Source organism: Frigoribacterium sp. CFBP 8751, from assembly GCF_014841545.1.
Classification (GTDB): domain Bacteria; phylum Actinomycetota; class Actinomycetes; order Actinomycetales; family Microbacteriaceae; genus Frigoribacterium.
In genome coordinates, this window is the sequence record NZ_JACYUB010000002.1 from 111,573 (window position 1) to 169,243 (window position 57,671).

41 protein-coding genes, 2 tRNA genes and 1 other RNA gene (2 of these 44 cut by a window edge) are annotated in these 57,671 nt (G+C 71.5%); 31 read left to right on the forward strand and 13 right to left on the reverse strand.

What is annotated here, in order from left to right; all coding sequences use genetic code 11:
- Positions 1-505, reverse strand: the 5' end (the start) of a protein-coding gene (locus tag IFT88_RS17620; RefSeq protein ID WP_043592920.1) for a LuxR C-terminal-related transcriptional regulator. It extends 1,091 nt beyond the left edge of the window; only the first 505 of its 1,596 coding nucleotides appear in the window; the start codon lies at positions 503-505; the stop codon falls past the left edge of the window.
- Positions 506-795: 290 nt separating this feature from the next.
- On the opposite strand from IFT88_RS17620, the gene IFT88_RS06425 reads away from it, so the two are divergent.
- Entirely contained in the window at positions 796-2,670 is a 1,875-nt protein-coding gene (locus IFT88_RS06425; RefSeq protein ID WP_056225475.1) for an ABC transporter ATP-binding protein, read from the forward strand.
- A 22-nt stretch (positions 2,671-2,692) separates the two neighbouring features.
- Here IFT88_RS06425 and IFT88_RS06430 read toward each other — a convergent pair whose 3' ends face one another.
- Together IFT88_RS06430 and IFT88_RS17080 are read right to left on the reverse strand one after the other, a co-directional pair.
- Positions 2,693-3,430 carry a DUF305 domain-containing protein gene (locus tag IFT88_RS06430; protein WP_342212088.1) on the reverse strand — a complete coding sequence of 246 codons (738 nt, stop codon included), beginning with the start codon at positions 3,428-3,430 and terminating at the stop codon, positions 2,693-2,695.
- Positions 3,427-4,086: a DUF3105 domain-containing protein gene (locus tag IFT88_RS17080; protein ID WP_052505067.1), complete on the reverse strand. Its 660-nt coding sequence runs from the start codon at positions 4,084-4,086 to the stop codon at positions 3,427-3,429. Before IFT88_RS17080 ends, IFT88_RS06430 begins: the two co-directional genes overlap by 4 nt.
- Positions 4,087-4,334: 248 nt before the next feature.
- Between IFT88_RS17080 and IFT88_RS06440 the strand changes: the two genes are divergently transcribed.
- From IFT88_RS06440 to IFT88_RS06475, 8 genes are all read left to right on the forward strand, one after another.
- Entirely contained in the window at positions 4,335-5,699 is a 1,365-nt protein-coding gene (locus tag IFT88_RS06440; protein WP_043592916.1) for a cystathionine beta-synthase, read from the forward strand.
- 94 nt (positions 5,700-5,793) lie between these two features.
- Complete coding sequence (locus IFT88_RS06445; protein ID WP_192119601.1) at positions 5,794-6,948, forward strand: cystathionine gamma-synthase; 1,155 nt, start codon at positions 5,794-5,796, stop codon at positions 6,946-6,948.
- A 122-nt stretch (positions 6,949-7,070) separates the two neighbouring features.
- Positions 7,071-8,450 (forward strand): MFS transporter, encoded by a 1,380-nt coding sequence (locus IFT88_RS06450; RefSeq protein WP_192119603.1) that lies wholly within the window; start codon positions 7,071-7,073, stop codon positions 8,448-8,450.
- Positions 8,451-8,616: 166 nt separating this feature from the next.
- Positions 8,617-9,636 (forward strand): LacI family DNA-binding transcriptional regulator, encoded by a 1,020-nt coding sequence (locus tag IFT88_RS06455; protein WP_231567019.1) that lies wholly within the window; start codon positions 8,617-8,619, stop codon positions 9,634-9,636.
- Between the two features lie 333 nt (positions 9,637-9,969).
- Positions 9,970-11,520: a multiple monosaccharide ABC transporter ATP-binding protein gene (mmsA, locus tag IFT88_RS06460; protein WP_192119605.1), complete on the forward strand. Its 1,551-nt coding sequence runs from the start codon at positions 9,970-9,972 to the stop codon at positions 11,518-11,520.
- Entirely contained in the window at positions 11,517-12,884 is a 1,368-nt protein-coding gene (mmsB, locus tag IFT88_RS06465) for a multiple monosaccharide ABC transporter permease (protein WP_192119607.1), read from the forward strand. The genes mmsA and mmsB overlap by 4 nt, the downstream gene beginning before the upstream one ends.
- Before the next feature lie 109 nt (positions 12,885-12,993).
- Positions 12,994-14,091: a substrate-binding domain-containing protein gene (locus IFT88_RS06470; RefSeq protein WP_056046504.1), complete on the forward strand. Its 1,098-nt coding sequence runs from the start codon at positions 12,994-12,996 to the stop codon at positions 14,089-14,091.
- A gap of 92 nt (positions 14,092-14,183) precedes the next feature.
- Positions 14,184-14,741 (forward strand): MOSC domain-containing protein, encoded by a 558-nt coding sequence (locus tag IFT88_RS06475; protein WP_342212089.1) that lies wholly within the window; start codon positions 14,184-14,186, stop codon positions 14,739-14,741.
- 46 nt (positions 14,742-14,787) lie between these two features.
- On the opposite strand, the gene IFT88_RS06480 is transcribed toward IFT88_RS06475, so the two are convergent.
- On the reverse strand, positions 14,788-15,354 hold the full coding sequence (locus tag IFT88_RS06480; protein ID WP_043592905.1) for a TetR/AcrR family transcriptional regulator: 567 nt from the start codon (positions 15,352-15,354) through the stop codon (positions 14,788-14,790).
- Between the two features lie 360 nt (positions 15,355-15,714).
- Between IFT88_RS06480 and IFT88_RS06485 the strand changes: the two genes are divergently transcribed.
- The 3 genes from IFT88_RS06485 to IFT88_RS06495 all read left to right on the forward strand — a co-directional run bounded on the left by IFT88_RS06485 (position 15,715) and on the right by IFT88_RS06495 (position 19,803).
- Positions 15,715-16,944, forward strand: coding sequence for a Bcr/CflA family efflux MFS transporter (locus tag IFT88_RS06485; protein ID WP_192119609.1), 1,230 nt, complete (start codon positions 15,715-15,717; stop codon positions 16,942-16,944).
- Between the two features lie 92 nt (positions 16,945-17,036).
- Positions 17,037-17,747 (forward strand): phosphatase PAP2 family protein, encoded by a 711-nt coding sequence (locus tag IFT88_RS06490; RefSeq protein WP_043593041.1) that lies wholly within the window; start codon positions 17,037-17,039, stop codon positions 17,745-17,747.
- A 133-nt stretch (positions 17,748-17,880) separates the two neighbouring features.
- On the forward strand, positions 17,881-19,803 hold the full coding sequence (locus tag IFT88_RS06495; protein WP_192119611.1) for a helicase HerA-like domain-containing protein: 1,923 nt from the start codon (positions 17,881-17,883) through the stop codon (positions 19,801-19,803).
- 37 nt (positions 19,804-19,840) lie between these two features.
- Here the strand turns inward: IFT88_RS06495 and IFT88_RS06500 are convergent, their stop codons facing one another.
- From IFT88_RS06500 to IFT88_RS06510, 3 genes are all read right to left on the reverse strand, one after another.
- Positions 19,841-20,479: a hypothetical protein gene (locus IFT88_RS06500; protein WP_056225499.1), complete on the reverse strand. Its 639-nt coding sequence runs from the start codon at positions 20,477-20,479 to the stop codon at positions 19,841-19,843.
- A 158-nt stretch (positions 20,480-20,637) separates the two neighbouring features.
- Positions 20,638-21,018 (reverse strand): RNA-binding S4 domain-containing protein, encoded by a 381-nt coding sequence (locus tag IFT88_RS06505; protein ID WP_043592898.1) that lies wholly within the window; start codon positions 21,016-21,018, stop codon positions 20,638-20,640.
- A 50-nt stretch (positions 21,019-21,068) separates the two neighbouring features.
- Positions 21,069-21,593 (reverse strand): YbaK/EbsC family protein, encoded by a 525-nt coding sequence (locus IFT88_RS06510; RefSeq protein ID WP_137846683.1) that lies wholly within the window; start codon positions 21,591-21,593, stop codon positions 21,069-21,071.
- Positions 21,594-21,713: 120 nt separating this feature from the next.
- On the opposite strand from IFT88_RS06510, the gene IFT88_RS06515 reads away from it, so the two are divergent.
- The 3 genes from IFT88_RS06515 to IFT88_RS06525 all read left to right on the forward strand — a co-directional run bounded on the left by IFT88_RS06515 (position 21,714) and on the right by IFT88_RS06525 (position 25,140).
- Positions 21,714-21,798, forward strand: a tRNA-Ser gene (locus IFT88_RS06515).
- Positions 21,799-21,930: 132 nt separating this feature from the next.
- Positions 21,931-23,226, forward strand: a complete 1,296-nt coding sequence (gene nhaA, locus IFT88_RS06520; protein WP_192119613.1) for a Na+/H+ antiporter NhaA — start codon at positions 21,931-21,933, stop codon at positions 23,224-23,226.
- Between the two features lie 54 nt (positions 23,227-23,280).
- Entirely contained in the window at positions 23,281-25,140 is a 1,860-nt protein-coding gene (locus tag IFT88_RS06525) for a BCCT family transporter (RefSeq protein ID WP_192119615.1), read from the forward strand.
- Between the two features lie 88 nt (positions 25,141-25,228).
- On the opposite strand, the gene IFT88_RS06530 is transcribed toward IFT88_RS06525, so the two are convergent.
- A complete protein-coding gene (locus IFT88_RS06530) occupies positions 25,229-25,720 on the reverse strand; it encodes a GNAT family N-acetyltransferase (protein ID WP_056225509.1) in 492 nt (163 codons plus the stop codon).
- A gap of 85 nt (positions 25,721-25,805) precedes the next feature.
- Between IFT88_RS06530 and pta the strand changes: the two genes are divergently transcribed.
- Positions 25,806-27,971 (forward strand): phosphate acetyltransferase, encoded by a 2,166-nt coding sequence (pta, locus tag IFT88_RS06535; RefSeq protein ID WP_192119617.1) that lies wholly within the window; start codon positions 25,806-25,808, stop codon positions 27,969-27,971.
- A complete protein-coding gene (locus tag IFT88_RS06540) occupies positions 27,968-29,161 on the forward strand; it encodes an acetate/propionate family kinase (RefSeq protein WP_192119619.1) in 1,194 nt (397 codons plus the stop codon). The genes pta and IFT88_RS06540 overlap by 4 nt, the downstream gene beginning before the upstream one ends.
- Before the next feature lie 133 nt (positions 29,162-29,294).
- Here the strand turns inward: IFT88_RS06540 and IFT88_RS06545 are convergent, their stop codons facing one another.
- Positions 29,295-29,975 carry an SDR family oxidoreductase gene (locus IFT88_RS06545; RefSeq protein WP_192119621.1) on the reverse strand — a complete coding sequence of 227 codons (681 nt, stop codon included), beginning with the start codon at positions 29,973-29,975 and terminating at the stop codon, positions 29,295-29,297.
- Between the two features lie 54 nt (positions 29,976-30,029).
- Here IFT88_RS06545 and ffs point away from each other — a divergent pair.
- The 4 genes from ffs (at position 30,030) to recR (ending at position 42,932) form a co-directional block, all read left to right on the forward strand.
- An RNA gene (gene ffs, locus IFT88_RS06550) (signal recognition particle sRNA small type) lies at positions 30,030-30,126 on the forward strand.
- Between the two features lie 540 nt (positions 30,127-30,666).
- Positions 30,667-39,675 (forward strand): hypothetical protein, encoded by a 9,009-nt coding sequence (locus IFT88_RS06555; RefSeq protein ID WP_192119623.1) that lies wholly within the window; start codon positions 30,667-30,669, stop codon positions 39,673-39,675.
- A 137-nt stretch (positions 39,676-39,812) separates the two neighbouring features.
- Positions 39,813-42,329 (forward strand): DNA polymerase III subunit gamma and tau, encoded by a 2,517-nt coding sequence (locus IFT88_RS06560; RefSeq protein WP_192119625.1) that lies wholly within the window; start codon positions 39,813-39,815, stop codon positions 42,327-42,329.
- A gap of 3 nt (positions 42,330-42,332) precedes the next feature.
- Entirely contained in the window at positions 42,333-42,932 is a 600-nt protein-coding gene (gene recR / locus IFT88_RS06565) for a recombination mediator RecR (protein ID WP_043595550.1), read from the forward strand.
- A gap of 41 nt (positions 42,933-42,973) precedes the next feature.
- Here the strand turns inward: recR and IFT88_RS06570 are convergent, their stop codons facing one another.
- On the reverse strand, positions 42,974-43,783 hold the full coding sequence (locus tag IFT88_RS06570) for a DUF1206 domain-containing protein (RefSeq protein ID WP_137846678.1): 810 nt from the start codon (positions 43,781-43,783) through the stop codon (positions 42,974-42,976).
- A 178-nt stretch (positions 43,784-43,961) separates the two neighbouring features.
- Between IFT88_RS06570 and IFT88_RS06575 the strand changes: the two genes are divergently transcribed.
- The 8 genes from IFT88_RS06575 (at position 43,962) to IFT88_RS06610 (ending at position 53,250) form a co-directional block, all read left to right on the forward strand.
- On the forward strand, positions 43,962-45,227 hold the full coding sequence (locus IFT88_RS06575; protein ID WP_056225527.1) for an aspartate kinase: 1,266 nt from the start codon (positions 43,962-43,964) through the stop codon (positions 45,225-45,227).
- A gap of 137 nt (positions 45,228-45,364) precedes the next feature.
- Entirely contained in the window at positions 45,365-46,417 is a 1,053-nt protein-coding gene (locus IFT88_RS06580; protein WP_043594784.1) for an aspartate-semialdehyde dehydrogenase, read from the forward strand.
- Between the two features lie 126 nt (positions 46,418-46,543).
- Positions 46,544-48,025, forward strand: coding sequence for a malate:quinone oxidoreductase (locus IFT88_RS06585; RefSeq protein ID WP_082452238.1), 1,482 nt, complete (start codon positions 46,544-46,546; stop codon positions 48,023-48,025).
- 77 nt (positions 48,026-48,102) lie between these two features.
- Entirely contained in the window at positions 48,103-49,275 is a 1,173-nt protein-coding gene (locus IFT88_RS06590) for an Rv2578c family radical SAM protein (RefSeq protein WP_192119627.1), read from the forward strand.
- 232 nt (positions 49,276-49,507) lie between these two features.
- Entirely contained in the window at positions 49,508-50,740 is a 1,233-nt protein-coding gene (locus IFT88_RS06595) for a sensor histidine kinase (RefSeq protein WP_043594785.1), read from the forward strand.
- Positions 50,737-51,909 (forward strand): hypothetical protein, encoded by a 1,173-nt coding sequence (locus IFT88_RS06600; RefSeq protein ID WP_192119629.1) that lies wholly within the window; start codon positions 50,737-50,739, stop codon positions 51,907-51,909. The genes IFT88_RS06595 and IFT88_RS06600 overlap by 4 nt, the downstream gene beginning before the upstream one ends.
- Complete coding sequence (locus IFT88_RS06605; RefSeq protein WP_082059932.1) at positions 51,896-52,645, forward strand: response regulator transcription factor; 750 nt, start codon at positions 51,896-51,898, stop codon at positions 52,643-52,645. Before IFT88_RS06600 ends, IFT88_RS06605 begins: the two co-directional genes overlap by 14 nt.
- On the forward strand, positions 52,645-53,250 hold the full coding sequence (locus IFT88_RS06610) for a thymidine kinase (protein ID WP_043594787.1): 606 nt from the start codon (positions 52,645-52,647) through the stop codon (positions 53,248-53,250). The genes IFT88_RS06605 and IFT88_RS06610 overlap by 1 nt, the downstream gene beginning before the upstream one ends.
- Positions 53,251-53,561: 311 nt before the next feature.
- Here IFT88_RS06610 and IFT88_RS06615 read toward each other — a convergent pair.
- From IFT88_RS06615 to IFT88_RS06625, 3 genes are all read right to left on the reverse strand, one after another.
- Positions 53,562-53,635, reverse strand: a tRNA-Pro gene (locus IFT88_RS06615).
- Between the two features lie 78 nt (positions 53,636-53,713).
- Entirely contained in the window at positions 53,714-54,634 is a 921-nt protein-coding gene (locus tag IFT88_RS06620) for a metallophosphoesterase (protein WP_137846672.1), read from the reverse strand.
- Positions 54,635-54,678: 44 nt separating this feature from the next.
- Complete coding sequence (locus tag IFT88_RS06625; protein WP_192119631.1) at positions 54,679-57,237, reverse strand: transglycosylase domain-containing protein; 2,559 nt, start codon at positions 57,235-57,237, stop codon at positions 54,679-54,681.
- Positions 57,238-57,287: 50 nt separating this feature from the next.
- Here IFT88_RS06625 and IFT88_RS06630 point away from each other — a divergent pair, with 50 nt between their 5' ends.
- Together IFT88_RS06630 and IFT88_RS06635 are read left to right on the forward strand one after the other, a co-directional pair.
- The gene (locus tag IFT88_RS06630; protein ID WP_167599048.1) at positions 57,288-57,446 is read left to right on the forward strand and encodes a hypothetical protein; all 159 of its coding nucleotides are present in this window, start codon (positions 57,288-57,290) and stop codon (positions 57,444-57,446) included.
- A protein-coding gene (locus IFT88_RS06635; RefSeq protein ID WP_192119633.1) for a RidA family protein crosses the window boundary here: on the forward strand, positions 57,446-57,671 show its 5' portion. It continues 245 nt past the right edge of the window; 226 of the gene's 471 nt are visible here — the first part of the coding sequence; it begins with the start codon at positions 57,446-57,448; its stop codon lies off the right edge, out of view. The genes IFT88_RS06630 and IFT88_RS06635 overlap by 1 nt, the downstream gene beginning before the upstream one ends.

The window sequence follows — 57,671 nt, forward strand, 5'->3', positions numbered from 1 at the left end:
GGGCCTGGTCGATCTCGCCGTAGTGCAGGCGGATGAGGCCGAGCTGCAGTGAGAAGGAGGCGCTGAGCGAGATGCGCACGCTGATCGACTCGGCCAGGTCGTTCTCGATGAGGGTGCGGGCGACCTCGAGGTGCTCGTGGGCCACCACGAAGTTGCCGAGGGTGCGCAGGGACGCACCGAGGTGGACGTGGTAGCCCGCCCGGATGTCGAGCGGCAGGTCGGGGTCGGCGTCGAGCGCCTTGGCCACGCCTCGGAACCAGGGCAGGGCGGCACTGCGCGAGCGGGAGCCGACCGAGCGGTGGCTCGCGGCCAGGGCGAGCAGGATGCGGGGTCGTCCACGCCATTCCTCCTCGGGGGTCGAGCGGATGGCTTCGCGCAGACGCGCTCCCTGAAGGGGGGCGATCTGGGTCCAGCCCTGTTCGATGGCATCGAGAGCAGCCCGGTGGTCGGCGGGCTGCAGTTCGGCACTCGGTGGTTCGACGGCCGTGGGGTTCGACGTGTTCACGATGGTCCTAGCTCCGCCGCTTCGGGAGGCTCGCCCGTCGGGTAGGGGGAGCGCGGCTGCCGGAGCCTGGTCAGGTGCACCGACACCGCCATACTAAACTGAGTGTTCATTCCGTCGTATGGTCTGTCGGGCATTGCGCCCACAACTGGGGGACGAACGGTCGTTCTACGGCGTGTCGCGGCGTGTCTCGACGGTCCCGTGGCGATTTCTTGCGGGCGTCGCCTCGCACCCCGAACCCCGCACCCCGGCGGCGGGCCACCCGTGACGGTGGTCAGGCCTACGCTGACCGGATGAGCTCGATGCACGCCCCTGCAGGCGGTCCCCGTGGCGGGGGCCGTCCGGGTGGTTCCGGTCGGGTGTCGAGCGGCGACGCCGACGCCCAGCGTGCGGCGAACGCCACGGCGCCGCGCATCCCCGACCTGCTCGGTCGCATCCGCGGTCTGTTCGTCCCGCACAAGCGGGCACTCGTCGTCACCGTGGTGCTGGTCCTGATCGGCGCCGCCGTCAGCGTGGCTCCGCCGTTGCTCACCAAGCAGGCGTTCGACCGGGGGCTGTTCCCGCCGGGCGGCCCCGACGTGCCCGTGCTGCTCGAGCTGGTGGGTGCCATGGTGGGGCTCTGGGTGCTGTCGGCCGGCATCGGCGTCTGGCAGACCTACCTGACGGCCACGGTCGGCAACAAGGTCATGGGGGCGTTGCGCATCCGCCTCTTCGGGCACCTGCAGCGCATGGAGCTCGCGTTCTTCACCCGCACCAAGACCGGCGTCATCCAGTCCCGGTTGCAGAACGACGTCGGTGGCGTCGCGAACGTGCTCAGCAACACCATCTCGAGCGTCCTCGGCAACACGGTCACGGTCATCGCGGCCTTCGTGTCCATGCTCGTCCTCAGCTGGCAGATGACCGTCGTCACGGTGATCCTGCTGCCGCTGCTCGTGGTGGCCCAGCGCCGGGTGGGGCAGGTGCGTGCCCGCATCGCCACCAAGACGCAGGAGTCCCTCAGCGACATGACCGCCATCACGCAAGAGGCGTTGAGCGTCAGCGGCATCCTGCTCGCCAAGAGCTTCAACCAGCAGCACTCAGAGGTCGAGCGCTACGCCGCCGAGAACCGCACCCAGATCGGGCTGCAGGTGCGTCAGCAGATGAGCGGGCAATGGTTCTTCGCCGTCGTCCAGATCTTCCTCTCGGTCATCCCCGCCCTCATCTACCTGGTCGCGGCCTGGTTGATCCTCCGGGACGTGCCGGTGACCGCGGGCACGATCGTGGCCTTCACGACGGTGCAGGCCCGGTTGACCTTCCCGCTCATGGGCTTGCTGCGGGTGGCCCTCGACCTGCAGACCTCCGGGGCGCTCTTCGCTCGCATCTTCGAGTACCTCGACCTCCACCCGGCCATCACGAACGACCCGTCGGCCGAGGCCGTCGACGAGGCGCAGCTCGGTCGGGTCGAGTTCGACGACGTCTCGTTCTCGTATCCCGACGCCGAGCCCGGGCAGAAGACCCTCGACGGCGTCTCGTTCGACATCGCCCCCGGGCAGTTCGCCGCGTTCGTCGGCCCGAGCGGTGCCGGCAAGACGACCGTGTCGTACCTGATCCCGCGGTTCTACGAGGCGTCCGGCGGTGCGGTCCGCTTCGCAGGCACCGACGTCCGGCGGCTCGACCAAGAATCACTGGTCGGCAACATCGGCATCGTCAGCCAAGAGACCTATCTGTTCCACGCCAGCATCGGCGACAACCTCCGCTACGCGCGACCCGACGCGACCGACGAGCAACTGGTCGACGCGGCCCGGCAGGCCAACATCCACGAGACCATCGCGTCGTTCCCCGACGGCTACGACACGATCGTCGGCGAGCGGGGCTATCGCCTCTCGGGTGGCGAGAAACAACGCATCGCCATCGCCCGCGTCCTGCTGAAAGACCCGGCGGTGATGGTCCTCGACGAGGCGACGAGCGCCCTCGACACGGTGTCCGAGCGCGTCGTCCAAGAGGCTCTCGACACGGCGACCCGCGGTCGGACGACGATCGCGATCGCGCACCGCCTCTCGACGGTCCGCGACGCCGACGTCGTCTTCGTGGTCGTGGCCGGCCACGTCGTCGAGCGCGGCACGCACGACGAGCTGCTCGCGCTGGGCGGGGTCTACGCCGAGCTCTACGGGCAGCAGGTCTCGGCGTAGGCCGTAGCGGGCCGGGCGTCCCTCAGCTGCGCTCGGCGAGCATCGCCTGCATGGCGTCGATCTCGCTCTGCTGCGTCTGCACCATGCCCGAGGCGAAGGCGCGCACCTGCGTCACCTCGCTGCGTGCCAGGATCGCGTCGGCCATCTCGATGCCGCCCTCGTGGTGGGCGATCATCAGCGTCAGGAAGAGCCGCTCGGCCTCCACGCCGCGGGCGGAGTCGAGGGCCGCGAGCTGCTCGTCGGTGGCCAGCCCGGGCATGCGGCCGCCGGGTTCGTGGGTGGCGACGGGCGTGGCCGAGCCGCTCGCGCCTCCGTCGCCGGTCATGTGGTGGCTGCCGTAGTCGCCGTCGAGCGTCGGGCGGGTCATCCAGGTCATGGTCGGCTCGGACGGTGCCTGCGGCACGCGCCACAGCTCGAGCCAGGCGTACATCTGGCCGGCCTGCTGCGACTGCGTGAGGGCCATGTCGTAGGCCATCGAGCGCACCTCGGGGTCGTCGGTCCGATCGCGGACCATCATCGCCATCTGCACGGCCTGCTCGTGGTGCACCTGCATGTCCCGCGAGAACCCTGCCTCGACGCTGTCCGTCCCGGGCGTGACCGGGTTCGGCGAGCTGAGCCGGCCGAGTGCGATGCCGACCAGCAGCACGATCGCCACGGTCAGGACCCCCGCGATCACCAGCCGCAGCCGACGACCCGAGGAGGCGCGGTGCGGCCCCGCCCCGTCGGTCACGTCGGCGTCGTCACGCCCCGGTGCGGTCACGCGATCTTGCCGGTGCCGTCCACGCCGCCGGTGCAGGGCGCGCCGGGCTCGGGGGCGTTCGTGGACTTCCAGTACTTGGTGACGAAGTCCGACACGGTGGCCTCGTCGTCCGTGACGTTCGCGAAGGGCAGCTGGGCGCCCCAGGCCGAGACGTACATGGGGGAGTCGAGACCCTCGTAGGGCGAGACGACCGCGTAGGTGTCGGGGGCGAAGTCGCGCAGCGCCTCGATCTCGCTCTCGCTGACCTGCTCGGGGTCGTAGGTGAACCAGACGGCGCCGTGCTCGAGGTCGTGGACGGCGTTCTCGTTCGGCACGGGCTCGGTGTAGACACCGCAGTTCAGCCAGATCTGGTTGTGGTCGCCGCCCGCGGGAGGGGTCATCGCGTAGTCGACGCTGCCGCCGACGTGGTTGGCGGTGAGGTCGGAGTAGGTCTTCACGCCGTCGATCTCGATGGCCTGAGGGTCTTGCCGCGGCTGGCCGCTCGTCACGACGAAGGTGACGACCAGCGCGATCGCCGCCGCGCCCGCGACGGAGGCGGTGACGATGCCGATGGTGCGGTTGCGCTTCGCCCGGGCCTGCTGCCTTTTGAGCTCGGCGACCTTCTCCTGGCGTCGGGCGTCGCGCTGCTGCTTGACGGTGGGCTTGTCGTCGGCCACGTGGGGAGTCCTGTCGTCCGGGGGATCGATCGCGGGGATCGGTCGAGATCGGGGATGCGTCACCAGTTGTCTCACGGATTACTGGGAGGTCCGTAATATCCTGCACGATCTGCACGCGGGATGGCTCGTCCCGCCCCGTAACACACCAGGGCGCGTCGTTAGACTCGGCCGACGGCGTCGTCACCCGACACCGCCCCTCCCGTCACCCGATCCGCGCCCCACGAGGCCGCGCAGAAACCGGAGCACCCGTGAAGTACGCCGAGACCGTCCTCGACCTGATCGGTGACACGCCGCTCGTCAAGCTGAACAAGGTGACCGAGGGCATCACGGCGACGGTGCTCGTCAAGGTCGAGTACGTCAACCCGGGCGGCTCGTCGAAGGACCGCATCGCGACGCGCATCATCGACGCGGCCGAACGCGAGGGCCTCCTGAAGCCCGGCGGCACGATCGTCGAGCCGACCAGCGGCAACACCGGCGTGGGCCTGGCCCTGGTCGCCCAACAGCGCGGCTACCGCTGCGTCTTCGTCCTGCCCGACAAGGTCGGCGAGGACAAGCGCAACGTGCTCAAGGCCTACGGTGCCGAGATCGTCGTCACGCCGACCGCCGTCGAACCGACCAGCCCCGAGTCGTACTACAGCGTCTCCGACCGCCTGGCGCGCGAGATCCCCGGGGCGTTCAAGCCGAACCAGTACGCCAACCCCAACGGCCCGCTCAGCCATTACGAGACGACCGGCCCCGAGATCTGGCGCGACACCGACGGCCGCATCACGCACTTCGTCGCGGGCGTCGGCACCGGCGGCACCATCAGCGGCACGGGCCGCTACCTCAAAGAGGTCTCCGGAGGCGCGGTGCAGGTCGTCGGCGCCGACCCCGAGGGCAGCGTCTACAGCGGCGGCACCGGTCGCCCCTATCTGCTCGAGGGTGTCGGCGAGGACTTCTGGCCGGCCGCCTACGACCCCTCGGTCGTCGACCGCATCATCGCCGCGGACGACGCCCGCTCGTTCGAGCTGACCCGACGCCTCGCCCGCGAAGAGGGCCTGCTGGTCGGCGGCTCGTCCGGCCTGGCCGTCGCGGCCGCCCTCGACGTGGCCCGCGAGCTCGGCCCGGACGACGTCGTCGTCGCCCTGCTGCCCGACAGCGGGCGCGGCTACCTCGGCAAGATCTTCAACGACGCGTGGATGCGCTCGTACGGCTTCGGCGTCAGTCACGACGAGCGGTCGGTCCGCGACCTGATCGCGTCGAAGACGGGCCAGCTGCCCGACCTCGTCCACGCCCACCCGTCCGACACCGTCCACGACGTGATCGGCATCATGAAGACCTACGGCGTCTCGCAGATGCCGGTGCTCTCGGCCGAGCCCCCGGTCGTGATCGGCGAGGTCGTCGGCGCCATCGAAGAGAAGGCGCTGCTCGAGGCGATCTTCCGCGGCGGCGCGACCATGGGCGACGCCGTCTCGGCGTACCTCGGCGACCCGCTGCCGTTGATCGGCGTGAACGAGCCCGTCTCGGCGGCCCGGTCCGCGCTCGAGTCGGTCGACGCCCTGCTCGTCACCGACGACGGCCGCCCCGTCGGCGTCGTCACCCGCCAGGACGTCCTCTCCTTCCTCTCCTCCTGAGCGGCCGGATCGGCACCGTGATCCGGTGACCCGACCCGAGCCTCCTCGTCCCCCTCCGTCTGCGCACCACCCGTCCCCCTCGAAAGGACACCCCATGACCCACGGTTTCTCGACCCGGGCGATCCACGCCGGCCAGGAGTTCGACCCCACCACCGGTGCCGTCGTCCCCCCGATCTACCAGTCGTCCACCTTCGTGCAGGACGGCATCGGCGGGTTCCGCGGCGGCTACGAGTACGCCCGGTCGGCGAACCCGACGCGCGACTCGCTGCAGACCCTGCTCGCCGACCTCGAGGGCGGCGCCGCGGCGTTCAGCTTCGCGTCGGGGCTGTCGGCCGAGGACGCGCTGCTGCGCTCGGTCCTGGCGCCCGGCACGCGCATCGTCATGGGCAACGACGTCTACGGCGGCACGCACCGCCTCGTCAACCGGGTCTGGGTGCCCTGGGGAGTCACGCTCGACACGGTCGAGATGAGCGACCTCGACGCCGTGCGCGCCGCCGTCCAGGCCGCCCCGACGGCCGTCCTCTGGGTCGAGACGCCCAGCAACCCGCTGATGAAGATCAGCGACATCGCGGCGCTCGCCGAGATCGGTCACGCGGCCGGAGCCGTCGTCGTCGTCGACAACACCTTCGCGTCGCCGTACCTGCAGCAGCCCCTGGCGCTCGGGGCCGACGCGGTCGTGCACTCGACGACGAAGTACATCGGCGGCCACTCGGACGTCGTCGGCGGGGCCGTGGTCGTGCGCGACGACGAGCTCGCCGCGACGGTCGGTTTCATCCAGTTCGGCGTCGGAGCCGTGTCGGCGCCGATGGAGGCCTGGCTGACGGTGCGCGGCATCAAGACGCTCGGCGTGCGCGTCGACCGCCACTCGTCCAACGCGCTGGCGATCGCCCACGCACTCGAGGGCCACCCGGCCGTCGAGCGCGTCTACTACCCGGGGCTCGAGTCGCACCCGGGGCACGAGCTCGCCGCCCGGCAGATGCGGGCGTTCGGCGGCATGCTCTCGGTCCAGTTGACCGCGGGTGCCGCGGCGGCCCGGCGGTTCGCCGAGTCGACCGAGCTGTTCCAGCTGGCCGAGTCGCTCGGCGGCGTCGAGTCGCTGATCGGCTACCCGAGCGAGATGACCCACGCCTCGGTGCGCGGCACCGAGCTCGAGGTGCCCGACTCGATCGTGCGGCTGTCGGTCGGCATCGAGGACGTCGACGACCTGCTCGGCGACGTCACGCAGGCGCTCTCGCGCCTCGACGCCTAGGCGGCTCGCGACACGACCCGAGGAGGCGCGGTGCGGGGGAGTCCTTCACCGCGCCTCCTCGGGTCGTCGCGTCCCGTCCCTCGCCGTCGCGTCGTGTCGGCGGCTCGGCCTAGGCTCGTCGCATGTCCGACGCCGCCGTGAGCACCCGCCCCGAGGGCGTGCTCAGCGGTCGGTACCGGCTCGCCACGCTGGGCATGTGCGCGTTGATCGGCATCGCGGCCTTCGAGTCGCTCGCGGTCACGACGATCATGCCGATCATCAGCCGCGAGCTCGACGGCGAGGCGCTCTACTCGCTCAGCTTCGCCGCGCCCCTCGCCTCGGGCCTGGTCGGCATGGTGGTGGCGGGCAACTGGGCCGACCGCAGCGGGCCCCGCGTCGTCGTCATCGCGTCGATGCTGCTGTTCGCCGTCGGGCTGCTCGTCGTCGGCACCGCGCCCGACATGGTCGTGCTGCTGTTCGGCCGCCTGGTCCAGGGCGTCGGCTCGGGCGCGGTCATCGTCGGGCTCTACGTCATGGTCGCCCGGCTCTACCCGCCGGGTCTGCACCCCTCGATCTTCGCGGGCTTCGCCGCGGCCTGGGTCGTGCCGGGGCTGGTCGGGCCGCTCGTCGCCGGCGTCGTGGCCGAGACGGTGGGCTGGCACTGGGTCTTCCTCGGGGCGCTGGGCCTCGCCGTGCCGGCGTTCTTCGCCGTCCTGCCGAGCCTGCGTCGCGTCCCTCCGCCCGTGGTGGCCGAGGGCGGGCAGCGCGTCCCGTGGAGCATCGGCCGCATCCTCTGGTCGATCGGCGCGGCCCTCGGCGTGCTGGCCCTGAACCTCGTGTCCGAGTTCCCGACCTGGCTCACCGTCGTCGTCATCGTCCTGGCGGTCGTCGTGCTCGCCGTGGCCCTGAGGCCCCTGCTGCCGCCCGGCACGTTGCGCGCGACCCCGGGGCTGCCCACCCTGGTGCTGCTGCGCGGCCTGGTCGGGGCGGCGTTCCTCGGCAGCGAGGTGTACATCCCGTACATGCTCTCGGCCGAATACGACTTCAGCGCCTCGGCCTCGGGGGTCACCCTGACCCTCGGGGCGCTCGGCTGGGCGTTCGCCAGCTGGGTGCAGGGGCGGCTCGGCGACCGGGTGGCCCAGCGCGACGGCATCCGCATCGGCATCGTCCTGGTGCTGATCGGCGTCGTCGTCGCGGCGCTGACCCCCCTGTTCCACCTGCCACCGGCCTTCCTCATCGCGACCTGGGCCGTCGCGGGGTTCGGCATGGGGTTCATGTACCCGCGCTTCTCGGTGCTCGTCCTCGCCCTCTCGACCGAGTCCGCGCGCGGGTTCAACAGCTCGGCGCTGACCATCGCCGACTCCACCGGCTCGGCCGTCGCGCTGGCGCTGACCGGGGCCGCCTTCGGGCTGCTCGGCGGGGCGTCCAGCCCGATCGCCTTCGTCGCCTGCTTCACGGTCGGCACGGGCGTGGCGGTGCTGGCGCTCGCCCTCAGCGGCCGGGCGGTGCCCCGCGGTCGGTGACCGCGCCTCCTCCGGCCGACGGCGCCGGCGCTCGACCGGCGAGTGGAGGGCATGACGCGGTGGTGACCCCCGGACGGGTCTTGGGCGGCCTCCGGGGAATGCATAATGGTCTCCGGACGACGATGTGTACGGTCACATCATCCGGTCACAGAGCGACGGAGCGACGGTGAAGCCTGACATCGACAAGGTGCGTGCTCCCAACATCCGCGACGTCGCCGCCCTCGCGGGGGTCTCGTACCAGACCGTCTCGCGCGTGCTTAACGACAGCCCCAGCATCCGGCCGAGCACCCGGCAGAAGGTGCTCGACGTCATCGACGAGATCGGCTACCGGCCGAACCAGGCCGCGCGGGCCCTGGTCACCAGCCGGTCGAAGGCGATCGGCGTGCTCACCCTGCAGAACGTCCACTTCGGGCCGCAGACGATCGTCAACGCCATCGAGGTCGCGGCCCGCACCGCCGGCTATCGGCTGAGCATCGCGAGCACGACCACGGTGTCGGACGACGTCCGGGCGAGTCTGCAGCTGCTGACCGCCCAGGCGGTCGAGGCGATCATCGTCATCGCTCCGCAACGCAAGTTCTTCGACGTGATCGACGAGCTCGACCTCGACGTGCCCATCGTCGCTCTCGACTCGACGCAGCGGGCCCGGGCGCACAGCCTCTCGGTCGACCAGTTCGAAGGGGCGCGCCTCGCCACCCGGCACCTGATCGACCTCGGCCATCGGCACATCGTGCACGTCGCCGGCCCTCAGGACTGGATCGAGGCCGACGAGCGGATGCAGGGCTTCCTCTTCGAGATGGGCGAGGCCGAGTTGTCCATCGAGCCGCCCATCCTCGGCGACCTGACCGCCGATTTCGGCTACACGGCCGGGCAAGAGCTGCTGCGTCGCCGCGACTTCACCGCCGTCTTCTCGGCCAACGACCTGATGGCCGTGGGCTTGTTGCACGCCTTCCGCGAGGCCGACGTCGACGTGCCCCGCGAGGTCAGCGTCGTCGGTTTCGACGACTCGCCGACCGCGCCGCACCTGTGGCCGCCGCTCACCACCGTGCGTCAGGACTTCGCCCTGATCGGCCGGCGCGCCGTCGAACTCGTCGTGGCCGAGCTCGAGGGCGGCACGGTCGTCGACCGCACGTTGATCCCTCCGGAACTGGTGGTGCGCGGCTCGACCTCGCGCCCCTGGTTCCTCTGACCGGCCCGGCGCCACACGGCGGGACGAGCCCTCAGGAGGCGCGGCGCGCGTCGGTCGGCCTGCGTTCCATAACGGATCGGCATCGGCATTTGACAGCATCCCCTCTCGGGATTAGCTTTGCTCCAGTCGCAGTGTGAACGGTCACATTCGGCGGGTCCGGCCCCTACGCCGGCCTCGACGAACGGCCCGGCACGGCGGCGACGAATCACAGGATGCCCGTCGGTGCACACCACCGGCGGACGACGACGAGGTCGAAGGTCGAGGACGACGTGCCCAGTGCCGTGACGCAGAGCGAGCAGCTCGCGAGCAGCCACATCCCCGGGGGTGCCCCGCATGGGCGTTGATTCTCCCGTCATCCTCGAGATGCGCTCCATCACGAAGGAATTCCCGGGCGTCAAGGCGCTCGACGACGTGTCGATGCAGGTCCGCGCCGGTGAGGTGCACGCGATCTGCGGCGAGAACGGCGCCGGCAAGTCGACGCTCATGAAGGTCCTCTCGGGCGTCTACCCGTTCGGCACCTACACGGGCGACATCGTCTACCAGGGGGCCGAGATGCGCTTCCGCGACATCCGCTCGAGCGAGTCGCAGGGCATCGTGATCATCCACCAAGAGCTCGCGCTGATCCCCGAGCTCTCCATCACCGAGAACATCTTCCTCGGCAACGAGCCGACCCGCTTCGGGGCCATCGACTGGCGCGCGGCCAAGACGAAGGCGATCGACCTGCTCGCCCGCGTGGGCCTCAAGGACGACCCCGACACCGCCATCAAGAACCTCGGCGTGGGCAAGCAGCAGCTCGTCGAGATCGCCAAGGCGCTCAACAAGAACGTCAAGCTGCTGATCCTCGACGAGCCGACCGCGGCCCTGAACGAGGCCGACTCGCAGCACCTGCTCGACCTGATCCGTGGCCTCAAGGGTCGCGGCATCTCGTCGATCATGATCAGCCACAAGCTCAACGAGATCGAGGCCATCGCCGACTCCATCACGATCATCCGTGACGGAAAGACCATCGAGACGCTCGACGTGAAAGAAGACGGCGTCAACGAGGACCGCATCATCCGCGGCATGGTCGGCCGCAACCTGGCCAGCCGGTTCCCCGACCGCACGCCGAAGATCGGCGAGGTCTTCTTCGAGGTCAAGGACTGGTGGGTGCGCCACCCGCAGACGGCTGAACGCTTCGTCTGCAAGGGCTCGAACATCACCGTCCGCAAGGGCGAGATCGTCGGCCTGGCCGGCCTCATGGGCGCCGGTCGCACCGAGCTCGCGATGAGCATCTTCGGTCGCTCGTACGGTCAGTTCGTCTCGGGCGAGATCGTCAAGGACGGCGAGAAGATCGAGATCAAGAACGTCTCGGACGCGATCGACAACGGTCTGGCCTACGTGTCCGAAGACCGCAAGGTGCTCGGGCTCAACCTGCTCGACGACATCAAGCGCTCGACGGTCGCCGCCAAGCTGACCAAGATCTCGAAGGCGTCGGTCGTCAACACCTACGAAGAGCACTCGATCGCCGAGGACTACCGCAAGAGCCTGCGCGTCAAGACCCCCACGGTCGACGAGGGGGTCGCCAAGTTGTCCGGCGGCAACCAGCAGAAGGTCGTCCTGGCGAAGTGGATGTTCACCGACCCCGACCTGCTCATCCTCGACGAGCCCACGCGAGGCATCGACGTGGGCGCCAAGTTCGAGATCTACAACATCATCAACCAGCTCGCGGCCCAGGGCAAAGGCGTGATCGTCATCTCGTCCGAACTGCCCGAGCTGCTGGGGCTCTCCGATCGCATCTACACGATCTTCGAGGGTTCCGTCACGAACGAGATCGAGGCCTCCGAGGCCGACGCCGAGACGCTCATGCGAACCATGACCTCGAAGAAGAAGGAGCAAGCCGCATGAGTGGCATCAAAGACCTGAAGAAGGTGTTCGGCGGCAACTCGTCGAACGCGCGCCAGTTCGGCATGATCGCGACGCTCATCGTCGCCATCCTGTTCTTCCAGGTGGTGACCGGCGGGCTGACCCTGCAGCCCACGAACCTCATCGCCCTGGTCAGTCAGTACTCGTACATCCTGATCCTCGCCATCGGCATGGTGATGGTCATCGTGGCGGGCCACATCGACCTTTCGGTCGGTTCGGTCGCCGCCTTCAGCGGCATCGTCGTCGCCAAGGCGATGGACAGCTGGGGCCTGCCCTGGGGCGCCGCGATCCTGCTCGGCCTCGTCGTCGGTGTCGTCATCGGCGCCTGGCAGGGCTTCTGGGTCGCCTACGTCGGCGTCCCCGCCTTCATCGTGACGCTGGCCGGCATGCTGCTCTTCCGCGGTGCCAACCAGTTCGTGGGCAACGCCGACACCATCCCCGTGCCCGAGGGCTTCACCGTCATCGGGGCCGGTTACCTGCCCGAGTTCGGTCCGAACACCGGCTACAACAACGCCACCCTGCTGCTGGGCCTCGTCATCATCGTCGCCGTGGTCTACAACGAGTTCCGCCTGCGCCGCATCCAGCAGAAGATGGGCTCCGAGCGGGCGCCTCTCTGGGTCAGCGCGGTCAAGCTCGTCGTGCTGGTCGCGATCGTCGCCTACGCGGCCACGCTGTTCGCCGGGGGCCGCGTCGGCACGTCGTTCCCGATCTCGGGGATCATCCTCGGCGTGCTCGTCCTGGTCTACGGCTTCGTCACGCAGAACACGATCTTCGGTCGCCACATCTACGCGGTCGGCGGCAACTCGCACGCCGCCGAGCTCTCCGGCGTCAAGGCGAAGCGCATCAACTTCTTCGTCATGATGAACATGTCCGTGCTCGCGTCGCTGGCCGGCATGATCTACGTCGCCCGCGCCGGTGCCTCCGGCCCGCAGGACGGTCTCAACTGGGAGCTCGACGCCATCGCCTCGGTCTTCATCGGTGGTGCCGCCGTCGCCGGTGGCATCGGAACGGTGACCGGTTCGATCGTCGGTGGTTTCGTCATCGCCGTGCTGAACAACGGCCTGCAGCTGCTCGGGGTCGGTTCCGACAAGGTGCAGATGATCAAGGGCCTCGTGCTCCTGATCGCGGTCGCGGTCGACGTCTACAACAAGAGCCAGGGTCGTCCGTCCATCACCGGGTTCCTCACCCGGGGCCTGCGTCGCGACAAGAACGGCATCGCGGCCTCCGACCTGCCCCCGGGCGCCCAGAACGGCGTCGGTCGCGACGCCGAGACGACCGAGCCCGCCCTCACCCCGAACGGCGACATCTCGGACGTGCAGCGTCCCAAGGCCACGACGCCCAACTAGACCCACCACCCGCGCGCCCGTCCATCGACGGCCGGGCGCGCCTCCACCGGGAGTCCGCACCGCGGGCGACCACACGGCACCACCCTCACAACGAGAAAGTAGACACAGCATGCGCAAACTCGCGCTGACGACCTTCGCGGTCGCCGCAGCAACGACGCTGATCCTGAGCGGCTGCTCGAACTCGGCCCGCACCGACGCGGGTTCGGGCGACGCGGCCTCGGGCTTCGAGTCCGGCTCGACCATCGGCGTGGCCCTGCCCGCCAAGACGAGCGAGAACTGGGTCCTCGCCGGTGACCTGTTCACCAAGGACCTCACCGACGCCGGGTTCAAGCCCGACGTGCAGTACGCGGCCGCCAGCGGCACCGTCGCGAACCAGCAGGACGAGATCCAGTCCATGGTCACCAAGGGCGCCAAGGTCATCATCATCGGTGCCGCCGACGGTGGCCAGCTCGGCACCCAGGTCAAGGCCGCCCACGACGCCGGCGCCGTGGTCATCGCCTACGACCGCCTGATCCTCAACACCGAGGACGTCGACTACTACGTCGCGTACGACAACTTCAAGGTCGGCGAGCTCCAGGGCCAGGCCCTGCTCGACGGCATGGCCGCGAAGAAGGCCGACGGCCCCTACAACGTCGAGCTGTTCTCCGGCTCGTCGGACGACGCCAACTCGAAGGTCTTCTTCGACGGCGCGATGAGCGTCCTGCAGCCGAAGATCGACGACGGCACCCTCGTCGTCGCCTCGGGCCAGACCGACATCAAGCAGACGGCGACCGACGGCTGGAAGCCCGAGAACGCTCAGCGTCGCATGGACTCGCTGCTCACCAGCACCTACGGTGACAAGGAGCTCGACGGCGTCCTGAGCCCGAACGACACCCTGGCCCGCGCCATCATCACCTCGGTGAAGCAGGCCGGCAAGGACATCCCGACCGTCACCGGTCAGGACTCCGAGGTCGAGTCGGTCAAGTCGATCATGGCCGGCGAGCAGTACTCGACCATCAACAAGGACACCCGCAACCTCGTGAAGCAGGCCGTCGCGATGGTCAGCTCGCTCAGCAAGGGCGACAAGGCCGAGACGAACGACGACGAGTCGTACGACAACGGCAGCAAGGTCGTCCCGGCCTACCTGCTGCCCCCGCAGATCGTGACCAAGGACAACGCCGCCGAGGCGTACGCCAACGACACGACGCTCGAGCCGCTCACCAAGTAGCACTCCCGCTGCCCTCGGGCAGCACCGGCACCGGCCGGGCACCCCGCACGGGGTGTCCGGCCGTCGTCGTCGGTGGGCGGTATCGTGCGTCCGTGGACACCGACCGACGAGCGCAGGAGGCGCGGGCCGCGTCGACCACGCCGGTCACGGTCGAGCTGCTGCTCGCGTCGGCCCGGTCCCGCTACGTCGGCCGCCCCGCCGACGGCCCGGCCCCGGCGCCGACCACGGGGCACGAGTCGCACGACGACGTCACCGTGCGGGCCCACCTCGGCATCGTGGGCGACCGCTACTTCAACGCTCCGGCGCACCGCGGAGCCTCGGTCACCCTCTTCGCGGCCGAGCAGCTGGAGCACGTCGCCCGTGAGCTCGGCCTGCCCCCGGGGGCCCGGCTCGACGCCGCCCTGGCGCGGCGCAACGTGGTCGTGAGGGGTGTCGACGTCGATGCCCTCGTGGGGTACGAGTTCGACCTCGACACGGGCGACGGCCCGGTGTCGTTCCGCGCGACACGGGCGGCGAACCCGTGCGCGTGGATGGACGTGGTCTTCGGTGCAGGGGCGTTCCGCGCCCTGCGAGGACGCGGGGGAGTCCGCTGCGAACCGCTCACCGACGGGGTGCTGAGCGTGGGGCCGGGACTGCTGCGCGCCTCCTAGGCGGTCGGGCGTCCCGCCGACCCGTCGGAACGGGGAGCGCTCCGGGTCAACCCCACCAGGTGGGCAGCATGAGGTTCATGGTGTCGAGCAGGGCGCGTCGGCTCGTCCGCTTGCCGCCGAGCCAGGCCTCGACGGCGCCCACGAGCCCGTGTGCCAGGTGGCCGGCGGCGATGTGCACCGCGAGCCCCTCGGGGAGGCTGCCGGCGGGCAGTCCGGCGAGGTGCTGAACGCTCGACTCCTCGAAGTGGCGGGCCAGCGCCTGGTGGATCGAGGCGTCGAGCGGGTCGGGCAGGGCGAGGCGGTAGATCTCGCGGTACCGCACGACGTGGTCGACGACCTTCTCCATCGCGCGCCGCGTCGCGTCGGGGCCGTCGGCCCGGCCGTCGAGCCGCAGCGCGTGGTCCTCGTCACGGATCGCGTCGAGTTCGGGGGTGAGCACCGCGGTGAGCAGGCTGCCGGGCGAGGTCGCGTGGCTGTAGAACGTGGCGCGGTTGATCCCCGCGGCCCGGGTGACGTCGGCGACCGAGATGCTCGACACGGGCCGGGTCGAGGCGAGCTCGACGACGGCGGCGTGCAGTGCCTTCGTGGTCTGGACTATGCGCGCGTCGACCATGGACGTTCCTCCTCGGGGACCCGGACGGGACGATCGCGTCCGAGGCCAGGTCGAGCCTAGACCGGGCCGACGCGCCGACACGGCACGGCGCGAGCCGCCGAGGCGGAAGGGCTGTCGCGGGGGTCCACGGCAGGGTTAGGCTGAGAACCGACGGGTGTCGTGCAGCGACGCCGTTCTCCTCCCTCCTCCCACCCCCTCCGATCCCGTGGTGGTCGTGCGCCATGGCTGGGTCGCATCGATTCGAGCCGTGAGCCGACCCGGTCGTCCCGCCCGCGCCTCCTCGCGTGCCCCGATCCGTGACCGCCCCGTGCCCTCCCTCCGTGACCACCCCTCCGCGACCCCCCAGACAGGACCTGCCTCGTGACCACCGTCGTCCACCCGGGTGACTCCCTGACCCGCCGCCAGCGGCTCGTCTACGTCGTCGTGCTCGGCGCCCTCACCGCGCTCGGGCCGTTCACGATCGACCTCTACCTGCCGGCGTTCCCCGAACTCAGCCGGGACTTCTCCGTCGACAGCGGCGTCATCCAGCTGACGCTGACGGCGACGACGATCGGCTTCGGGGTGGGGCAGCTGCTGGTCGGGCCGTGGAGCGACAAGGTCGGCCGTCGCACGCCGCTGATCGTCGCGACCGCCGTGCACATCCTCGCCAGCATCGGTGCCGCCAGCGCCCCGACCATCGAGCTGCTCGCCGTCTTCCGGGTGCTGCAGGGCATGGGTGCCGCCGCCGGGGGCGTCGTCGCCATGGCGACGGTGCGCGACCTGTTCGGTGGGCTGCCGCTCGTGCGCATGCTGTCGCGTCTCGCCCTGGTGAACGGGCTCGCCCCCATCGTCGCGCCCGTCATCGGCTCGCAGCTGCTGGCCTTCACCAGCTGGCGCGGCATCTTCGTGTTCCTCGTGGCCTACGGCGCGTTCGTGATCATCGCCGCGATCTTCCTGATCGTCGAGACCCTGCCGCCCGCGCGGCGGCACGAGGCCGGGCACTCGACCCTCGGACAGCGCTACAAGGTGCTCTTCAGCGACCGGGTCTTCGTCGGCGTCGCCCTGATCGGGGCGATGGTCTTCTCGGGCCTGTTCTCGTACCTCTCGGCCTCGTCGTTCCTCTTCCAAGAGGTGTACGGCCTGAACGCCCAGCAGTACGGCTACCTGTTCGCGATCAACTCGCTCGGGATCGTCGCCGGCGTCCAGATCAGCTCGCGGCTGGCCCGGCGGGTCGGGCCGCAGTGGATACTCGCCTGCTCGACGGTCGTCCTGTTGCTCGCCGCCGCGTCGATCGTCGTGCTCGACTCGCTCGGGGCCGGGCTCGTGGGCATCCTCGTGCCGCTGTGGTTCTTCATCGCGGCCTGCGGCTTCTCGTTCCCGCAGGTCCAGGTGCTCGGGCTCGCCAACCACGGCAAGGAGGCAGGGACGGCGGCGTCGTTGCTCGGTGCGCTGAACTTCGGGCTGGCGGGACTCATCTCGCCGGTGGTCGGGTTCCTCGGCATCGGGTCCGCCGTGCCGATGGGCAGCGTCATGGTCGCCACCTCGTGCGTGGCCATCGCGAGCCTGTGGCTGCTGGTGCGCCCGCGGACGGTGCCGGCGCTGGGTCGCTGATCCGCGCCTCCTGGTCGTCCGTCCACGACCGTCGTGCGTCGACGACCGGTGCCTCCCGGTCGCCGACCCGCGCCTCCCGGTACCGTCTGGGGATGCGCACCGACCCGCTCGCCCCGAAGCCAGCCTCCCCGTCCGAAGAGCGGGTGGCCCGGCGTGTGCAGCGCCGCTGGTGGGTGTTCAGCGCGCTCGGCGCCATCGGCGTCGTGCTGCTGCTCGGCGTCGTGATCACGGCCCGGTCGGGGGTGATCGGCGTCGACGAGCGGTTCATGGGCGAACTGGTCGAGCACCGCAGCCCGTTCTGGGACGTGCCCTCGTTGATCTTCAACTCGATCGGTGCCGGGGTGGTCGGCGTCTTCGTCGTCCCGCTGGGCGTCACCGCGGTGTTCCTGTTGCGCCGTCGCCCGTGGGCCGCGCTCTACTGGATCGCCGCCTGCGCGGTCAGTGCCGGGGTCGTCCAGGTCGTCAAGCACACGTTTGGCCGTGCCCGCCCCGAGGACATCCTCGTGGTGAGCGACTACGGCTCGTTCCCCTCGGGGCACACGTCCAACGCAGCGACGCTGGCCGTCGTGCTCGGGGTGATCCTGCGACGCGTCTGGGTGTGGGTCGCCGGTGTGGTCTACACGGTGCTGATGCTGCTCAGCCGCACGTACCTCGGCGCGCATTGGCTGACCGACACGATCGGCGGGCTGCTGATCGGCGCCGGGGTCGCGGTGGTGCTCTGGGCCCCGGTCGCGCATCGCTTGCTCGACGAGCAGGAGCGCGTGCGCGGTCGCGGCTGGATCTGGCAGGGTCGTCCGGCCTGACGGCGTCGCTCGCCCGGTCGATCCCGCTCGCGCCGTCGATCCCGGTCGAGTCCGTGCGATGCGGGCGTTCGGCGTCGCCCGGTGTCGCCGAACTCGCCCGGACCGCAGCGCGCAGGGTGCCTAGGCTGGCCGCATGACGGACGCGCTCGAGCAGGCCAGGGCGGAGGCCGCCGCAGCGGTCGCCGCCGCCGAGAAGGCGAAGCAGGACGCGGAGGCGGCACTCGCGCGGGCAGAGCGGCTCGCCGCCGAGGCGGACGTCGCCGACGCCGCGGCCGACGCCGGGCTCACCGAACCCGAGCCGGTCGCGGGTGCCCCGGTCGAGGGCCTCCCCACCCCGCTCGGCGGGCCGCTCGACGAGGCGGCGGTCGACGTGATCCGCGCCGGCTACGGCTTCGACGGTCCCGCCCTCGAGCTCGGCGCTCTCGTGAACGGCGAGGCGCGGGTGGACGTGCCCGTGCGCATCCCGCTCGCGATGCTGAACCGGCACGGCCTCGTGGCCGGGGCGACAGGCACGGGCAAGACCAAGACCCTTCAGGTGCTCGCCGAGCAGCTCTCGGCGGCCGGGGTGCCGGTGTTCGCGGCCGACGTCAAGGGCGACCTCTCGGGCATCGCGACGCCGGGCGAGGCGAACGAGAAGCTGCTGGCCCGCACGCGGGGCATCGGCCAGGACTGGTCGCCGCAGGCCGCACCGACCGAGTACTTCGCCCTGGGCGGCGAGGGCACCGGCGTGCCGGTCCGCGCCACGGTGAGCGGTTTCGGGTCGCTGCTGCTCAGCAAGGTGCTCGGCCTGAACGACACGCAGGAGAGCAGCCTCGGCCTGGTGTTCCACTACGCCGAGCAGGCCGGGCTGCCGCTGCTCGACCTCTCCGACCTGCGGGCCGTGCTGACCTGGTTGACCAGCGACGAGGGCAAGGGTGAACTCGAGGGACTCGGCGGGTTGAGCAAGCAGACCGTCGGGGTCATCCTGCGCGAGCTGATCACCTTCGCCGACCGCGGGGCCGACGCGTTCTTCGGCGAGCCCGAGATCGACACGGCCGAGTTCCTCCGCACGGCCGAGGACGGTCGGGGCGTCGTGAGCCTCCTCGAGGTGCCCGGGGTGCACGACCAGCCCGCCCTGTTCTCGACGTTCCTGATGTGGCTGCTCGCCGACCTCTACAACGACCTGCCCGAGGTGGGCGACCTCGACAGACCGAAGCTCGTCTTCTTCTTCGACGAGGCCCATCTGCTGTTCGCCGACGCCTCGAAGGAGTTCCTGGCGCAGATCACGCAGACCGTCCGGCTCATCCGGTCCAAGGGCGTGGGCATCGTCTTCGTCACCCAGACCCCCAAGGACGTCCCGGGCGAGGTGCTCGCCCAGCTCGGCTCGCGCGTCCAGCACCAGCTCCGCGCCTTCACGCCCGACGACGCGAAGGCGCTGCGGGCGACGGTGTCGACGTACCCGACGAGCGACTACGACCTCGCCGCGGTGCTCACCGGCCTCGCCACCGGGGAGGCGGTGGTGACGGTCATGAACGAGAAGGGGGCTCCCAGCCCGGTCGCGTGGACGCGCCTCCGCGCCCCGCGCGGCTCGATGGCGCCGACGCCCGCCGACGTCATGACGGCCGCCGTCGCCGCGTCGCCGCTCACCGCCGCCTACGGGGCGTCGATCGACCGTGACTCGGCCCGCGAGATGCTGGCCCGCAAGCTCGAGGCCGCCGCGCTCGACGAGCGGGAGCGAACCGACGCCGCGGCGCGGCAGGCCACGATCGACGCCCAGCTGAAGGAGGCCGCGGCCCGCGAGAGGGCGGACGCGAAGGCCGTCACCGCCGCCGAACGCGAGCGGAAGGCCGCGCAGGCCGAGTACGAACGTCAGCAGAAGGAGTTCGAGTGGGCCGAGCGGGCGGCCGCGAAGGCCCGTGCCGGGCGGGGGGCGACGACCCGCGCCTCCTCGGGGTCCCGCTCGTCGCGGGCCGGGTCGACCGGGGGGTTGCTCGGCGAGGTCCTCGGGTCGAGCGCCGGCAAGGCGGTCGTGCGCGAGGTCGTGAAGGGCATCTTCGGCACGCTGCGCCGGCGCTGAATCCCGAGCCGGTCGGGCCCGCGTCCGGTGGACGAGGTCAGGCGCCGCTGCCGAACACCCGGAAGAGCACCACGAGGGTGCCGGTGCCCAGGGTGAAGAGGATGCCCGCGATCGTGGCGCCGATCCACGGGCGGCTCTCGTACCAGTACGGGCTGTCCGGGTAGGCCGCGAAGAACTCGCGCCGGGTCAGCGGGCGGGGCAGGACGGTCGTGGGGATGCCGAGCGCGTCGACGACGGCGTCCACCGACGTCTCGGACCAGTAGGTGCCCCGCATGCGGAACAGGCGGCGACCCTCGTCGTCGAGGGCGAGCAACTGCGTGGAGGTCTCGGTCGAGTGGTCGCGGTAGGTGCGGACGAGCACGAGCGAGTCGATCTCGTCGCGGCGCAGTCGCACGAAGCCGGGCAGCCAGCCCCGCTTGACGAACTCGGTGCGGGTGACCGCCGCGTACGACAGGCGGTAGCGCCAGTACATGAGCAGTCCCATGACCACGACGCCGCAGGTGACGGCCAGCACGCCGCACTGGTGGCCGGTCGGCAGGGTCAGCCACAGCACCGCGATCAGAACGGGAGACAGGCTGAAGACGCCGGTGAGCGTGGCGCCCCGGGCGAGTTCGCGCCGTGGTCGCACCGTCACGGTGCCCCGCTCGGTCGGCATCGCCGCGTCGGTCGTGTTCATGTCGTCCCCCTGGGGTCGGCGTGACCCCGAGTCCCCCGACCCGAGGCTGCTGCTGTCGGGGCAGCGCCGTGCCCTCAGCGTAGACGATGCGTTCGCACAGATACCGGACCGGTCCACCCCAGTGCGGGGAGCCCGCGATCGGGTGGGTCGAGCGAGTGTCAGCTCTCGGCGCGGTCCCGGAGGCGCTCGATCTCGCGGCGATCGCGCTTGGTCGGACGGCCGGCGCCGCGATCGCGGACCGGCACGGCAGCGACCTCTTCGCGCGGCGGTGGCGGGGGAGTGAGGTCGGTCAGCGCCTCGGCCGCGGCCGGTGCGCCGACGCGCTTCACGAGGCAGGTCTTGACGACGACGATGCGCTCGAAGCCCGCGATGCGTGCCCGGACCTCGTCACCGGGACGGACGGCCTGGGCGGCCTTCACACGCTCGCCGTTGACCCGTACGTGACCGGCGCGGCAGGCGGCGTTGGCGGCCGAGCGGGTCTTGTAGAGCCGGACGGCCCAGAGCCAGGCGTCGACGCGAGCGGACGTGAGGGGCGGCATGCGTCGATGCTACGGGTGGCCGCCGACGTCGACGACCGTGGGGGCCGGGCTCAGAGGTCGTCGGCGGCGACGCGCACCGGGGTGCCGCCGGTCACGCGCACGAGCTCGTCGAAGGTGGTGGCGAAGACCGTGTCGGCGGTGCCGGCGCTCGCCCAGAGCACGTCGTGGGCCCGCAGTGCGGTGTCGACGAGTGTCCGCACCGGGCTGGGATGGCCCACCGGGGCGACGCCGCCGATCACCTGGCCGGTCGCGCGCTTCACCTGGTCGGCGTTGGCCCGCATGATCGGACCGTGGCCGAGGGTCGACGCCACCAGGTCGGTGTCGACGCGGTGGGCCCCGCTCGTGAGGACGAGCAGGGCCTCGTCGCCCGTGCGGAACACCAGGCTGCTGGCGATGGCGCCGACGTCGCAGCCGAGGGCGGCGGCGGCCTGGGCGGCGGTGTGGGTGGACTCGTCGAATTCGCGGACCTCGCCCTCGGCGCCGGCGGCGCGCAGGGCGGCGACGACGGCGCGGGCGCGCGGCGGCAGGGCTGCGGCGTCGAGGTGCTCCGAGGAGGGGCGGTGCGCGTCGGTCATGCCCCGACGGTAGCCATGAGGGAGCCTCAAGGTCAGCAGCGACACGGGGACGTCCACCGGGCCCCGCGGAGTCCGGTACGCTGGTCTCGGTCGTGCGCCGGTTCGCCGTGTGCCCGCCCTGGAGGATTCGCCTAGTGGCCTATGGCGCACGCTTGGAAAGCGTGTTGGGTGCAAGCCCTCAGGGGTTCGAATCCCCTATCCTCCGCATCGAGATGGCTCTTCCCTTCGGGAGGGGCCATTTCTCGTTCCGTGTTCGGCTCCCGAGCCCGTCGCGGAGGTGGCGCTGCCCGGGCTCGGTGGGGTCTCGATCTGCCGCCGTCTGATAAGACAAGGAGCGATGCCACACGACGACCTGCCCCCTTCCCGTCCTTCCGCCGCTGCTCCCGGACTGTTCGCCGAGGACACTTCCTTGGAGTCCACCCGCCTCGGGGAGATCCTCCGCAAGGAGACCGTGGGGGGAATCGTCCTCGTCATCGCGGCGGTCGTCGCCGTCGTGTGGGCGAACTCACCGGCGTCGGGAGCGTACTTCGCCATTCGTGACTTCGAGTTCGGCCCGGAGGCCCTCGGGTTGCACCTGAGCGTGGGGGAGTGGGCCGCCGACGGGCTGCTGGCGATCTTCTTCTTCCTCGTCGGCCTGGAGCTCAAGCGCGAATTCGTCGCGGGAGAGCTGCGGAAGATCAGCAAAGCGATCGTGCCGGTGGCCGCCGCGTTCGGGGGAGTCCTCGTTCCTGCCCTGATCTTCACCGCCGTCAACCTCGGTGACCCGGAGGCGGTGCGCGGGTGGGCGATCCCCACCGCGACCGACATCGCCTTCGCCGTCGCGGTCCTCGCCATCGTCGGCTCGAGACTCCCTGCTGCGCTGCGGATCTTCCTCCTCACCCTCGCGGTCGTGGACGACCTGATCGCCATCGGCATCATCGCGTTCGTCTACACCAGTGCCATCGAGGTGCTCCCCTTGGCCCTGGCGATCGTGCCGCTGGGGGCCTACGTGTTCCTGACGCAGCGGTTCCGGCGGTTCTTCGGCCTGCACCCGGTTGCGAACTGGTTCATCCTGCTGCCGGTCGCCGTCCTGGTGTGGGGACTCATCCACGCGTCGGGCGTCCACGCGACCGTCGCAGGGGTCCTCCTCGGCTTCGCCGTCCCCGTCATCCGCAGCCAGGCCAGTGGCGGGCCGGGCACCGGCCCCGGGCTCTCCGAGGTCTTCGAGCACCGCTTCCGGCCCATCTCCACCGGTTTCGCCGTCCCCGTGTTCGCGTTCTTCTCCGCCGGCGTCGCCTTCGGTGGCCTCGACGGCCTGAGGACGGCGCTCTCCAGTCCCGTCACGATCGGCATCATCGCCGCCCTCGTCCTCGGGAAACCCGTCGGCATCCTCGCGACGACGTGGATCACGACCAGGATCACCCGGGCAGAACTCGACCGGAGCATCAAATGGGTGGACCTCACCGGCGTCGCCCTCCTCGGGGGCATCGGCTTCACCGTGTCCCTGCTCGTCGCCGAACTGAGCTACGGGCTCGGCAGCGCTCACGACGACGACGCCAAGGTCGCCATCCTCGTGGCGTCGGTGCTCGCCGCCGCCCTCGCGACGGCCGTCCTGCGACCCCGCAACCGGCACTATCGTCACCAGGATCGGTGACCCGGACGACGTCGTGATTGGGACGGCGGGCCCCTCGACCGGCACCATGGAGGCATGGCCACGACAACTCCGCCCCCTTCCGGGCCCCCCGCCGACCATCCCGATTCCCTGACGGAGACCGTCTCGACCACCCCTCAACTGCGCCGCTGGGTCTTCTGGCCGGCCGCCGCCGTCGTCCTCGGCTTCGTCGTCTACACGCTGATCGCGCCGGCCTCGGCCGAGGCGCTGTTCCTCGGCCTGCAGAGCGGCATCGTCCGCAACTTCAGCTGGTACTACGTCCTGATCGCCGCCTTCTTCGTCGGCTTCAGCCTGTTCCTCGGGTTCAGCAGGTTCGGTGGCATCAAGCTGGGCAAGGACAAGGACGAGCCCGAGTTCTCGACCGGCTCGTGGTTCGCGCTCCTCTTCGCCGCGGGCATGGGCATCGGCCTCGTCTTCTACGGCGTCTCCGAGCCCCTGAGCCACTTCGCCTCGCCACGACCGGGCGTCACCGGCACCGAGGACCAGCTCGCGCAGCAGGCCCTGACCCAGACCTTCCTCCACTGGGGGCTGCACGCCTGGGCCATCTACGTCGTCCTCGGACTCGCCCTCGCCTACGCGATCCACCGGAGGGGTCGCCCCGTCTCCATCCGCTGGGCCCTCGAGCCCCTCCTCGGCGACCGCGTCCGCGGGGGCTGGGGCAACCTGATCGACGTCATCGCCCTCGTCGGCACGCTCTTCGGCGTCGCGACCTCGCTCGGCCTCGGCGTCATCCAGATCGGCGCCGGCCTCGAGGCCGCGGGCATCGCCGACAGCAGCATCGTGAGCCAGATCGCGATCATCGCCGTCATCACGGCGGTCACCATCGTGTCGCTCGTCACCGGTGTGACCAAGGGCATGAAGATCCTCTCGAACTTCAACCTCATCCTCGCGGCCGCCCTGCTGCTGTTCATCCTGATCGTCGGACCCACGCAGTTCCTGCTGCGCGACTTCGTGCAGTCGATCGGCGCGTACCTGCAGAACGTCGTCGGCCTGTCCTTCAACGTGACCGCCCAGCAGGGTGCCGCGGGCGAGGAGTGGCAGGGCGCCTGGACCACCTTCTACTGGGGTTGGTGGATGTCGTGGGCGCCCTTCGTCGGCATCTTCATCGCCCGCATCTCGAAGGGCCGCACGGTCCGCCAGTTCGTCTTCGGCGTGCTGCTCGTCCCGACCGCGCTCACCTTCCTGTGGTTCGCCGTGCTGGGTGGTGCGGCCATCCACCAGCAGACCGACGGCTCGGGTGGCCTCGTCGGAGCCGACGGTTCGGTCGACGTCGAGGGGTCGCTCTTCGCCCTGCTCGGCGGCCTGCCCGCCGGGACGGTCCTGACCTTCGGCGCCATCCTGCTCATCGGCGTGTTCTTCGTCACCTCGTCCGACTCCGGATCGCTCGTCATGGCGATGATCGCGTCGGGCGGCGACATCGAGCCGAAGAACTGGCTCCGGGTGTTCTTCGCCCTGGTGGCCGCCCTGCTCGCCGTCGCGCTCCTCCTGACCGGCGGTCTGGACGCCCTGAAGACCGCGGCGATCACGACGGCGCTGCCGTTCAGCATCGTGCTGCTGTTGACCTGTTGGTCGACGATCATCGCCTTCACCCGCGAACGTCGCGCGTACGACAAGGCCGAGCGCGACGTCCTCCTGGAGCACGTCGGCGCGTACTACGGTCTCGAGGTCGACGCCCCCGCCCAGGCCGGCGGCACACGACTCGCCCGCCCGTGGGAGGCCGTCAAACGCCGGGTCCGGGGTGGCCGTGACGGCTCCCCGGCGAGCCGGGCGACGTCCGCCTCGGCCGTCGTCGCCGAGCCGCCACTGCAGGTCGACGTCGTGTCGCCCGACCCGGCGATCGACGGCCGGCTCGACGCGACCGGTGACACCGGACAGGACGGCTCGGACGGACGCTGAGCTCACCGCTCCACCCACGACGGGCGTCGTCTCCCCGGAGGCGGCGCCCGTCGTCGTCCCGCCGCCTCGTCGTCCCGGCGCGTCCGGGTCAGGCGAGACGCCGGGTCATGTACCGGAGGTCGAGCCACTCGCCGAACTTCGTGCCGACCTCGCGCAGCACGCCGGCGTCCTCGAAGCCGAGCGACGCGTGCAACCGCACCGACGCCTCGTTGCCCGCCTCGATCAACGCCACCATGACGTGCAGGTCGTCCCGCGTCGCGCGCTCGACCAGCTCGGTCATCAGTGCTCGTCCGAGGCCCCTGCCCTGCTGCCCGGGTCGGACGTAGACCGAGTTCTCGCAGGTGTGCCGGTAGCCGTCCTTGGCATGGAACGGCCCATAGCTGCCGTAGCCGAGCACCTCGTCGCCGTCCACCGCGACGATCGCGCTGCGCCGCGCCTCCTGATGGCCGGTGAGCCACTCGCGTCGGCCCTCGAGGGTCGGCGTGACGTCGGTCCAGATGGCCTTGGAGTGCGCGACGGCGTCGGCGTGGATCTCGAGGACGCCGGGCAGGTCGGCCTCGGTCGCGGTGCGGATCTGCATGCCGACGAGCCTAGGAGACGTCTCGTGGCCTCCGCCAGCACGCTTCCCCGGCGGCTCGAAGGCTGCCGCCCGTAGGCTGGCGAGCGTGTCGACACGCATCTACATCACCTCTGCCGAAGGCCACACGGGCAAGTCCACGATCGCGCTGGGCGTGCTCGACACGCTCAGTCACGAGGTGGGCCGCGTGGGGGTGTTCCGACCCGTCGCCCGCTCGACCGACGAGCGCGACTACGTGCTCGAGCTGCTGCTGTCGCACGACAGCGTCGACCTGGCCTACGACGAGTGCGTCGGCGTCAGCTACGACGCGGTGCACGCCGACCCCGACGCCGCCCTCGCCACGATCGTCAGCCGCTTCGCCGCCGTCGAGCGCCAGTGCGACGCGGTCGTCGTGATCGGCTCCGACTACACCGACGTCGGCAGCCCCACCGAGCTCTCGTACAACGCCCGCATCGCGGCCAACCTCGGCGCGCCCGTGCTGCTCGTGCTCGGCGGCCGCAGCGCCGACGGGCAGACGCGGCGCTCGGGCGCCGACATGCGCCAGGTCGCCGAACTGACCACCGCCGAGCTGCGTTCCGAGCACGCGAGCCTCCTGGCCGTCGTCGCCAACCGGGTCGACCCCGACCACCTCGACGAGGTCGTCGACGGCATCGGCCACGCCCTCGAGGCGTCACCCACCGGCCGCGTCCCCATCTGGACGCTCCCCGAAGACCGGGTGCTCGTCGCCCCGACGATGCGCGCCGTGCTGCAGGCCACCGGCGCGACCCTGTTGAGCGGCGACGACGCCCTGCTCGACCGCGAGGCGCTCGGGGTCGTCGTGGCCGCCATGTCGATGGAGAACGTGCTGCCGCGCCTCACCGAGGGTGCCGTCGTCGTCGTGCCGGGCGACCGCTCGGACGTGCTCGTCGCCACCGTGCTCGCGCACGCCTCCGAGACCTTCCCCTCGCTCGCGGGCATCGTGCTCAACGGCGGGTTCGCCCTGGCCCCCCAGGTCGAGCGCCTGCTCGAGGGGCTCGACAGCCCGCTGCCCATCGCCACCACGAGCACCGGCACCTACGACACCGCCCTCGCCATCACCCAGACGCGGGGCCGACTCGCCGCGGACTCGCCCCGCAAGTACGACCTCGCGCTCGCTCTCTTCGAGACGCACGTCGACGGAGCCGAACTGCTGCGCCTGCTGCAGGTCAGCCCGTCCGGCGTGGTCACCCCGCTCATGTTCGAGTACCAGCTGCTCGAGCGGGCACGAGGGGCGCAGAAGCACATCGTCATGCCCGAAGGCGACGACGACCGGGTGCTCCGAGCCGCCTCGACGTTGCTCCAGCGCGGCGTCGCCGCGATCACGCTGCTCGGCGACGAGACGGCCATCCGCGCCCGAGGGGCCGAACTCGGTCTCGACCTCGCCACCGCCCGTGTGCTCGACCCGTTCGACCCCAGCCTGCAGGTGCTCTTCGCGACCGAGTACGCCAAGCTGCGGGCGCACAAGGGCATCGCGGTCTCGCAGGCGATGGACACGGTCACCGACGTCTCGTACTTCGGCACCATGATGGTCAAGCTCGGTCTCGCCGACGGCATGGTGTCGGGCGCCAAGCACACCACGGCGCACACCATCCGACCGGCGTTCGAGGTGATCAAGACGCTGCCCGACGTCGGCGTCGTGTCGAGCGTGTTCCTCATGGCGCTCGCCGACCGGGTGCTCGTCTACGGCGACTGCGCCGTCATCCCCGACCCGACGGCCGAGCAACTGGCCGACATCGCCATCTCGTCGGCGCAGACCGCGCAGCAGTTCGGCATCGAGCCGCGCGTCGCGATGCTGAGCTACAGCACGGGCGACAGCGGCTCCGGTGCGGACGTCGAGAAGGTCCGCGCCGCCACGGCCCTCGTGCGCGAACGCCGACCCGACCTGCTCGTCGAGGGGCCGATCCAGTACGACGCCGCGGCCGACCCGACCGTGGCCGCCGCCAAGATGCCCGAGTCCGAGGTCGCCGGTCGGGCGACGGTGTTCATCTTCCCCGACCTCAACACGGGCAACAACACCTACAAGGCCGTGCAGCGCAGTGCGGGCGCCGTCGCGATCGGCCCGATCCTGCAGGGCCTCCGCAAGCCGATCAACGACCTGTCGCGGGGGGCGCTCGTGGGCGACATCGTCAACACCGTCGCCATCACCGCCATCCAGGCCGGCACGCAGGCCGCCGCAGCCGAGGCCACCAGCACCAGTACCAGTACCGCAACCAGCACCCAAGGAGCCTCCTCGTGAGCACCGTCCTCGTCGTCAACTCCGGCTCGTCGTCGTTCAAGTACCAGCTGATCGAGCTCGAGGGGGAGCGCACGCTCGCCAGCGGCCTCGTCGAGCGCATCGGCGAGGCGGTCGGGTCGACCCGCCACCGCAACGAGGTCACCGGCGACGAGACCCGCAACGACACCCAGCCGATCGCCGACCACGCCGCCGGCTTCGCCGCGATGCTGACCGCCTTCGACGCGCACGGCCCGTCGTTCGCCGAGTACCCGCCCGTCGCGGTCGGCCACCGCGTCGTCCACGGCGGTGAAGACTTCGACCGCGCCACGGTCGTCACGACCGACGTCGAGAAGGCGATCGAGCGTCTGTCGGCCCTCGCCCCGCTGCACAACCCGGCCAACCTGCAGGGCATCCGCGCCGCGAAGGAGGCCTTCCCGGACGTGCCCCATGTCGCGGTCTTCGACACGGCGTTCCACCAGACGCTCGCCCCCGCGGCCTACACGTACGCGATCGACGCCGAGCTGGCGAAGCAGCACCATGTCCGCCGCTTCGGGTTCCACGGCACGTCGCACAAGTACGTCAGCGAGAAGACCGCCGAGTTCCTCGGTCGCCCCCTCGCCGAGCTGAAGACCATCGTGCTGCACCTCGGCAACGGTGCCTCGGCCGCCGCGATCGACGGCGGCCGGTCGATCGACACGAGCATGGGCATGACGCCCCTCGAGGGGCTCGTCATGGGCACGCGCTCGGGCGACATCGACCCCGCCGCCGTCTTCCACCTGCACCGCGAGGCCGGTCTCGACTTCGCCGAGCTCGAGACGCTGCTCAACAAGGGGAGCGGGCTGCTCGGCCTGACCGGCAGCGGCGACATGCGCGACGTGCAGGACAGCGCGTCCCGCGGCGACGCCGTGTCCGAGGCGGCGCTCGCCGTCTACCGGCACCGCCTGCGGCACTACATCGGTGCCTACGTCGCGCAGCTCGGTGGCCTCGACGCCGTGGTCTTCACGGCGGGAGTGGGCGAGAACAACGCCCTGCTGCGTCGGCGCACGTTGATGGGCCTCGAGTTCTTCGGCATCCACGTCGACGACGACCGCAACGAGCTCGCCTCCCGCGAGGCACGCTACATCTCGCCCGAGGGGTCGAAGGTCTCGGTCCTCGTCGTCCCGACGAACGAAGAGCTCGAGATCGCCCGTCAGGCCGCAGCCGTCAGCTGAGACGTCGGGCCGGGTGGACGACCCGTCCGCCCCGACGACACGAGAGAGCCCCGGTGCGCAGGTCGCGCCTCCGGGGCTCTCGTGTCTCGGTCGACGGCCTCCGGGCCGTCGGACGACGACCAGGAGGCGCGGGTCAGTACTTGATGGTCGCCAGCGCGTCCGAGACGGTGACGTCGCCCAAGACGGCCTCGAACTGCGTCTTGACGGCGGTGCCCTCGATCAGCGCGGTGGCGATGATCTCGGCCACGTCGGCGCGGGGGATGCTGCCGCGCTCGACGGTCGTGCCGACCGTGACCTGGCCGGTGCCGGCGTCGTCGGTCAGGCCACCGGGACGGACGATCGTCCAGTCCAGGCCCTCACGACGGCGGAGGTCGGCGTCGGCCTCGCTCTTCGCACGCATGTACACCTGGTACACGTCGTCGTCGTTCGCGGCGGGGAGCTCGGCGCGGGCCGGGTCGAAGTCGTCCGTGCCGATGGCCGAGACCATCACGTAGCGCGTGACGCCCGCCTTCTCGGCGGCGTCGGCCAGCAGGACGGCCCCGTCGCGGTCGATGGTCAGCTTGCGCTCGGCACCGCTGCCGCCGCCACCACCCGCGGCGAAGACGACGGCGTCGGCTCCGTCGAGGTGGCCGGCGAGCGTGTCGACGTCGGTGTTCTCGAGGTCGAGGACGAGGGCACGGGCCCCCGCGGTCTCGAGGTCTGCGGTGTGGTCGGGGTTGCGGACGATGCCGACGGGGTCGTGCCCGGCGTCGGCGAGTCGGCGTTCGAGGAGCTGGGCGATCTTGCCGTGTCCTCCGGCGATGACGATTCTCATGCCCCCAGGCAACACCCCGGGTCGCGGCGACCACTCAGTTGCCGCTAAACTCGTCGAGGCTCCTCACGTGGCGTCATCCAGGCCAACTCCCCCAGGGCAGAAATGCAGCAAGGGTAACCGGGCTCTGGCGGGTGCGTGAGGGGTCATCTTCTTTTAACGCGCCGCCGCCCCTGCGGCGCTTCGGCGCGGCGTCGTGCGTGGTGCGTGGGGTGTGGCCGCTCGCGTTCTGTGGGTGGTGCGCCGCCGCCCCTGCGGCGCTTCGGCGCGGCGTCGTGCGTGGTGCGCCGCCCCTCCTCCCGTCTTCGTCGCCGTGGCCCCCCTTCGTGGGGGTGCGCGATCCGGGTGCTCTCCGTCTATGCTCGGCACCACGACGAGACCGAACCAGCTCGTCGGGAGCGACCAAACACCGCTCCGGCCGCACCCCTCACCACGGTGCGACCATGCGCGACGGCGCCGTCGCACCCGCACCACACGATCAGGATCAGGACCGATGAGCCCCTCACCACGGCACGTCAGCAGCACCCGCACCAGGCGAACGAGCCCGCGCACCGCGCGGTAGTCCCGTTCGCCTCGTCGTCGTCCCCGGGCGGCGGCACCGCGGCTCACAACAGAACAGCAGCACCTCCTGCCTCACCAGCGGGAGTTCTTCGGATCAGGCGGCGGGCTCGTCCCGTCAGGAAGAGGCACACCCATGCGAAGCCAGGCGATCGAGCGTCCCCGGCGCTCCCACGCGTCCCGCGCACTGAAGGCGACGGCCGCGGCCGTCGTCGCGGCGGTGGTCGGGGCGCTCGTCGTCGTCGTCCCCGCCCAGGCGGCCACGACCGACCGCAGCGAGGCCGAGGCCTCGATGGTCGGCGGCTCGGGCATCGTCTCGCTCGACCAGGTCGCCGCCCTCGGCGGGGCCTACTCGGCCTTCGGCACGACGCAGAACCCGCCGACGTCCCGCAACCCCCTGAACCTCACCGCGGTGAACGCCCTCTCGGTCGGTCTCGGCAACGGCTTCCGCCTGCTGGGCGCGAACGGTCTGCTGCAGCTCGGCGTCGACGGCCAGTACGCGAGCGCCACCGCGACGGGTGCCACCGCCTCGGCCGGCCTGATCGGTGCCGACGGGTCGATCGCCGCAGGCAGTGGCACCCCCGGTGCCGGTGCGACGCTGAACCTGCAGCCCCTGTTGGCGTCCGTGCCCGCCACGAACGGCGTCCTCTCCGACGTCCGCCTGGGCCTCGGCTCCCTCTCGTCCCAGATCAGCCAGCAGCGTGGAGCCACGGCAGGGACGCCGACGACGGCGTACCAGGTCGCCGGCGCGCGCTACACGATGACGAGCCCGGCCGTCCAGGGCGTGACCACGTCGCTCCGCGGCACGGTGACCGGGCTCGGATCGACGGTCAACGCGGTGGCCGGCAGCGGTGCCGTGACCGGGCTCGCCACCTCGATCACCGCACCGCTCACCACGGCCGTGAACGGACTGCCCCTCGGGGGAGCGGTGACCCTCGGTCAGCCGGTCGTCGGGGTGACGGCGACCGTCGACCTCGACTCGACGATCTCGACCGAACTCGCGAGGCCCCTGACCTCGGGCCCGGTGACCATCACTCCGAGCACGGGGCAGGTGATCATCGACTTCGGCGCCCTCAACGGCCTGCCCGCGAACAGCGACCTCCTCAGTCCCGCGACGATCACCGCCATCACCAACGGCGTCACCGACATCCTGCAGAACCAGCTGCCGACGAACCTGGTCGCTGCGGCGAACGCCGCCGTCCGGGCCACCGCGGCGACCGTCGACCTCCGTGTCGGTCTGCGCATCGACCTCGGTCTCGCCACGGTGAACGAGACGCTCACGACCCGCACCGTGACGACGATCGGGCAGCTGCTCGACGGCACCACCCCGGCGACCGCCACGACCGTCACCGGGTCGGGTCTCGTCGGTGCGCTCGGCGCCACCGTCCTCCGCAACGCGCTCCTCCCCGTCGTCGGCACCCTGCTCGGCTCCGTGGGCGGCCTCTACTCACCGCTCGTGGACGGCACCGCGCTCGCCGCGACGACGACCACCCTGCGCACCACGACCGCCGCCGTCGTCACGACGCTGGCTCCGCTGACCACCCTGCTCAACCAGCTCGTCCGCGTCACGATCAACGCCCAGGACGGCGTCGGCTTCCGTGACGGCCGGGGCACCGACGCGGGCTCGAGCTCCGTCCACGCGGTCAGCCTCTCGGTCCTGCCGCTCGTGAACGCGTCCCGGGTCGATCTCGCCACCTCCACCGTCCGGGCCGCGGCCCTCACCCCCCTGAGCATCGCCACGCCCACCGCCGGCCAGGTGTTCGTCGTGCCGAACGCTCCCGGAGCCACCCGCAGCGTCGTGCTGACCGGTGCCGGCGAGCCCGGTGCCACCGTCAGCGTCGACCTCGGCGCCGGTCTCACGGGCACCGGCACGGTGGCCGCGGACGGCAACTGGAGCGTGACCGTCGCGACCGTGCCCGCGGGAGCGTACAGCGCCTCCGTGACCCAGGCCCTCGGCACCGCGACCACCGGTCCGGTCACGCGAGACTTCACCGTCGTCGCCCAACAGCCGCTCGTCGTCACCGCACCCACCGCCGGACGCGTCTTCACCGTCCTCGACGCCGATTCCACGACCCCCGTGATCGTCTCGGGCACCGCCACCCCCACGGCCACCGTCGCCGTCGACCTGGGCGGCGGCCGCACGGCCACCGCGCTCGTCGCCGCGGACGGCACCTGGACGACGACCGTCCCGGGCGTGCCCGTCGGCGGCTACACCGCGTCCGTGACGCAGGCCGTCGGTGGCGACGTCTCCGCCGCCGTGACGCGGGCCTTCAGCGTCGTCGCCGGCGCGGGCCTCACGATCACGAGCCCGACCTCCGGCACGCAGTACCGGCTGCCCGGCGCCGACTCGACCCGTGACGTCACCGTCTCGGGCACCGGTCAGGCCGATGCCCCCGTCGCCGTCTCGCTCGGCGGCGGCCGCGACCTCACCGCGACGGTCGCCGCCAACGGCACCTGGTCCGTGACCTTCCCGGCCCTGCCGGTCGCCGCCTACACGGCCACCGCGACGCAGACGGTGGGAGGCGCGGTGTCCGCCCCGCAGACCACCGACTTCACCCTCGTGGCCGCGACAAGCGTGACGATCTCCACGCCTGCGCCCGGTGCGACCCTCACGGTCGCCGACGCCACCTCGACCACCCCGGTCACGGTGACGGGAGCCGCCGAACCGAACGCCCCCGTCCGGGTCGACCTGGGCGACGGCTACGTGGCCACGACGACGGCCGACGGCACGGGCGCCTGGTCGGCGACCGTCTCGTCCGTGCCCGTCGGGCCCCGGACGATCAGCGTCACGCAGACGGTCGCCGGCGTCGTCTCGGTGCCGGTCACGCAGCCGCTGACGGTCGCCGCCGGCGCGCCGCTCGACATCCTCGCCCCGGCCGAGGGCACCACGGTGCGCGTGGCCGACAGCGCCTCCTCGACCACCCTGACCGTCTCGGGCACCGCCCAGGCCGGCGCCGACGTCCGCGTCGACCTCGGTGACGGCCTGACCGGCCGGGTCACGGCGGACGCCACGACCGGCGCCTGGTCGGTGGACGTCGCCGGCGTGCCCGTCGGTCAGCGCACGGTCTCGGCGACGCAGACCGTCGGCGGCACCGTGTCGCCGGCGCAGACGCGCGTCGTGACGATCGTCGCCGGGACCCCCGTCGCCATCTCGACGCCGGCCCCCGGGGCCACGATCCCGATCGTCGGCGGCACCACGGCCGACGTGACCGTCACCGGCACCGCCGACCCGGGGGCGACCGTCACGGTCGGCCTCGGCGCCGGCTTCGAGGTGCCGGCCACGGTCGACCCCGCCACGGGCGCCTGGACCGCGGTCATCCCCGACGTCCCCGCCGGTGTCCGCACGCTCGGTGCGACGCAGACCCTCGGCGGAACCACCTCCGCACCGGTGACCCAGCAGCTGACGATCGCGCAGGGAACGCCCCTGGCCGTCACGGCACCGCTCGACGGCGCCGAGTACTTCGTCCCGGGACCGCAGGACACGACGCCCGTCGTCGTCTCGGGCACGGGCCAGGTCGGGGCGACCGTCGCGGTCGACCTCGGCGACGGGCTCGTCGGCCAGGTGATCGTCCCGGCCTCGGGCCAGTGGTCCGTCACCGTCGCCGGCGTCCCGGTCGGTCCGCACACGGTCTCGGTGACCCAGAGCGTCAACGGCTCCACCTCGGACGCCGTCACGCGGGACGTCCGGGTCAGCGTCGGCGGTGACGTCGTCATCACGGCGCCCGTCCTCGGGGCCCAACTGGTCGTCGCCGACGACCGAGGGACCGTCGCCGTGACCGTCTCGGGCACCGGCGTGACCGGTCTGCCCGTCGTCGTGACGGTCGACGGCGTCGACCAGGATCCGGCCGTGCCCGTGGTCCCCGACGCGCAGGGAGTCTGGTCGCTCGAGCTCACCGGGGTCGCCGTCGGCGACCACGTCGTGGGCGCGAGCCAGCAACAGGGCCCGGACCTCCTCGAGGCCGAGCCGACGGACTTCTCGGTGGTCTCGGCCGAGGCCGACCTCACCATCACCGCACCCGGTGACGGCGACGTCATCACGGTCGCCGGCACCGGCAGCACCACCGCCGTCGTCGTGACCGGCACGGCCTACCCGGAGGCGTCGGTCGAGGTGACCCTGGCCGGCGTCGTCACCCCGACGACCGCCGGGCCCGACGGGCTCTGGACCGTCACGGTCCCGGGTGTCCCCGTCGGCGACCAGGTCGCCTCCGTGACCCAGACGGTCGGCGGCACGACGACCACCGAGCCCGTGACCCAGGCCTTCGAGGTCGCAGCCGGGGCGGACGTGGCCATCACGACCCCCGCCGCCGACGTCCGCTACGTCGTCGCCTCGCCCGCGGCCACGCAGGACGTCCCGGTCGCCGGGACCGCCCAGCCGGGCGCTCGGATCACCGTGACCCTCGACGGCGTCGAGGTCGGCAGCACCCTCGCCGACCCCACGACGGGCGCCTGGGCGGTCACCCTCGTCGGCGTCGGCGTCGGCGAGCGCGTCCTCGGGGCCTCGCAGGCCGTGCGCGACACCGTCCAGCAGGCCGGCACGCGCGTCGTGACGATCGACCCGGCGGCCCCGCTCACCATCGTGGCCCCGGCCGACGGCGTCCCGATCGTCCTCGCCGACCCCGCCTCGACCACGACCCTCGTGGTGTCGGGCCAGGCCGAGCCGGGCGCGGTCGTCCGCGTCGACCTCGGCGACGGCCTCACCGACACGGTCACGGCCGGCACCACGACCGGCGCCTGGTCGATCTCGTTCGACGACGTCCCCGTCGGCACGCGGACGATCGTCGCGACCCAGACGGTCGGCTCGTCGGTCTCGGCCCCCGAGACGCGGGTGGTGCAGATCCTCGCCGGTGCCCCCCTCGTCGTCGTCGCTCCCGCCGACGGTTCGGTCGTCGACGTGGCCGGGCCGGACGTCGTCTCGACGGTGACGGTCTCGGGCACCGCGGCCGCGGGCGCCACCGTCGACGTGGTCCTGGACCCCGCGACCGGTGCCGACCTCGTCGCGACCGTCGCGGCGGACCCCACCACGGGCGCCTGGTCGGTCGACGTGGCCGGCGTGCCCGTCGGTACGGTCGACCTGTCGGCGACGCAGAGCATCGGCGGGACCACCTCGCCGGCGCAGGAGAGCTCGTTCGAGGTCCGCGCGGCCACCCCGGTCGTCATCATCGACCCGGACGACTCCGTCTTCACCGTGCTCGACCCGGCCGGCACCATCGACGTCCCCGTCTCGGGTACGGCGTCACCGGGTGCCGAGGTCTCCGTCCGGCTGAACGGGGGAGCGGCCGTCACCACGACCGCCGACCCCGCCTCGGGTGACTGGTCCGTCGTCCTCGCCGACCTGCCCGTCGCCACCTACCAGGTGACGGCGTCGCAGGCCGTGGCCGGCACGACCTCCACCCCGGTCCTGGCGGCCTTCGAGATCGTGGTCGGCGACGAGCTGACCGTGTCGCAGCCCACGCCCGGTGCCGTCGTGATGGTCGCCGACCCGACCGCCTCGACCGCCGTCACGGTCAGCGGCACGGCCGAGCCGGGGGCGACCGTCCGCGTCGACCTCGGCGACGACCTCGTGGCCTCGACGATCGCCGACCCGACCACCGGCGCCTGGAGCGTCGTGGTGGCAGGCGTCACGGTCGGAGAACGCACGCTCACCGCCACCCAGGCGCTCGGCACCTCGGTGTCGGCCGCCGTCACCCAGCCCCTCTCGGTGGTCCCCGCCGCCGCGGTCGTCATCGAGGCCCCCGCCGTCGGAACCGTCGTGGCGGTGGCCACGCCGGACGCGACGACCGACCTGGTCGTGTCGGGCACGGCCGAGCCGGGCGCCTCGATGGACGTCGACCTCGGCGACGGCCTGACCGCCACCGCCCCGGCCGACGGCACGACCGGCGCGTGGAGCGTCACCGTGCCGGGAGTCCCGGTCGGTGACCGCACCATCGCGGTCACCCAGACCGTCGACGGCTCGACCTCGACCCCGGTCACGCGGGACGTGTCGATCGTCGTGGCCCCCGCCGCGCCCGTGATCGTCACGCCCACCCCGGGTGCGACGGTCTCCCTGCTCGACCCGGCCGGCACCACGTCGGTCGTCGTCTCGGGCACCGGTGAGGCCGGCGCCACCATCGCCGTCTCGCTCGGCACGGGCCTCACGGCCGGCGCCACCGTCGGGCCCGAGGGCGACTGGCAGACGACCGTCGACGGAGTCCCCGTCGGCGACCACACCCTGACCGCCACGCAGACGATCCGGGGCGCGACCTCGGCCGCGGCGTCGCAACCGTTCACGGTCGCGGCGGCGGCGGGTCTCGTCGTCGACCGGCCCACCGACGGCACGACGGTCGTCGTGCTCGCCGCGGGAGACACCGCCCCGGTGGTCGCGTCCGGCACGGCCCAGCCCGGAGCGACCGTCACGGTCGACCTCGGTGACGGCCTGGTCGGGACGGTCGTGGCCGACCCGACGACCGGGGCCTGGAGCGTCACGGTCGACGGCGTGCCGGTCGGCGACCGCACCGCCTCGGTCACCCAGACCGTCGACGGCGCCGTGTCGACCCCGATCACGCGGGACGTGTCGGTCGTCGTGGCCGCTCCGGTGACGATCACCTCGCCGCCCGCCGGGTCGTCGATCGTCGTGGAGGACGCCGACGACACCACGGACGTCACGGTCACCGGCACGGGTCAGCCCGGCGCGACGGTCGTGGTGGCGGTGGGCGACGACCTCTCCGAGACGACCACGGTGACCCCCGAGGGCACGTGGACCGTCACGGTGGGCGACGTTCCCGTCGGCTCGTACCCGGTCGTCGTCACGCAGACGGTCCCGGCCGGTTCGACGACTCCCGCCACCCAGCAGCTCGACGTCGTGGTCGGCACGCCGGTCACGATCACCGAGCCGGCCCCGGGTGCCACCGTCGTCGTCCTCGACGGCCAGACCACGCCGGTCACCGTGTCGGGCACCGCCCAGCCCGGCGCGACCGTCACGGTCTCGCTCGGTGACGACCTGACCCGGGCCGTCTCGGCCGACCCGACGACGGGGGCGTGGACCGCGACCTACGACGCCGTGCCGGTGGGCGCCGGACCGATCTCGGTGGTGCAGCAGTACGGCACCGTCACGACGGTCCCCGTGACCCAGCCGTTCGCGGTCGTCGCGGCAGACCCGATCGAGATCACCGACCCGGCGACGGGCACGCGCTTCCTCGTGCTGTCCGTCGACTCGACGGTGGACCTGCCGGTGACCGGTTCGGCTCAGGTCGGCGCGACCGTCGCGGTGACGCTCGACGACGGCACGGCCGTCACGGTCGACGTCGACGACGACGGCACCTGGACGACCACCTTCACGGGGGTCGGCGTGGGCGAGCACGTGGTGTCCGCGACGCAGACGGTCGCCGGGTCCGAGTCGGCTCCGGTGACGACCACGGTCGTCGTCGAGGCCGCCGCCACGCTGACCGTCACGGCTCCGACCGACGGGCAGCAGTACCAGGCGGGCGACTCCGGCACCGCCCCGGTCGTCGTCCGCGGCCAGGGACAGCCGGGCGCGCCCGTCGCCGTCACGGTCGACGGGGGAGACCCCGTCACCACGACGGTCGACGACGCGGGCTCGTGGCAGGTGCCGGTCGTGCTCGCCACCGGGACGCACACCGTCTCGGTCGTGCAGACCGTCGGCGACGCGACCAGCGTCCCCGTCGAGGTGCAGGTCGTGATCGTGCCCGCCCCGGCCGACCCCGCCGTCGCCCCGACCATCACCTCGCCCGCCGACGGGCAGCTCGTGACGGACGCCGACGGCGACGGCTTCGTCGACCTGCCGGTCACCGGCACGGGCGAGCCCGGAGCCACCGTCACGGTCTCCGTCGGCGGCACCACGCAGACGGCGACCGTCACCGACGGGGGCACCTGGTCGGTGACCCTGCCGGCGGTCCCGGTCGGCACGCGGACCGTGGTCGTCGAGCAGACGGTCTCGGACGTGGTCACCGGCAGTGCTTCGGTGGACGTCGTCCTCGCCCCCGCCGCGGAGGTCGCCCCGCTCGTGGTGACCTCGCCCGAGCAGGGGTCGATCCTGCCCTCGGGCACGGAGGGCACGGCCGACGTCCTGGTCGGCGGCTCGGCCCAGCCGAACGCCTCCGTGGCCGTGAGCCTGGACGGCGGCCTGCCCGTCACGGTCGACGTGGACGCCGACGGCGCCTGGTCGACCACGCTGGTGGGCGTCGAGCCGGGGCAGCACGCCCTGTCGGTGACCCAGACCGTGGGAGGCGCGGTGTCGGCACCCGAGACCGTCGTGTTCACGGTCACCGCGGCCGCGAACACCGACGCCGTCGTCATCACCTCGCCCGCTCCGGACGCGTTGATCGCCGACGCCGACGACGACGGCGTCGAGGACGTCACGGTGACGGGCACCGGCACACCCGGTGCGCTCGTCACGGTCGACCTCGGACAGGGGACGACGCAGATCACGGTCGTCGCCGACGACGGCACCTGGACGGTGACGTTCGTGGGCGTCCCGGTCGCGGCCTACGTGCTCACCGCCACGCAGACCGCGGACGCGGGCACGACGACGGCCACCCAGGACCTCGTCATCGCCGCCATCGATCCGATCGTGATCACGAGTCCGCTGCCGGGCTCGGTGTTCCCGGCCGGTCAGGGCGGCACGACGACCGTCACGACCACGGGTACCGCCGAACCCGGCGCGACCGTCACGGTCCGGCTCGACGCGGGTGACGCCGCCGTCGGACCCGTCACCCGGGTCGCCGCGGTCCTCGCCGCGGATCGCGTCCTGGTCGTCACGGCGGACGCGGCGGGTGCCTGGACGGTCGTCTGGGAGGACGTGGCCGTCGGGCCGCACGTGGTCGACGCGACGCAGACCGTGGCGGGAGCCACCTCGGCCCCGGTCACGACCGGCTTCACGGTGACGGCCGCCGCCAGCACACCGGTCACGCCGGGCACGCCGGGTACGCCCGGTACGCCGGGCACGCCCGGGACCCCGGGCTTCCCGGGTCTGCCCGGTGCGGGTGGCGGCTCCGGCGACGGAACCGGCGGGGTCGCGACCGCGGGCGTCACGGGACTCGCGTACACGGGTTCCGACGTCCTCGGAGGGTTCTCGCTCGGGGCCTTCGCCCTCCTGCTCGGGCTGGCGCTGGTGCGTCTGCGTCGCCGGGGGAGGAACGTGGCGGAGTAGCCGGAACGGGCGCGTCACACCGGAGGGTCCGTCGTCTCGACGGGCCCTCCGGTGCGTCCGGCGGGCACCGCACCGGACCGGGCGGAGCAGGGCCCGCGCCGTCGACCGTTGTCGGTCGCCCCGACTACTCTTGCTCTGTGGTCACCGCCCTGTATCGCCGTTACCGGCCAGAGAACTTCGCCGAGCTCATCGGGCAGACGCAGGTGACCGATCCGCTCCGCACGGCGCTGCGCACCAACCGCGTCAACCACGCCTACCTGTTCAGCGGCCCCCGCGGCTGCGGCAAGACGACGTCGGCCCGCATCCTGGCCCGCTGCCTGAACTGCGCCCAGGGCCCGACCGACACCCCGTGCGGCGTCTGCGCGTCGTGCGTCGAGCTCTCCCGCGACGGCGGCGGCTCGCTCGACGTCATCGAGATCGACGCGGCCAGCCACAACGGCGTCGACGACGCCCGCGACATCCGTGACCGGGCCGTGTTCGCCCCGGCCCGCGACCGGTTCAAGATCTTCATCCTCGACGAGGCCCACATGGTCACCCCGCAGGGCTTCAACGCCCTGCTGAAGGTCGTCGAAGAGCCGCCCGAGCACGTCAAGTTCATCTTCGCGACCACCGAGCCCGACAAGGTGATCGGCACGATCCGGTCGCGCACGCACCACTACCCGTTCCGCCTCGTGCCCCCGGCCCAGATGCTCGAGTACGTCCACGAGCTCTGCGAGAGCGAGTCGGTCGAGGCCGCCCCCGGCGTGCTCCCGCTCGTGGTCCGTGCCGGCGGCGGGTCCGTGCGTGACACCCTCTCCCTCCTCGACCAGTTGATGGCCGGCAGCGAGAACGGGGCGATCGAGTACGAGCGCGCCGTCGCCCTGCTCGGGTACACCCACGCCTCGCTGCTGGACGACGTCGTCGAGGCGCTCGGCGCCCGCGACGGCGCCGCGGCCTTCGCGGCCGTCGACCGGGTCGTCCAGACCGGTCAAGACCCCCGACGGTTCGTCGAAGACCTGCTCGAGCGCCTGCGCGACCTCATCGTCGTCGGCGCGACCGTCGAGGGCGCGTCGGCCGTGCTGCGGGGCGTCACCGCCGACGAGCTCGACCGTCTCGTGCACCAGTCGCACGCCTTCGGTGCCGCCGAGCTCTCCCGCTCGGCGGACGTCGTGAACCGCGCCCTCACCGACATGACCGGGGCGACGTCGCCGCGGCTCCACCTCGAACTGATGATCGCGCGCGTCCTCGTCCCCGAGAGCGACCAGACGGGTCGGGGTGCCCTCGCCCGGGTCGAGCGTCTCGAACGACGCGTCGGCGTCGAGGGCCCCGGCTCCGCCTCGTCGGTGGCGCCCGGCCCGTCGACCGAGGCCCGACCGGCCGAGGTCCGGCCCGCGTCGGGCCGACCGACGTCCTCCGTCGCGTCGTCGGCTCCGGTCTCGGCCGCTCCTGCCGCGACGTCTCCTGCCGCGGCACCGGTCGAGGCCACTCCGTCGACCGAGGCCGCGGGCGGTCCGTCGGCCGTCGAGAGCGCGACCGCGTCCTGGGCGACGGCCGCCCCGTCGGCCCCGGTCGAGCCCGTCGGCTCCGCCGCTCCGGCGACGAACGAACCCGCGCCTCCGTCCGCGCCGCACTCGGCCGCCTGGGCACAGACCCCCGACACCGGCCCGGGCGCCGGGTCGGGCGCGGCTCCCGTCACGCTCCAGCAGATGCGCGACAGCTGGCCCGAGATCGTCGAGGTCGTCCAGAAGGCGCGGCGCACGGCCTGGATGGTCGTCGTCACGGCCACCGTCGTCGACTTCGCGGACGACGTGCTGACGCTCGCCTTCCCCAGCGCCAACGACGTCGAGAGCTTCAAGCGTCCCCAGGGGGCGGCCGAGGGCGTCAGCGAGTACCTGCGACGGGCGATCGTCGACGTGCTCGGCGTCAAGGTCAAGTACATCGCCCGGGTCGAGGGCGACGGGCCCGCGGGTCCCACCCCCACCGGTGCGCCGCCGGTCGACGCGTCCGTCCCGCCCGCGACGTCGAGCCCGCAACGAGACACCGGCCGGTCGGCCGCACCGGCGACCGACGCCGGGCGGCAGGCTTCCGCTCCGTCACCCCAGGGGTCGACACCGGCCGAGTCGGGCCGCACGACGGCCGCCACAGAACCGGCAGCGCGCCAGGACTCCGCCGCGAAGGCCGCGAGTCCTTCCCGGACCCCGGCGGCGGCCACGAAGCCGACGTCCGCCGAACGGGCCACGGCCCCGGCGTCGACCGAGCGACCCGGTTCCCCTGCGCCCGTCACCGGGTGGGACGTCGCCACCATCCCGCAGACCCCGCCCCCCGAGCCCGACGAGCCCGAGCACATCACCGAAGAGCCACCCGGGGGCGTCCCGACGGTCGACGCCGCGCCCCCGCCGCCCGAGGTCGACGCGGCCGCGGCAGGCCGTTCCGGCGCGGGTGCGTCGCCTCGGGCAGCCACGACCTCGACTGCGGCGTCGGCGGCTCCGGCTCCGGATCTCTCCACGGGTGCCGGCCCGTCGATGGCCGAGCGTCGCGCCGCCACCGGCGACCCTCGTCGAGGCATCCCTACCGGGTCGCGCTACGGCGAGGCCGTCGTGCGCGAGATCCTCGGGGCCCAGTTCATCGAAGAAGAGACGATCGCCCCCCGGGTCACGCCTCAGAGAAGCGAGTAGCGCGTGTACGAAGGCATCGTCCAAGAACTCATCGACGAGTTCGGTCGCCTCCCCGGCATCGGGCCCAAGTCGGCGCAACGCATCGCGTTCCACATCGTGCAGAACGAGTCGTTCGACACGTCACGCCTCGCCGAGCTGCTCGTCGACGTCAAGACCAAGGTGCGTTTCTGCGAGATCTGCGGCAACGTCAGCGAACAAGAGACCTGCAACATCTGCCGAGACCCGCGTCGCTCGCCGGCCACGATCTGCGTCGTCGAAGAGGCCAAGGACGTCCAGGCCATCGAGCGCACGCGCGAGTTCCGCGGCCTCTACCACGTGCTCGGTGGGGCGATCAGCCCCATCGACGGCATCGGTCCCGACGACCTGCGCATCCGCCAGCTGGTGCAGCGTCTCGCCGACGACACCGTCCAAGAGGTCATCATCGCCACCGATCCCAACCTTGAGGGCGAGGCGACCGCGACGTACCTCTCCCGGATGCTCGCGCCCTTCGGCCTCCGGGTGACGCGACTGGCCTCGGGCTTGCCCGTGGGCGGCGACCTCGAGTACGCCGACGAGGTCACGCTCGGCCGCGCCTTCGAGGGCCGCCGGCTCGTCTCCGAGTGACGACCCGCGCCTCCTGAGGCCGTGCGGCGGGCGCCTGCCCGTCAGAGGCGGGCGCGCCGTGCCCGGACGACGCAGTACGCGCCGTAGGCCATGAGCCCCAGGGCGACGGCCGTCAGCACCACCACTCCGAAGGGCAGGGCCGCCAGGGCCCTCAGGGCGCCGTCGAGCCCCGTGGCCTCGCTCGGGTCCGAGGTGATCGCCGCGACCGCGAACAGCACGCCGACGACGGCCAAGGCGATCCCCTTGGCCACGTAACCCGTGACGCCCAGGGCGACCGTGCCACGTCCCGCCGCACCCCCCGGCAGCGTGAGGTCCTCGCGGAACTCCTGCTTCACGCCCTTCACGACGAAGTAGGCCCCGATCGCCACGATGGCGAGCGCGACGACGACGAGCAGCACGACGCCCCCAGGAGCGGAGAGCAGCCGGGCGCTGAGCGTCTGGGTCTGTCCGGAGCTGTCCGACGACGAGCCCCGGGCGAAGGTGAAGGCCGTGAACCCGACGGCGAGGTAGGCGACGCCCTTGCCGCCCTCCTTCGCGCGCTCGGCCCAGGCGTCCTCGTCGGTCCCCCGGACGAGAGCGGCTTCGAGCACCTGGAACAGGCCGAGGCCCCAGAGCCCCACGACGATCAGCCAGAGGAGGAAGACCCCGCCCGGACGGGACGCGAACTGCCCGAGGGCACCGCCCTGGTCGGCCTCGCCGCCACCGCCGAACGCGACGCCGAGGGCGATCACGCCGATCACGACGTGGAGCAGGCCGTTCATGGCGAAACCGACGCGGGCGGCGGTCGTGAGGGCGCGGCTGTCCTGGAGGCGGCTGGCGGCGCCGCGGGCCTGGTCGGTGGTGTCGGGCATCGGTCCACCGTAGGGGAGAGGCGTCGACGCCGCCCTCCGTGCTCCGATGCGCGACCCCTCGGGGCCGTCCGCGGGACACCGAGCCGTGTGCGTCACACGCCCTCGACACCGAATAGAATCGCCGGACGCAGGCGTGAGCCGTCCTCCGGCGCGCCCAGTCCCCTTCTCAGGAGTCACCGTGAGCTTGATCGTGCAGAAATTCGGCGGGTCGTCCGTCGCCGATGCCGAGAGCATCAAGCGCGTCGCCAAGCGCATCGTCGAGACGCGCAAGGCCGGCAACGACGTCGTCGTGGCCGTCAGCGCGATGGGCGACACCACCGACGAGTTGCTCGACCTGGCCAACGAGGTCAGTCCGCTCCCCGGCGGCCGCGAGCTCGACATGCTGCTCACCGCGGGCGAGCGCATCAGCATGGCCCTGCTCGCCATGGCGATCCGCAGCCTGGGCGTCGAGGCCCGCTCGTACACCGGCAGCCAGGCCGGCATGATCACCGACGCCCAGCACGGCAAGGCCCGCATCGTCGACGTGACACCCGGCCGGGTGCGCGACGCCCTCGACGCCGGGTACGTGGCCATCGTCGCCGGCTTCCAGGGGTTCAACCGATCCACGGGTGACATCACGACCCTCGGTCGAGGTGGCTCCGACACGACCGCCGTCGCCCTCGCGGCGGCGCTCGACGCCGACGTGTGCGAGATCTACACCGACGTCGACGGCGTCTTCACGGCCGACCCGCGCGTCGTGCCCAAGGCCCGAAAGCTCGACCGCGTCACGAGCGAAGAGATGCTCGAGCTCGCCGCCGCCGGGTCGAAGGTGCTCTACATCCGTGCCGTCGAGTACGCCCGGCGTCACGGGGTCACCCTGCACGTCCGCTCGTCGTTCAACAACAACGAGGGCACGCTCGTCGTCAACCCGAAAGAGGGAGAGAACGTGGAAGAACCCATCATCAGCGGGGTCGCGGGCGACCTCAGCGAGGGCAAGATCACCGTCGTCGGCGTCCCCGACGTGCCGGGCAAGGCCGCCCAGATCTTCCGCACGGTCGCCAAGACCGGCGCCAACATCGACATGATCGTGCAGAACGTGTCGGCGGCGTCGACCAGCCGCACCGACATCTCGTTCACCCTGCCGAAGTCCGAGGGCGCCGTCGTGCTCCAGGCCCTCGAGTCGGACCGCTCCGAGATCGGCTTCGAGTCGCTGCAGTACGACGACCAGATCGGCAAGCTCGCGCTCGTCGGTGCGGGCATGCGCACCAACGCCGGCGTCTCGGCGCGACTGTTCACGGCCCTCTTCGAGGCCGGCATCAACATCGAGATGATCTCGACCAGCGAGATCCGCATCTCGGTGGTCACCCGGGCCGACACCCTGAACGACGCACTCCGCGTCGTCCACACGGCCTTCGGTCTCGACGCCGAGGTCGACGCGGTCGTCCACGGCGGCACCGGCCGCTGACGCGACCCGGTCCTCGACCAGGAGGCGCGCGCGGCTCTCGCACCGCGCCTCCCGACCCTGCTCCCGCCGTTCCGCGGCCTGCACCACCGAACCCGGCACCACCGAACCCTGCACCACCGAACCCCCAGGAGGCACCCATGGCCGAAGGACTGCGCGTCGGCGTGATCGGCGCGACCGGACAGGTCGGCAAGGTCATGCGCACGCTGCTCGACGAGCGCGACTTCCCGGTCGCCGAGATCCGCTTCTTCGCCACCGCCCGGTCGGCGGGCACGACCCTGCCCTTCCGCGGGGTCGAGATCGTCGTCGAGGACATCGAGACGGCCGATCCCGCCGGTCTCGACATCGCCCTCTTCTCGGCCGGCGCCACGGGATCGCGGGCCCACGCCCCGCGGTTCGCCGCGGCCGGTGCGCTCGTCATCGACAACTCGAGCGCTTGGCGCATGGACCCCGAGGTGCCCTTGGTGGTCAGCGAGGTGAACCCCCACGCCCTGCGCGAGGCGGTGAAGGGCATCGTGGCCAACCCCAACTGCACGACCATGGCGGCCATGCCCGTGCTGAAGGTGCTCGACACCGAGGCCACCCTGCAGCGTCTGATCGTCAGCACCTACCAGGCCGTGTCGGGCAGCGGCCTCGCCGGCGCCGACGAGCTGCTGCAGCAGACCCGCGCCGCGATCGAGGGCGACACCATCGGCCTCGTGCACGACGGTCGCGCGGTCGACCTGCCCGAACCGGTGAAGTACGTCCGTCCCATCGCCTTCGACGTCATCCCGCTCGCGGGCAGCATCGTCGACGACGGCACGAACGAGACCGACGAAGAGAAGAAGCTGCGCAACGAGAGCCGCAAGATCCTCGAGCGCCCCGACCTGCTGGTCAGCGGCACGTGCGTCCGCGTGCCGGTCTTCACGGGGCACTCGCTCTCGATCAACGCCGAGTTCGCCTCGGACATCACGGTGGAGCGCGCCGAAGAACTGCTGCGCGACGCCCCCGGGGTGGTCCTCACCGACGTCCCGACCCCGCTCGAGGCGGCGGGAGCCGACCCGAGCTTCGTCGGCCGCATCCGTCACGACGAGGGCGTCCCCGGCCACCGTGGGCTCGCGCTCTTCATCAGCAACGACAACCTCCGCAAGGGTGCGGCGCTGAACGCCGTGCAGATCGCCGAGCTCGTCGCCGCCGAGCGCGCCGTCGCCTGATCCCTCGGTGCCGGCCACCTGAGGCCGGTGACGCGACGCACCCCGGTCTCTCGGCATCGAGACACCGGGGTGTCGTCGTCCGGTGGTCACCCGGGGTCGCCGAGGGGGCGGGCCTAGACTGACCTCGTGACCGATGCGAAGAAGCCCGTCGACGTAGCCCTCATCGGGGCAGGCATCATGAGTGCCACCCTCGGTGCCATGATCAAGCAGCTCGAGCCGAGCTGGACGATCCAGATCTACGAGGCGCTGGGCGACGTCGCCCTCGAGTCGAGCAACCCCTGGAACAACGCGGGCACGGGTCACTCCGCCCTCTGCGAGCTCAACTACACGCCCGAACGGTCCGACGGCACGATCGACACCTCGAGCGCCGTCAAGGTCAACGAGCAGTTCCAGGTCTCGCGACAGTTCTGGTCGTTCCTCGTGGCCGAGGGGGCCCTGCCGCAGCCCGACGCCTTCATCAACTCGACCCCGCACATGAGCTTCGTCTGGGGTGAGAAGAACGTCGAGTACCTCCGCAAGCGACACGAGGCACTGCGTGAGCACCCGCTGTTCCAGGGGCTCGAGTTCAGCACCGACTCGTCCGTCATCCGGTCGTGGGCACCGGTCCTGATCCCGGGTCGGGCGAAGGGGCAGCCGATCGCGGCGACGCGCATCGCCGCCGGAACGGACGTCGACTTCGGGTCGCTCACGCGCCTCCTCCTCACGTACCTGCAGGGCGAGGGGGCCCTGCTCGAGGTCGACCACCGCGTCACGAACCTCACGAAGCTCGCCGACGGCACGTGGCGGGTGGCCCTCCGCAAGCAGGTCGGTGGCACGCCGACGACCGTGGACGCACGCTTCGTGTTCGTCGGCGCCGGCGGCGGCGCACTGCACCTGCTGCAGAAGTCGGGCATCGACGAGATCAAGGGCTTCGGCGGGTTCCCGGTCAGTGGTGAGTTCCTCCGCTGCGACGATCCTGCGATCGTCGGCAAGCACCAGGCCAAGGTCTACGGCAAGGCCGCCGTCGGCTCGCCCCCGATGTCGGTCCCGCACCTCGACACCCGCGTCGTCGACGGGCAGGCCAGCCTGATGTTCGGGCCCTATGCCGGCTTCAGCCCGAAGTTCCTCAAGCACGGTTCGATGTTCGACCTGTTCGCCTCGATCCGTGCCCACAACCTGTACCCGATGATCCGCGCCGGGCTCGCCAACCTCTCGCTGGTCAAGTACCTCGTGGGGCAGCTCGCGGCGAGCAAGCAGACCAAGTTCGAGGCGCTCCGCGAGTTCATGCCCGACGCCGATCCGAAGGACTGGTACCGCATCACCGCCGGCCAGCGGGTGCAGGTCATCAAGAAGGACCGCAAGAAGGGCGGGGTGCTGCAGTTCGGCACCGAGGTGATCACGGCGGCCGACGGCACCATCGCGGGTCTGCTCGGCGCGTCCCCGGGGGCGTCCACGGCCGTGCCGATCATGCTCAGCGTGCTCGAGCGGTGCTTCCCCGACCGCATCGCGGCATGGAAGCCGCGACTGAACGCGATGATCCCGACCTACGGCGACGACCTCTCGTCCGACGAGCGGCGGGCCGCGTCGACCATCGGGGCGACCGCCGAGGCGCTGCACATCCACGCCTAGGCCCGGTGCCGGGCCGCGCGACCCCGCACGGCACGCCCCGGGTTGACCCCCATTCGAACATGTGTTCGAATGGGGGCATGCGATGGTCCGAGCAAGCGGTCGACACCGAGAACGCCTCGGCGCTGCCCGGTCTGGCGCGACTGAACAACCTGATCACCTCCGTCACGACGCCCGAGTTCGCGGGGGTCACGTTCCACGAGGTGGTCGCCAAGAGTGCTCTCAACCGCGTCCCGGGTGGCGACTCGACTCTGCCCTTCGGATGGACGATCAATCCCTACCGCGGCTGCAGCCACGCCTGCGTGTACTGCTTCGCCCGCCCCACCCACGAGTACCTCGACCTCGACGGCGGCGACGACTTCGACCGCCAGATCGTCGTCAAGGTGAACGTCGCCGAGGTGCTCGCCCGCGAACTCCACCGTCCGACGTGGCAGCACCACCCGGTCGCTCTCGGCACCAACACCGACCCCTATCAGCGTGCCGAGGGTCGGTACCGGCTCATGCCCGGCATCATCGCCGCCCTCGCCGACTCGGGCACCCCCTTCAGCATCTTGACGAAGGGCACGTTGTTGCGGCGCGACCTGCCCCTGCTCGCGGAGGCGGCACAGCACGTGCCCGTCGACCTGGCCATGTCGATCGCCGTCTACGACGACGACCTGCAGCAGTCGGTCGAGCCGGGCACGCCGACGACCGCGGCCCGCCTGGCCACCGTCTCGGCGGCCCGCGAGCTGGGGTTGTCCTGCTCGGTCTTCATGATGCCCGTGCTGCCGTACCTCACCGACGGGCTCGACCACCTGCACGCAGCGCTCGCGGCCGTCCGCGACTCGGGTGCCTCGAGCGTCATGTACAGCGCCTTGCATCTCAAGCCCGGGGTCAAAGAATGGTGGTTCGCCTGGCTCGAACGTGAGCACCCCGAGCTCGTGGTCAAATACCGCGCGCTCTACGCCCAGGGCACCTACGCACCGACGGGCTACCGCTCGTGGCTGGCCGCACGTCTGCGGCCCCTGTTGCGCGAGTACGGCCTCGAGAAGGGGCAGGCCGACCCGTCCACGGGGTCGATGCGCTCCGCGGCGCTCGACGACAGCGCGCGCTCCCTGCGACTCATGGGGCTGAACGGTACCGGCACGGCAGCCACCGGCGCCCTTCCTGGCGCCCCCGATCTGACGGTCGGTACCGGTGGCTCCTCCGTTCCCCGGGCCCTCATCGCCCACGAACTGCCCGGTGGGGCACGGTCGCAGCCGCGACTGTTCTGAGCCTGCGAGAGTTCAGGGCCGTCGGGCCGTCGGGCCGTCGGGCCGTCGGGCCGTCGGGCCCTCGGGTCGGCGGGCCACGGTGCCCATGGTGTCGCCCCTTCGCCGAGGGGAACGGGGCACAAAACGAACCACCTGCCCGCCCTTCCTCGTCGATGGCCCCACATGTCGGGGTACAGCCCGGGTCCGCCTTCTGCCATGATCTCTCCTGACCCGAACGAGCCGAGGAGGCCGCATGCTGCTCGGCCTCCCCGCCCACCTCGCTCCCGCGGCCGTCGGCGACTCCGTGTCGAGGGCGTGTCACGCCATCGCGGCCACGGTCCTCGCGGCGGCGGCGGCCCTGTTGCTCGCGAAACAGGCCGCCACGCCCGATCTGCTCCTCTGGCCGGCCCTGGTCTCGCTCGTGCCCCTGGTCGTCCTTCTCGTCGTGGTCGAGCGCTCGCGTTCGACGACGGCCCATCTCGCCTACCTGATCGTCGGGACCGCAGCCCTGTACTGGTACGCCGTCACCCTCTTCTCGCAGGTGGCGGCCGTGCAGGCCTCGGACGCCTTCTCGCTCTCGCTGCCCAAGATCGCCCTCGTCATGGTCGGCAGCACCGCCGTCGGCCCTCGTCGAGGTCTCCTCTGGTCGGCCGCGGGTTACGCGGCGGGCGAGCTCGCCACGCAGCTGGCGACGTGGCACACGGGCGCCTCCCTCCGGCTCGACGTCACCGCGCTGCTGGCGTTCGTCCTCGTGGCCGTGGTGACGGGCCATGCCGAGGTGTCGCGGGGACGTGCCCGCGAGGCCCAGCCCCGGCTGCACCGAGCGGCGCTCGAGCAGCAGGTCCAGGGCATCCGCGTCGACATCGAGCAGCAGGCGGCCGCCCTGGTCCACGACACGATCCTCGGGCACCTCGCCGCCCTGGCGACCACCCGTCCCGGAGCCCTGCCGCCCGAGACCGCCCGGTCGATCGCGGCCGACCTCGAGGTGCTCGTGGGGCGGGACTGGCTCTCGCCGGGCTCCGTGCCGCCCGAGGTCGCCGTGAGGGCCGCGGACGCCTGGGAGCGCAGCCGACTGCACGCGGCCGTCGAGCAGTCCCGGTCGGGCGGTCTCGAGGTCGCCGTGACGGGTGACGTCTCGGCGGTCGGTCGCCTCGATCCGGTCACCGGGGACGCCCTCGGTCTGGCCGTCGCGCAGTGCCTCGTCAACGTGGGTCGCCACAGCGGAGCCGACCGGGCCGAGCTCGTCGTCTTCGGCGACGGCACCGACCTGACCGTGATGGTGATCGACGACGGCGTCGGCTTCGACCCGGCTGCGGTGGCCCCCGACCGTCTCGGCCTGACGGCGTCCGTCGAGGCGCGTCTCGCACGCGTCGACGGTCACGTGCAGATCTGGTCGTCCCCCGGCAGCGGCACGTCGATCGTCCTGCGGGTCCCGTTCGCCGTCACGGCGCCGGTCGTCGTCGCCGACGACGGGGTGCCCGCATGACCCTCGCCGCCCCTCCTCGTCCCGGCGGCCGGGCCTCCGGTCGGTCTCCTCAACAGGTCGACCCCCTCGGCGCCCTGGCGGCCCGACCGATCACCCTCGGGGCGGCCCTCGCCGCATGGCTCGTCGCCGTCGTCGACACGCTCCTGCGGGCCTCCGACGTGTCCTCACCCTGGGCCGCGGCGGGCGCGCTCGTCGCCGTCGCCGCGGGGGGCGTCGTGCTCGTCGTGTCGGCCGCGCCCCTCCGGGCGCCGTTCGGTTCCGCGGCGCTCTGGGGCGTCGCGGGGGCGTGTGCGGCGGCGGGAGTCCTGTCCGCCCTGGCCACCGCCGGCAGCAACCCCTTCGTGAGGGACGACTGGGCGGGGATCGCCTCGGGGGTCCTCCTGCTCGGAGTCGCCCCGTACCGCTCGGCGCGGGAGATCCTCGCCGCCGGAGGTGCCGTGGCCGTGGTCCTCGCCGTCGTGGTCCTGGTCGAGGCCCCGGGTTTCGTCACGCCCGTGCCCACCGCGTCGTACGTCGTGGTCGCCCTCACGCCGTTGCTCGCCCTGACGGTCGCCGCGGCGACCTTCTCGAACGTCTTCGTCGCGCACGTCGAGGGGTGGGTGTCCCGAGCCACGGGATTCCGCAGAGCCAGCACCGACGACCTGAGGGTGACCCTCGCCCGGTCGGTCCAGCAGGACCGCGTCACCGTGCTCAACCGCGAGGTCGTGCCGTTCTTCGCGCGCCTCGTCGCCTCCGGTCGGATCGGCGAGGAGGACGCCGACGAGGCACGGCGCGTCGCCGACTCGTTGCGCGCCTCCTTGGTGGCCGACGCCGACGCGACGTGGCTGGCCCGGCGTCTCGCCGCGCCCGGCCGCCGGGTGCCGACCGAGGTCGTCGACCCCGATCGACTCGCCGACCGCCTGGGCCCGGAGCACCGCACCGCGCTCTGGGCGCTCTTCGCGGCGGTGGACGACGTCGAGGTCGTCGAGGCTCGCTCGCTCCGGGTCGTGCTCGAGGCCGTGGAGGCGCGGGTCGACATCGCGATCGACCTCGCGTTCGGGTCGTCGGCCGCCGCCGCGCGACGGTCGCTCGCCCCCTGTCTGACCGTGCTCCGCCTCGTCTCGGGCGACCTGCGGGTCGACCGGGCACCCTCGCATCTGACACTAAGGTTTTCTTATGACCAGCACTGAGTCGAGCGGTCGCTCGTCCCAACGTCCGGGCTTCGGGAGGCCCGTCGCAGCACCCTCGTGGGCCACCGTCGGCCCGGGGTCCGACGCACCGCCCGCCCGTCGCGTCCGGCTCGCCATCCTCGACGACCACGAGGTGCTGCTCGACAGCCTGAGCAGCTGGATCAACGTGAACGCCTACGACTTCGACCTCGTCCTCACGGCGCACACCTGGCTGCAGCTGGTGCACAGCGACAACTTCCCGACCGACCTCGTCTTCCTCGACTTCCAGTTGAAAGAGCCCGTCTCGATCGAGGCCCGGGTGCGTACCTGCCGGGCTGCCGGGGCCAAGGTCGTCGTCCTGTCGAGCCTCGACACTCGCGAGTCGCGCGAACGTGCCCTCGAGGCGGGGGCGTCGGCCTTCTTGTCGAAGACCCTGCCGATGCGCGAGGTGATGGACGCCGCCCGCCAGGTCATGGGGGTCGCCCGTGACAACTCGCCTCAGCGCGACTGGCGTCCGCTCCCGGCCGGTGCCGCGAACCAGACCAGGCCCAAGCTCAGCGCCGGCGAGGCCGAGGCGTTCCGGTTGTACGTCTCGGGTTTCAGCACCAACGAGGTCGCTGCTCAGATGAACGTCCAGTACGAGACGGCGAAGACGTTCCTCCGTCGGGTGCGCGAGAAGTACGCCAAGGCCAACCGACCGGCCAGCAAGAAGTCCGAGCTCATCCGTCGGGCGGCCGAAGACGGTTACCTCCAGTAGTGGCCAAGCTCTACTTCCGCTACGGCGCGATGAACAGCGGCAAGAGCACGGCTCTGCTGCAGGCCGCCTACAACTACGAAGAACGCGGTCAGCGTGTGCTGCTGGCCAAACCGGGTGTCGACACCAAGGGCGACGACGCCATCGTCTCGCGGTTGGGAGTCACCCGGGCCGCGGACGTCACCTTCGCCCCCGACGACGAGGTGCGGCAGGTCTTCCTGGCCCGACGTGACGCCGTCCGCGACGAGACGGGCTCGAGTCTCGCCTGCCTGCTGGTCGACGAGGCGCAGTTCCTGGCCCCGCACCAGATCGACGACCTCCTGCGCATCGCGATCCTCGACGACGTCCCGGTGCTGGCCTACGGCATCCGGACGGACTTCCGCACGGTGGCCTTCCCCGGCAGCCGCCGGCTGCTCGAGGTGGCGCACTCGCTCGAAGAGCTCAAAACGATTTGCCGCTGCGGTCGCAAGGCGGTCTTCACGGCGCGTACGGTCGGTGACCGGTTCGTGTTCGACGGCGACCAGGTCGCGATCGACGGCCAGCAGGTGACGTACGAGTCGCTCTGCGGTGCGTGCTACCTCGCCGAGTCCGGCGGCCGCCTCGCCTGACCCCGGATGTCCCCGAAGGGGGAACCATCTGCTGTGTCGCCCGAAGGGCGAACCAACAAGCACAGAAAATCAAATGGCCCCACCCGAGGGTGGAGCCATTTGCCGTGTCGCCCGAAGGGCGAACCGATGAACACAAAGAAATTGGCTCCACCCGAAGATGGGGCCAAGACGTGTCGCCCGAAGGGCGAACCAACAAGCACAGAAAATCAAATGGCTCCACCCGAGGGTGGAGCCATTTGCCGTGTCGCCCGAAGGGCGAACCGATTAACACAAAGAAATTGGCTCCACCCGAAGGTGGAGCCAATTTCTTGTCGGGGTAGCGGGATTCGAACCCACGACCTCCTCGTCCCGAACGAGGCGCGCTACCAAGCTGCGCCACACCCCGATGTCTTCGCGTTCTCACGTGAAGCAACCTGACAAGAATAGCCCATGTTCGGGCCTGCTCGTGTCACTCGGGTGGAGCTCAGGCCGTGAGGGTCACGATCACGGCTTCGGGCCGGCACGAGAACCGGACGGGGGCGTAGATCGAGGTGCCCAGGCCGGCCGAGATCTCGAGGTGTGCGGTCTTGCGGGCATGGCTCCAGGTCGTCAGTCCGCTGACCTTGCTGCGAGGCAGGTCGCAGTTGGTGACGAGCGCCCCGTAGCCGGGCACCTGCACCTGTCCACCGTGCGTGTGACCGCCGAAGATGACGTCCGCACCGTTGTTGACGAACGAGTTGAGCACGCGCTGGTAAGGAGCGTGGGTGACGCCGATGCTGATGGGGTCGGGCCCGCCGCGATCGTCCTGCCAACCGACGTTCTCGCGGAGGTCGTCGAGGGCGCCGGGGATGCGGTCCAGACGGTCCCACCCGCGGTGTGCGTCGTTGACACCGAACAGTTCGAGTCGCGAGCCCCGCAGCTCGAGCGCTCGTGCCCTGTTGTTCAGGTCGAGCCAGCCGAGCTGGTCGGTGAAGAACGACTGCATGCGGTCGATGTCGAGGTCGACCGGCGCGCGGTGGGCCTTGCTCGGCCCGCCGAAGTAGGCCAGGGGGTTCTTGGGGGAGGGGCCGTAGTAGTCGTTGGAGCCGTTCACGAAGACCCCGGGGACTCCGCGGAAGGGTTCGAGCGCGTATTCGAGAGCGGTGTGGGCGTCCTCGTGACCGATGTTGTCGCCGGTGTTGACGATGAGATCGGGCTCGAGCACGGCGAGACCCCGGACCCATTCCTGCTTCTCGGACTGCCAGGGGGCGAGGTGCAGGTCGGACAGGTGCAGGATCGTGAGCGTCCGCGAGCCGGGTTCGAGGACGGGCAACACCTCGTGCCGCACCGTGAACCGGTTGCGCTCGACGAAGACGCCCCATGCCAGTGCTCCGAGGCCGACGGCCGCGCCCGCTGCTGCGGTCACGGCCGTCGTCTGGAGGGCGCTCGGCCCACCGGTGGTTCGTGGGCTCACGCGCAGTTGCCCGGGTCGTTGCCGTCCTTGTCGCCGTAGACCGTCAGCCCGATGGCCGAGTCCTTGGCGACGGACGTGTTGGCAGCGGGATTCGTGGACGCGACCTGGCAGGCGTTCTTCCCGTCTCCGGGGGTGAATCCCGCGATCGACACCTTGGACGTGTCGAAGCCGGCACCACCGATCGACTTGACGGCGTCGCCCACCTTCTGCCGCGTCACGTCGGGGACAGCGGCGGCACCGCTGCCGTCACTCGTGAAGACCTTGACGGTCGTGCCCTTCGACACGACGGTGCCGAAGGCGGGGTCCGAACCGATGACCTGACCGGCAGGCAGAGCCGACGGCTGGGTGCCGCCGTCCTCGTACGCCAGGGACACGCCTCTCAGCAGCGCCTGGGCCGCCGACGGGGTCGTGCCTGCCATGTCGGGGACGGCCACGCCCGAGCCGCGGAGGACAGCTCCCGAGGCGTCCCCGAAGGCGGTCCCCGGGTACACCGTGTTGTTCACGGTCTGAACGGCCTTGAAGTACTGCGGTCGGGCGTTCGCGTAGCTGCCGAAGCGGCTCTGGTTCGGTGACGTCACCGTGCGGAGGCTCTTCTTGCCACCGTCGGCGTTGCCCTGCCAGACCACCGTGGCGAGCTTCGTCGTGGCGCCGGCGATCCAGATCTGGTCCTTGGCGTCGGTGGTTCCGGTCTTGCCGATCTCGGGGTACCCGTCGGCGGGCAGACCGCCGACGGCGGTACCGTTCCGCCACAGTCCCTGCATGGCGACGGCAGCGGCCGCGGCGACCTGGGGGTCGACCGCCTGGTTGCAGGACTGGGGCTGACCACCGAGGTCGGCTCCGTTGGCGTCCTTGATGTTGTCGACGATGATCGGCGCGCAGTAGGTGCCGCCCGAGGCGATGCCGGCATAGGCCGCAGCCATCGTCAGGGGCGCGATCTCGTCGGCCGAGCCGAGGATGGCGGACGCGTAGTCGTGCAGCGGAGCACCGTCGGCGCGGTGCACGCCGAGCTTCTTCGCCACGCCCTGGATGTCGGCGATGTCGAGCTTCTCCGCCATGGCGGCGTAAGCCGTGTTCATCGACTTCGCGGTGGCGTCGGCGACGCTCATCTGGCCGGGCTGTTCGCCCGCGTCGTTCTTCGGCGAGTACTTGTTGCCACGGCTGCCGTTGATCGTCATGTTGAACGTCCGGGGCTTGGCGTTCACCGACTCGTAGATTCCGTGGCCCTGTTCGATCCAGTCGATCAGCGTGAACGGCTTGTAGGTCGATCCGGGCTGGAATCCGCCCGATCCGCCGTAGTCGTAGTCCGTGCTGTAGTTGACCGAGGTCAGCGTCGGGTCAGGACTCACGACCTCGGAGAAGGCCGTGTTCTGCGCCATCACGATGACGCGGCCCGTCCCGGCCTCGACGGAGTCCACGACGCTGCCGAGCTTCAGGCGGCTCTCGGACGCCGGAGCGAATTTGTCGATCTGTGCCTTGGCGTTCTCGGTCAGGTCGAGGTTCAGGGTCGTGTAGACGCTGTAGCCGCCGGTGTTCCAGTTGGCCTGGCGTTCCTCGGGCGTGGAGCCGAGGACGGCCAGGTCCTTGATGCTCTTCTTCACGTAGTCGCAGAAGTACGCCGCCGAGGCGACGGTCACGGCGCCGCAGCCCTGGGTGGGCGCCGTCAACACGACGTAGCTCTCGACCGGGGTGGCGAGGGAGGCATCGGCCGTCGCCTGGTCGATGTCCTTCTCGGCCAGCATCGACTTGATGATGACGTCGCGCCGGGCCTTGTTGGCCGGGTACTTCTCGGGCGTCGACATGTTGCGCGAGTCCGGGTACTGGACGATCGCGATGAGGCTCGCGGCCTCGGGGACGGTCAGGTCGGCGGCGCTCTTGTTGTAGTAGTGCTGTGCGGCGGCCTGCACGCCGTAGGTCTGGTCGCCGAAGTAGGCGATGTTGAGGTAGGCCAGCAGGATGTCGTCCTTGCTGTACTTCTTCTCGAGCCCGATCGCGAACTTCATCTCTTCGAGCTTGCGGTCGAGGGTCGTCGTGGTCGCCTCCTTGTAGGCGGCGTCACGCTCGTCCGCGGTCGGCAGCTGCTGCGACTGCGCGATGCGGATGTTGCGGACGAGCTGCATCGTCAGGGTCGAGCCACCACCGCTCGCGCCGAGCTCGCCGGCCCCGGCCGAGCCGACTGCCGCGCGCACGAGGGAGGTCACGTCGACCCCGCCGTGCTCGTAGAAGCGCCGGTCCTCACCGGCGACGACGGCGGTCTTCAGGTTCTCGCTGACCTGGTCCCATTTGAGTTCGACGCGGTTCTCGCTGTAGAGGGTCGCGAAGGGCACCTGCTGCCCGCCCTGGCTCGCGTACAGCGTGTTGCGCTGCTGCAGCTTGCCGATCTCGATGTACTCGGGGATCGACTCGAAGACGCCGATCGAACTCGAGGCCGTCATGCCGGCGACCGCGATGGCCGGCGTCACGCCGATGGTCACCAGGAGGCCGGCCAGGACGCTGAAGCCGACGAATCCGAAGAGTGCCCCGATGGCGGACGTGGGCTTCGATTTTGGGGCAGACATAGGATCAGAGTAAGCGACATCGCTGATTTTCAAGCTGAACGGAAGCCGAAATGGTCCTTTGGGAGTACACGACGACGCCCCTGCTGGTGCACAACAGCACGGCGATCCTCAACAACTGGGGCTCCGACGGATGGGAACTCGTCCAGGTGACCCAGGGGCCCGAGGGCGGTCCCGTCGCGTGGCTCAAGCGCCCTCGGCAGGACGCCTGATGACGACGGTCGACGAGCGCCTGGCCGAGCTCGGTCTCGTCCTCCCTCCCGTCGCGGCACCCGCGGGCTCGTACGTCCCGGCCCTCCGCACGGGGTCGCTCGTCTACACCGCGGGTCAACTGCCGTTCGTCGACGGGCGGCTGCCGACCACGGGCAAGGTGGGTGAGGGTCACGGGCTGGTCGAGCCCGCCGACGCGCAGGCGATGGCCGCGACCTGCGTGCTGA

Excerpts from the sequence above, each read along its gene's own strand:
- IFT88_RS06530 (WP_056225509.1), bottom strand. The coding sequence starts at position 25,720 with ATGCAGATCCGCACCGCGACCGAGGCCGACCTGCCCGGCGTCCTCGAG.
- IFT88_RS06425 (WP_056225475.1), top strand. The coding sequence starts at position 796 with ATGAGCTCGATGCACGCCCCTGCAGGCGGTCCCCGTGGCGGGGGCCGT.
- IFT88_RS06630 (WP_167599048.1), top strand. The coding sequence starts at position 57,288 with ATGGTCCTTTGGGAGTACACGACGACGCCCCTGCTGGTGCACAACAGC.
- IFT88_RS06470 (WP_056046504.1), top strand. The coding sequence starts at position 12,994 with ATGCGCAAACTCGCGCTGACGACCTTCGCGGTCGCCGCAGCAACGACG.
- IFT88_RS06505 (WP_043592898.1), bottom strand. The coding sequence starts at position 21,018 with ATGCCGCCCCTCACGTCCGCTCGCGTCGACGCCTGGCTCTGGGCCGTC.
- IFT88_RS06490 (WP_043593041.1), top strand. The coding sequence starts at position 17,037 with ATGCGCACCGACCCGCTCGCCCCGAAGCCAGCCTCCCCGTCCGAAGAG.
- IFT88_RS06445 (WP_192119601.1), top strand. The coding sequence starts at position 5,794 with ATGACCCACGGTTTCTCGACCCGGGCGATCCACGCCGGCCAGGAGTTC.
- mmsB (WP_192119607.1), top strand. The coding sequence starts at position 11,517 with ATGAGTGGCATCAAAGACCTGAAGAAGGTGTTCGGCGGCAACTCGTCG.
- IFT88_RS06595 (WP_043594785.1), top strand. The coding sequence starts at position 49,508 with ATGCTGCTCGGCCTCCCCGCCCACCTCGCTCCCGCGGCCGTCGGCGAC.
- IFT88_RS06600 (WP_192119629.1), top strand. The coding sequence starts at position 50,737 with ATGACCCTCGCCGCCCCTCCTCGTCCCGGCGGCCGGGCCTCCGGTCGG.
- nhaA (WP_192119613.1), top strand. The coding sequence starts at position 21,931 with ATGCCACACGACGACCTGCCCCCTTCCCGTCCTTCCGCCGCTGCTCCC.
- IFT88_RS06450 (WP_192119603.1), top strand. The coding sequence starts at position 7,071 with ATGTCCGACGCCGCCGTGAGCACCCGCCCCGAGGGCGTGCTCAGCGGT.
- IFT88_RS06555 (WP_192119623.1), top strand. The coding sequence starts at position 30,667 with ATGCGAAGCCAGGCGATCGAGCGTCCCCGGCGCTCCCACGCGTCCCGC.
- IFT88_RS06570 (WP_137846678.1), bottom strand. The coding sequence starts at position 43,783 with ATGCCCGACACCACCGACCAGGCCCGCGGCGCCGCCAGCCGCCTCCAG.
- IFT88_RS06625 (WP_192119631.1), bottom strand. The coding sequence starts at position 57,237 with ATGTCTGCCCCAAAATCGAAGCCCACGTCCGCCATCGGGGCACTCTTC.
- IFT88_RS06480 (WP_043592905.1), bottom strand. The coding sequence starts at position 15,354 with ATGGTCGACGCGCGCATAGTCCAGACCACGAAGGCACTGCACGCCGCC.
- IFT88_RS06510 (WP_137846683.1), bottom strand. The coding sequence starts at position 21,593 with ATGACCGACGCGCACCGCCCCTCCTCGGAGCACCTCGACGCCGCAGCC.
- IFT88_RS06525 (WP_192119615.1), top strand. The coding sequence starts at position 23,281 with ATGGCCACGACAACTCCGCCCCCTTCCGGGCCCCCCGCCGACCATCCC.
- IFT88_RS06605 (WP_082059932.1), top strand. The coding sequence starts at position 51,896 with ATGACCAGCACTGAGTCGAGCGGTCGCTCGTCCCAACGTCCGGGCTTC.
- IFT88_RS06545 (WP_192119621.1), bottom strand. The coding sequence starts at position 29,975 with ATGAGAATCGTCATCGCCGGAGGACACGGCAAGATCGCCCAGCTCCTC.
- IFT88_RS06580 (WP_043594784.1), top strand. The coding sequence starts at position 45,365 with ATGGCCGAAGGACTGCGCGTCGGCGTGATCGGCGCGACCGGACAGGTC.
- IFT88_RS06495 (WP_192119611.1), top strand. The coding sequence starts at position 17,881 with ATGACGGACGCGCTCGAGCAGGCCAGGGCGGAGGCCGCCGCAGCGGTC.
- IFT88_RS06500 (WP_056225499.1), bottom strand. The coding sequence starts at position 20,479 with ATGAACACGACCGACGCGGCGATGCCGACCGAGCGGGGCACCGTGACG.
- IFT88_RS06590 (WP_192119627.1), top strand. The coding sequence starts at position 48,103 with ATGCGATGGTCCGAGCAAGCGGTCGACACCGAGAACGCCTCGGCGCTG.
- mmsA (WP_192119605.1), top strand. The coding sequence starts at position 9,970 with ATGGGCGTTGATTCTCCCGTCATCCTCGAGATGCGCTCCATCACGAAG.